Annotated in this window: 52 protein-coding genes and 1 tRNA gene (2 of these 53 running past the window's edge); 29 read left to right on the top strand and 24 right to left on the bottom strand. The window is 64.0% G+C overall.

The features are described 5' to 3' along the window. On the top strand, nt 1-190 hold the 3' portion of the coding sequence (locus ACED67_RS03200) for a hypothetical protein (RefSeq protein WP_395540082.1). The gene continues 65 nt to the left of window position 1, outside the view; only the last 190 of its 255 coding nucleotides appear in the window; its start codon lies beyond the left edge, outside the window; the stop codon is at nt 188-190. 42 nt (nt 191-232) lie between these two features. Here the strand turns inward: ACED67_RS03200 and ACED67_RS03195 are convergent, their stop codons facing one another. The 4 genes from ACED67_RS03195 to ACED67_RS03180 form a co-directional block, all read right to left on the bottom strand. Next, nucleotides 233-1,447, bottom strand: a complete 1,215-nt coding sequence (locus ACED67_RS03195) for an NADP-dependent isocitrate dehydrogenase (RefSeq protein ID WP_395540081.1) — start codon at nt 1,445-1,447, stop codon at nt 233-235. Between the two features lie 100 nt (nt 1,448-1,547). Beyond that, nucleotides 1,548-2,132, bottom strand: coding sequence for an HD domain-containing protein (locus tag ACED67_RS03190; RefSeq protein ID WP_395540080.1), 585 nt, complete (start codon nt 2,130-2,132; stop codon nt 1,548-1,550). A 24-nt stretch (nt 2,133-2,156) separates the two neighbouring features. Next, on the bottom strand, nt 2,157-2,417 hold the full coding sequence (locus ACED67_RS03185) for a hypothetical protein (RefSeq protein ID WP_395540079.1): 261 nt from the start codon (nt 2,415-2,417) through the stop codon (nt 2,157-2,159). Nucleotide 2,418: 1 nt separating this feature from the next. Next, nucleotides 2,419-3,078: an alpha/beta hydrolase gene (locus tag ACED67_RS03180; RefSeq protein ID WP_395540078.1), complete on the bottom strand. Its 660-nt coding sequence runs from the start codon at nt 3,076-3,078 to the stop codon at nt 2,419-2,421. A 159-nt stretch (nt 3,079-3,237) separates the two neighbouring features. Between ACED67_RS03180 and iscR the strand changes: the two genes are divergently transcribed. The 12 genes from iscR to ACED67_RS03120 all read left to right on the top strand — a co-directional run bounded on the left by iscR (nt 3,238) and on the right by ACED67_RS03120 (nt 14,023). Then, complete coding sequence (gene iscR, locus ACED67_RS03175) at nt 3,238-3,711, top strand: Fe-S cluster assembly transcriptional regulator IscR (protein ID WP_395540077.1); 474 nt, start codon at nt 3,238-3,240, stop codon at nt 3,709-3,711. Then, on the top strand, nt 3,708-4,751 hold the full coding sequence (locus tag ACED67_RS03170; RefSeq protein WP_395540076.1) for a cysteine desulfurase family protein: 1,044 nt from the start codon (nt 3,708-3,710) through the stop codon (nt 4,749-4,751). The genes iscR and ACED67_RS03170 overlap by 4 nt, the downstream gene beginning before the upstream one ends. Before the next feature lie 13 nt (nt 4,752-4,764). Further along, nucleotides 4,765-6,276, top strand: a complete 1,512-nt coding sequence (sufB, locus tag ACED67_RS03165; protein WP_395540075.1) for a Fe-S cluster assembly protein SufB — start codon at nt 4,765-4,767, stop codon at nt 6,274-6,276. Nucleotides 6,277-6,386: 110 nt separating this feature from the next. Next, nucleotides 6,387-6,920 (top strand): hypothetical protein, encoded by a 534-nt coding sequence (locus ACED67_RS03160; RefSeq protein ID WP_395540074.1) that lies wholly within the window; start codon nt 6,387-6,389, stop codon nt 6,918-6,920. Between the two features lie 24 nt (nt 6,921-6,944). Beyond that, nucleotides 6,945-7,529, top strand: a complete 585-nt coding sequence (locus tag ACED67_RS03155) for a class I SAM-dependent methyltransferase (protein ID WP_395540073.1) — start codon at nt 6,945-6,947, stop codon at nt 7,527-7,529. A 10-nt stretch (nt 7,530-7,539) separates the two neighbouring features. Further along, nucleotides 7,540-8,307, top strand: a complete 768-nt coding sequence (gene sufC / locus ACED67_RS03150; protein WP_395540072.1) for a Fe-S cluster assembly ATPase SufC — start codon at nt 7,540-7,542, stop codon at nt 8,305-8,307. Beyond that, nucleotides 8,307-9,587: a SufB/SufD family protein gene (locus ACED67_RS03145; protein WP_395540071.1), complete on the top strand. Its 1,281-nt coding sequence runs from the start codon at nt 8,307-8,309 to the stop codon at nt 9,585-9,587. The genes sufC and ACED67_RS03145 overlap by 1 nt, the downstream gene beginning before the upstream one ends. Beyond that, nucleotides 9,587-10,093: a YIP1 family protein gene (locus ACED67_RS03140; protein ID WP_395540070.1), complete on the top strand. Its 507-nt coding sequence runs from the start codon at nt 9,587-9,589 to the stop codon at nt 10,091-10,093. The genes ACED67_RS03145 and ACED67_RS03140 overlap by 1 nt, the downstream gene beginning before the upstream one ends. Beyond that, nucleotides 10,090-10,686 carry a YIP1 family protein gene (locus tag ACED67_RS03135; protein WP_395540069.1) on the top strand — a complete coding sequence of 199 codons (597 nt, stop codon included), beginning with the start codon at nt 10,090-10,092 and terminating at the stop codon, nt 10,684-10,686. Before ACED67_RS03140 ends, ACED67_RS03135 begins: the two co-directional genes overlap by 4 nt. Continuing rightward, on the top strand, nt 10,679-11,899 hold the full coding sequence (locus tag ACED67_RS03130) for a cysteine desulfurase (protein ID WP_395540068.1): 1,221 nt from the start codon (nt 10,679-10,681) through the stop codon (nt 11,897-11,899). The genes ACED67_RS03135 and ACED67_RS03130 overlap by 8 nt, the downstream gene beginning before the upstream one ends. Before the next feature lie 59 nt (nt 11,900-11,958). Beyond that, nucleotides 11,959-12,035: transfer RNA gene (locus ACED67_RS03125), tRNA-Arg, on the top strand. Between the two features lie 590 nt (nt 12,036-12,625). Further along, the gene (locus ACED67_RS03120; RefSeq protein WP_395540067.1) at nt 12,626-14,023 is read left to right on the top strand and encodes an FAD-dependent oxidoreductase; all 1,398 of its coding nucleotides are present in this window, start codon (nt 12,626-12,628) and stop codon (nt 14,021-14,023) included. A gap of 168 nt (nt 14,024-14,191) precedes the next feature. On the opposite strand, the gene ACED67_RS03115 is transcribed toward ACED67_RS03120, so the two are convergent. Continuing rightward, nucleotides 14,192-15,364, bottom strand: a complete 1,173-nt coding sequence (locus ACED67_RS03115; RefSeq protein WP_395540066.1) for an NAD(P)/FAD-dependent oxidoreductase — start codon at nt 15,362-15,364, stop codon at nt 14,192-14,194. A 115-nt stretch (nt 15,365-15,479) separates the two neighbouring features. Here ACED67_RS03115 and ACED67_RS03110 point away from each other — a divergent pair, with 115 nt between their 5' ends. Beyond that, nucleotides 15,480-16,268: a helix-turn-helix transcriptional regulator gene (locus ACED67_RS03110; RefSeq protein ID WP_395540065.1), complete on the top strand. Its 789-nt coding sequence runs from the start codon at nt 15,480-15,482 to the stop codon at nt 16,266-16,268. Between the two features lie 381 nt (nt 16,269-16,649). Here the strand turns inward: ACED67_RS03110 and tsf are convergent, their stop codons facing one another. Together tsf and rpsB are read right to left on the bottom strand one after the other, a co-directional pair. Then, nucleotides 16,650-17,558: a translation elongation factor Ts gene (gene tsf, locus ACED67_RS03105; RefSeq protein ID WP_395540064.1), complete on the bottom strand. Its 909-nt coding sequence runs from the start codon at nt 17,556-17,558 to the stop codon at nt 16,650-16,652. A gap of 104 nt (nt 17,559-17,662) precedes the next feature. After that, nucleotides 17,663-18,430: a 30S ribosomal protein S2 gene (gene rpsB, locus ACED67_RS03100; protein WP_395540063.1), complete on the bottom strand. Its 768-nt coding sequence runs from the start codon at nt 18,428-18,430 to the stop codon at nt 17,663-17,665. 247 nt (nt 18,431-18,677) lie between these two features. On the opposite strand from rpsB, the gene ACED67_RS03095 reads away from it, so the two are divergent. The 4 genes from ACED67_RS03095 (at nt 18,678) to ACED67_RS03080 (ending at nt 21,723) form a co-directional block, all read left to right on the top strand. Next, a complete protein-coding gene (locus tag ACED67_RS03095; protein ID WP_395540062.1) occupies nt 18,678-19,067 on the top strand; it encodes a host attachment family protein in 390 nt (129 codons plus the stop codon). A gap of 64 nt (nt 19,068-19,131) precedes the next feature. After that, nucleotides 19,132-20,040 carry a PfkB family carbohydrate kinase gene (locus ACED67_RS03090; RefSeq protein ID WP_395540061.1) on the top strand — a complete coding sequence of 303 codons (909 nt, stop codon included), beginning with the start codon at nt 19,132-19,134 and terminating at the stop codon, nt 20,038-20,040. After that, nucleotides 20,040-20,942 carry a pseudouridine-5'-phosphate glycosidase gene (locus tag ACED67_RS03085; protein WP_395540464.1) on the top strand — a complete coding sequence of 301 codons (903 nt, stop codon included), beginning with the start codon at nt 20,040-20,042 and terminating at the stop codon, nt 20,940-20,942. Before ACED67_RS03090 ends, ACED67_RS03085 begins: the two co-directional genes overlap by 1 nt. Nucleotides 20,943-21,042: 100 nt before the next feature. After that, nucleotides 21,043-21,723 (top strand): DUF502 domain-containing protein, encoded by a 681-nt coding sequence (locus ACED67_RS03080; RefSeq protein WP_395540060.1) that lies wholly within the window; start codon nt 21,043-21,045, stop codon nt 21,721-21,723. 50 nt (nt 21,724-21,773) lie between these two features. Here the strand turns inward: ACED67_RS03080 and ACED67_RS03075 are convergent, their stop codons facing one another. Then, nucleotides 21,774-22,796, bottom strand: a complete 1,023-nt coding sequence (locus ACED67_RS03075) for a patatin-like phospholipase family protein (protein WP_395540059.1) — start codon at nt 22,794-22,796, stop codon at nt 21,774-21,776. Then, the gene (locus ACED67_RS03070; protein WP_395540058.1) at nt 22,796-23,569 is read right to left on the bottom strand and encodes a 3-hydroxybutyrate dehydrogenase; all 774 of its coding nucleotides are present in this window, start codon (nt 23,567-23,569) and stop codon (nt 22,796-22,798) included. The genes ACED67_RS03075 and ACED67_RS03070 overlap by 1 nt, the downstream gene beginning before the upstream one ends. 277 nt (nt 23,570-23,846) lie before the next feature. On the opposite strand from ACED67_RS03070, the gene ACED67_RS03065 reads away from it, so the two are divergent. Both ACED67_RS03065 and ACED67_RS03060 read left to right on the top strand, forming a co-directional pair. Beyond that, entirely contained in the window at nt 23,847-25,667 is a 1,821-nt protein-coding gene (locus ACED67_RS03065; protein WP_395540057.1) for an extracellular solute-binding protein, read from the top strand. A 34-nt stretch (nt 25,668-25,701) separates the two neighbouring features. Then, nucleotides 25,702-25,821, top strand: a complete 120-nt coding sequence (locus tag ACED67_RS03060; RefSeq protein WP_395540056.1) for an entericidin — start codon at nt 25,702-25,704, stop codon at nt 25,819-25,821. Here ACED67_RS03060 and ACED67_RS03055 read toward each other — a convergent pair. Together ACED67_RS03055 and ACED67_RS03050 are read right to left on the bottom strand one after the other, a co-directional pair. After that, nucleotides 25,814-27,241 carry a protein kinase domain-containing protein gene (locus ACED67_RS03055; protein WP_395540055.1) on the bottom strand — a complete coding sequence of 476 codons (1,428 nt, stop codon included), beginning with the start codon at nt 27,239-27,241 and terminating at the stop codon, nt 25,814-25,816. The genes ACED67_RS03060 and ACED67_RS03055 overlap by 8 nt on opposite strands. Nucleotides 27,242-27,245: 4 nt before the next feature. After that, nucleotides 27,246-27,986, bottom strand: a complete 741-nt coding sequence (locus tag ACED67_RS03050) for a metallophosphoesterase family protein (RefSeq protein WP_395540054.1) — start codon at nt 27,984-27,986, stop codon at nt 27,246-27,248. A 54-nt stretch (nt 27,987-28,040) separates the two neighbouring features. Here ACED67_RS03050 and ACED67_RS03045 point away from each other — a divergent pair, with 54 nt between their 5' ends. From ACED67_RS03045 to ACED67_RS03035, 3 genes are read left to right on the top strand one after another with little or no spacing between them, the layout of a single operon-like run. After that, nucleotides 28,041-29,573: a class I adenylate-forming enzyme family protein gene (locus ACED67_RS03045; RefSeq protein WP_395540053.1), complete on the top strand. Its 1,533-nt coding sequence runs from the start codon at nt 28,041-28,043 to the stop codon at nt 29,571-29,573. Between the two features lie 15 nt (nt 29,574-29,588). After that, entirely contained in the window at nt 29,589-30,218 is a 630-nt protein-coding gene (locus ACED67_RS03040; protein ID WP_395540052.1) for a DsbA family oxidoreductase, read from the top strand. After that, complete coding sequence (locus ACED67_RS03035; RefSeq protein WP_395540051.1) at nt 30,215-31,444, top strand: multidrug effflux MFS transporter; 1,230 nt, start codon at nt 30,215-30,217, stop codon at nt 31,442-31,444. Before ACED67_RS03040 ends, ACED67_RS03035 begins: the two co-directional genes overlap by 4 nt. Here ACED67_RS03035 and mfd read toward each other — a convergent pair. Continuing rightward, nucleotides 31,441-34,878 carry a transcription-repair coupling factor gene (gene mfd, locus ACED67_RS03030; protein ID WP_395540050.1) on the bottom strand — a complete coding sequence of 1,146 codons (3,438 nt, stop codon included), beginning with the start codon at nt 34,876-34,878 and terminating at the stop codon, nt 31,441-31,443. The two genes, ACED67_RS03035 and mfd, sit on opposite strands and share 4 nt — an antisense overlap. A gap of 3 nt (nt 34,879-34,881) precedes the next feature. Next, complete coding sequence (locus tag ACED67_RS03025) at nt 34,882-35,406, bottom strand: component of SufBCD complex (RefSeq protein ID WP_395540049.1); 525 nt, start codon at nt 35,404-35,406, stop codon at nt 34,882-34,884. Between the two features lie 119 nt (nt 35,407-35,525). On the opposite strand from ACED67_RS03025, the gene hemB reads away from it, so the two are divergent. Both hemB and ACED67_RS03015 read left to right on the top strand, forming a co-directional pair. After that, nucleotides 35,526-36,527, top strand: a complete 1,002-nt coding sequence (hemB, locus tag ACED67_RS03020; RefSeq protein ID WP_395540048.1) for a porphobilinogen synthase — start codon at nt 35,526-35,528, stop codon at nt 36,525-36,527. Between the two features lie 163 nt (nt 36,528-36,690). Beyond that, nucleotides 36,691-37,248, top strand: a complete 558-nt coding sequence (locus tag ACED67_RS03015; protein WP_395540047.1) for a lipid-binding SYLF domain-containing protein — start codon at nt 36,691-36,693, stop codon at nt 37,246-37,248. Between the two features lie 62 nt (nt 37,249-37,310). On the opposite strand, the gene ACED67_RS03010 is transcribed toward ACED67_RS03015, so the two are convergent. Then, the gene (locus tag ACED67_RS03010) at nt 37,311-38,174 is read right to left on the bottom strand and encodes an NAD(P)-dependent oxidoreductase (protein WP_395540046.1); all 864 of its coding nucleotides are present in this window, start codon (nt 38,172-38,174) and stop codon (nt 37,311-37,313) included. Between the two features lie 78 nt (nt 38,175-38,252). Between ACED67_RS03010 and ACED67_RS03005 the strand changes: the two genes are divergently transcribed. After that, nucleotides 38,253-40,724, top strand: a complete 2,472-nt coding sequence (locus tag ACED67_RS03005; RefSeq protein WP_395540045.1) for a penicillin acylase family protein — start codon at nt 38,253-38,255, stop codon at nt 40,722-40,724. Nucleotides 40,725-40,842: 118 nt separating this feature from the next. Here ACED67_RS03005 and hflX read toward each other — a convergent pair whose 3' ends face one another. The 9 genes from hflX to dusB form a co-directional block, all read right to left on the bottom strand. Continuing rightward, entirely contained in the window at nt 40,843-42,189 is a 1,347-nt protein-coding gene (gene hflX, locus ACED67_RS03000; RefSeq protein WP_395540463.1) for a GTPase HflX, read from the bottom strand. An 8-nt stretch (nt 42,190-42,197) separates the two neighbouring features. Next, nucleotides 42,198-42,431 (bottom strand): RNA chaperone Hfq, encoded by a 234-nt coding sequence (gene hfq / locus ACED67_RS02995; protein WP_023664101.1) that lies wholly within the window; start codon nt 42,429-42,431, stop codon nt 42,198-42,200. Nucleotides 42,432-42,627: 196 nt separating this feature from the next. Further along, complete coding sequence (locus ACED67_RS02990) at nt 42,628-44,169, bottom strand: potassium transporter TrkG (protein WP_395540044.1); 1,542 nt, start codon at nt 44,167-44,169, stop codon at nt 42,628-42,630. A 14-nt stretch (nt 44,170-44,183) separates the two neighbouring features. Beyond that, nucleotides 44,184-45,560: a Trk system potassium transporter TrkA gene (gene trkA, locus ACED67_RS02985; RefSeq protein ID WP_395540043.1), complete on the bottom strand. Its 1,377-nt coding sequence runs from the start codon at nt 45,558-45,560 to the stop codon at nt 44,184-44,186. Nucleotides 45,561-45,631: 71 nt separating this feature from the next. Beyond that, the gene (gene ntrX, locus ACED67_RS02980) at nt 45,632-47,044 is read right to left on the bottom strand and encodes a nitrogen assimilation response regulator NtrX (RefSeq protein ID WP_395540042.1); all 1,413 of its coding nucleotides are present in this window, start codon (nt 47,042-47,044) and stop codon (nt 45,632-45,634) included. Further along, nucleotides 47,041-49,317 (bottom strand): sensor histidine kinase NtrY-like, encoded by a 2,277-nt coding sequence (locus ACED67_RS02975; RefSeq protein WP_395540041.1) that lies wholly within the window; start codon nt 49,315-49,317, stop codon nt 47,041-47,043. The genes ntrX and ACED67_RS02975 overlap by 4 nt, the downstream gene beginning before the upstream one ends. 64 nt (nt 49,318-49,381) lie before the next feature. Then, on the bottom strand, nt 49,382-50,746 hold the full coding sequence (locus ACED67_RS02970) for a response regulator (protein ID WP_395540040.1): 1,365 nt from the start codon (nt 50,744-50,746) through the stop codon (nt 49,382-49,384). Nucleotide 50,747: 1 nt separating this feature from the next. Continuing rightward, entirely contained in the window at nt 50,748-51,848 is a 1,101-nt protein-coding gene (locus tag ACED67_RS02965; RefSeq protein WP_395540039.1) for a two-component system sensor histidine kinase NtrB, read from the bottom strand. Continuing rightward, nucleotides 51,845-52,822, bottom strand: a complete 978-nt coding sequence (dusB, locus tag ACED67_RS02960) for a tRNA dihydrouridine synthase DusB (protein WP_395540038.1) — start codon at nt 52,820-52,822, stop codon at nt 51,845-51,847. The genes ACED67_RS02965 and dusB overlap by 4 nt, the downstream gene beginning before the upstream one ends. Nucleotides 52,823-53,006: 184 nt before the next feature. Here dusB and ACED67_RS02955 point away from each other — a divergent pair, with 184 nt between their 5' ends. From ACED67_RS02955 to ACED67_RS02945, 3 genes are read left to right on the top strand one after another with little or no spacing between them, the layout of a single operon-like run. Then, complete coding sequence (locus ACED67_RS02955; RefSeq protein ID WP_395540037.1) at nt 53,007-54,131, top strand: bifunctional 2-C-methyl-D-erythritol 4-phosphate cytidylyltransferase/2-C-methyl-D-erythritol 2,4-cyclodiphosphate synthase; 1,125 nt, start codon at nt 53,007-53,009, stop codon at nt 54,129-54,131. Continuing rightward, on the top strand, nt 54,128-54,634 hold the full coding sequence (locus ACED67_RS02950) for a phosphatidylglycerophosphatase A family protein (protein ID WP_395540036.1): 507 nt from the start codon (nt 54,128-54,130) through the stop codon (nt 54,632-54,634). Before ACED67_RS02955 ends, ACED67_RS02950 begins: the two co-directional genes overlap by 4 nt. Beyond that, nucleotides 54,622-55,101 carry a CinA family protein gene (locus ACED67_RS02945; protein WP_395540035.1) on the top strand — a complete coding sequence of 160 codons (480 nt, stop codon included), beginning with the start codon at nt 54,622-54,624 and terminating at the stop codon, nt 55,099-55,101. The genes ACED67_RS02950 and ACED67_RS02945 overlap by 13 nt, the downstream gene beginning before the upstream one ends. A gap of 6 nt (nt 55,102-55,107) precedes the next feature. Here ACED67_RS02945 and ispG read toward each other — a convergent pair whose 3' ends face one another. Then, a protein-coding gene (gene ispG / locus ACED67_RS02940; RefSeq protein WP_395540034.1) for a flavodoxin-dependent (E)-4-hydroxy-3-methylbut-2-enyl-diphosphate synthase crosses the window boundary here: on the bottom strand, nt 55,108-56,226 show its 3' portion. 6 nt of this gene lie beyond the right edge of the window; the window shows 1,119 of its 1,125 coding nt (coding positions 7-1,125); its start codon lies off the right edge, out of view — the gene reads right to left on this strand; the stop codon is at nt 55,108-55,110.

Here is a 56,226-nt window from a genome sequence, read left to right as displayed (position 1 = left end):
CGCCGAACATGGCGCCTGGAACGTGTTGTTCGCCGCGGCGGCCGCATTGCTGCGCGGCCGCATGCGCAAGGCGCGCCCGCCGGACCTCGCGGTGCTGAGTGCCTGGATGCGGGCGGATATCGGCCTGCCGCCGCCTGCGCCGACGCCTGACTGGCGCCTCATGGCACCGCATCCGTCGCATCGGCTGTGAAAGCAAAGGGCCGGGATGTCCCGGCCCTTTGCCCCGCGACGATCAGCCCGCCAGCGCCTTGTTGAGATATTCGTCGACCTTTTCCAGATAGCCTATGGTGGTCAGCCATTTCTGGTCCGGCCCGACCAGCAGCGCGAGATCCTTGGTCATCCAGCCATCCTCGACCGTCTGGACACAGACCTTTTCCAGCGTCTCGGCAAAGCGCTTCAGCTCGGCATTGCCGTCCAGCTTGGCGCGGTGCTTCAAGCCGCCCGTCCAGGCGAAGATCGAGGCGATCGAGTTGGTCGAGGTCTGTTCGCCCTTCTGGTGCTGGCGATAGTGCCGGGTCACGGTGCCATGGGCGGCTTCAGCCTCGACCACCTTGCCATCGGGCGTCAGCAGGATGCTGGTCATCAGGCCAAGCGAGCCGAAGCCCTGCGCCACGGTGTCGGACTGCACGTCGCCGTCATAGTTCTTGCAGGCCCAGATATAGCCGCCCGACCATTTCAGCGCGGAAGCCACCATATCGTCGATCAGGCGATGCTCGTACTGGATGCCCGCCTTCTTGAAGGCCTCGGCGAATTCGGCGTCGTAGACCTCCTGGAACAGGTCCTTGAAGCGGCCGTCATAGGCCTTGAGGATGGTGTTCTTGGTCGACAGATAGACCGGCCAGCCCTTGATCAGCCCGTAATTGAACGAGGAGCGGGCGAAGTCGATGATCGACTGATCCAGGTTGTACATGCCCATGGCGACACCCGAGGCCGGGGCGTCGAAGACGTCTTTCTCGATGACCGTGCCATCCTCCCCCACGAATTTCATCGTGAGCTTGCCCTTGCCGGGAAAGCGGAAATCGGTGGCGCGATACTGGTCGCCAAAGGCGTGGCGGCCGACGACGATGGGCTTGGTCCAGCCCGGCACCAGGCGCGGCACGTTGCGGCAGATGATCGGCTCGCGGAAGATCACGCCACCCAGGATGTTGCGGATCGTGCCGTTGGGCGACTTCCACATCTGCTTAAGGCCGAATTCCTGCACCCGCTGTTCGTCCGGGGTGATCGTGGCGCATTTTACCGCGACGCCGACTTCCTTGGTCTTCAGGGCAGAATCGACGGTGATCTGGTCATTCGTCTCATCGCGGCTTTCGATGCCCAGGTCATAGTAAAGCAGGTCGACGTCGAGATAGGGCAGGATCAGCTTCTTCTTGATGAAGTCCCAGATGATCCGGGTCATCTCGTCGCCATCCATCTCGACGATGGGGTTCGCCACCTTGATCTTGGTCATCGCATGCCCTTTCGGTCCGGGGGATTCGCTGCGCTGCTGCATAGCGGATTTCGGCGACTGCGGCAATTACGGTATGCAAATGTATACCAAAAATCCAATATCAATCGAACCAGGGCCGCGCCTTCTCACGCACCCATTCCCACAGGCGCGGGGCGCCGCGGGCGATCTTGGCACCAACACGGGATTCCAGTTGGTCGAAAGTGACATTGTAGGTCGCCCACGTGCCGCCGCCTGATTGCAGGTTCGCCATGACCGGCTGAACCCGGTCCAGGCTTTTGGCGAAGACGGCGTCGGGGGTCTCGGCGGCCTCGAATTCATCCCAGAGCGCGCGGAAGCTGGCGGCAAGATCGGGGGGCAGCAGGCCAAAGATGCGGTCGGCGGCGCGCTGTTCGGCGGCGACGGTGTCGGCACTGGCATGGGCCGCACCATTGGCGGAATGGATCGGCACATCGCCCACATCGATCTTGACCAGGTCATGCAGGATCAGCATGCGGATCACCCGGTCGATGGCGACATCCGCAGGCGCATGGTCGGCCAGCACCATCGCGTAAAGCGACAGATGCCAGGAATGCTCTCCCGAATTCTCGGGCCGCGAGCCATCGACCAGCGTCGTCGCGCGCAGGACCGATTTCAGACGGTCGGCTTCGTTCAGGAAGGCGAATTGCCGGTCAAGCCGCTCGGACATCGCCGTCCCCTTGCTGGCACGCCATCAATGCGCGCTCAGGTCTTTCGGCGCGTCGGGGGCCTTTTCGCCCGCACGTTTCGCCTTAATCGCGCGATCAAGGAAACTGCGCCCGCGCTTTTCCGCCAGACGGATGCGGATCGAGGTCATGAAGGCCTCGTTCAGCGTGGGCGAGGCCTCCATGAGCACGCGGCCGACCTGTTCGTAGAAGCGGTCGTTCTGCAATTCGTCCTGGCTCTCGATCACGTCCCGGGCCAGCGCGTCGGCGAGATCCTGGATGAAGGACATGTCAGCGCGTCCCTTCGGTCATCCGCCGCTTCACATAATCGGAGACGGTTTGGATCATCGGCTTCATATGCGCCTCTTCATCCTTGAAGAAGTGATCCGCGCCCTCGACCTCGGTATGGGTGATGGTGATGCCTTTCTGCTCATGCAGCTTGTTCACCAGACCCTTCACATCCTTGGGCGGAGCCACCTTGTCGGCGGTGCCGTTGATGATCAGGCCCGAAGAGGGGCAGGGCGCAAGGAAAGAGAAATCGTACAGGTTCGCGGGCGGCGCAACCGAGATAAAGCCGGTGATCTCGGGCCGGCGCATCAGAAGCTGCATGCCGATCCAGGCGCCAAAAGAGAAACCGGCGACCCAGCAATGCTTGGCGTTCTGGTTCATGGATTGCAGGTAATCCAGAGCCGAAGCGGCATCGGACAGCTCACCAATGCCCTGGTCATATTCGCCCTGGCTGCGCCCCACGCCGCGGAAGTTGAACCGCAACACTGTGAAGCCGAGGTTGTGGAAGGCGTAATGCAGGTTGTACACGACCTTGTTGTTCATCGTGCCGCCATAGGCGGGATGCGGATGCAGCACGATGGCAATCGGGGCGTCGCGGTCCTTCTGCGGATGGTAGCGACCTTCGAGACGGCCATCGGGACCGGCAAAAATGACTTCGGGCATGGGCCTCGCCTGGATGCGAGCGATTCTTGACGGATTCGCTCAGGGATATTAGAATGGTTCTAAAGGCCGCTGCGGCGGCCCTTGGGTCGGCTTTCGAGGTAATGGGCGCGGCGCGCGCCGTCAATGGACTTGGGTCCATCGACGTAGGGGAGATCAGAGATGAAGCTGTCGACCAAGGGGCGCTATGCGATGGTGGCGCTGGCCGATCTGGCAATGATGCGCCACAAGGCGGGCGGCGAAGACCGCGTGTCTCTGGCGGAAATCTCCAAGCGGCAGGACATTTCGCTGCCCTATCTTGAGCAGCTTTTCGTGAAACTCCGCCGTGCCGGTCTGGTCGAGGCAGTGCGCGGTCCGGGTGGCGGCTATCGCCTGGCGCGCGATCCGGTCGAGATCCGGGTGTCTGAAGTGCTGCAAGCGGTTGAAGAGACGGTCGACGCCACCCATGCCGGGGCAGGGGCCACGGGCGCTGTTTCGGGCACGCGGGCACAATCGCTGACCAACCGGCTGTGGGAATCGCTTTCGGCCAATGTCTATGTGTTCCTGCATCAGGTGCGGCTGTCGGATGTTGTGCAGAACGATCTGACGCCGTGCCCCGCCGTGCCATCCCTGTTCCGCGTGGTGGATGAGGAATGAGCCGCCTCTACCTCGATTGGAATGCCACGGCGCCCCTGCGCCCCGAGGCCAAGGCCGCTATGGCCGAGGCGATGGAGATCGTTGGCAACCCGTCCTCGGTTCATGCCGAGGGGCGGGCGGCCAAGGCGCTTCTGGAACGGTCGCGGGCGCAGATCGCGGCGGCTTTGGGGGCCGAGGGGGCGGATATCGTCTTCACCAGCGGCGCGACCGAAGCGGCCGCTCTGGCCCTGGCGGGACGCAGTCTTGACTGCGCCGATGTGGAACATGAGGCCGTATCGGCCTGGTGCGCGCCGGGTCTGGAGGTTGACCATACGGGGGCGGTTGTTGCGACCGTACCGGGGTGCATGGCGTTGCAACTGGCCAATTCCGAGACCGGGGTGGTGCAGACCCTGCCCGACGGGCTTGCCGTGTCGGACTTGACCCAAGCTTTCGGCAAGCTGCCTTTCGCCTTCAACTGGCTGGGCTGCGAGATGGGCCTTGTCTCGGCGCATAAGCTGGGGGGACCCAAGGGGGTCGGCGCCCTTGTGCTGCGGCAAGGTATTGACCTGAAAGCGCAATTGCGCGGCGGCGGGCAGGAAATGGGGCGCCGCGCAGGGACCGAGAACTTGATCGGCATCGCCGGTTTCGCCGCGGCGGCGGAGGCTGCGGCCCGCGATCTGTCGCTTGGAATCTGGGACGAACTGTCCCAGATTAGAAATATTCTAGAATCAGCATTGCTGGCGGCGGAGAAGGGGACTATTTCAGTCGGGATAGCCTCGCAGCGCCTGCCCAATACCCTGTGCCTGATCGCCCCCGGCTGGAAGGGCGAGACGCAGGTGATGGCGATGGATCTGGCCGGGTTCGCGGTATCGGCCGGTTCGGCCTGTTCCAGCGGCAAGGTCCGGGCCTCGAAAGTGCTGCGGGCGATGGGATACGGCGAGGCCGAGGCGGGACAAGCGATCCGCATCTCGATCGGGCCGGGTGTGACAGAAACGGATGTGCTGCGGTTCGCCGATGCGTGGACCAAAGCCTATGCCAAGGCCCGGGCGCGGGCCGCATGACGGGAACGATGCGATGAACAAGCCGCTGATCGAAGACATCCGCGAGGGCGTGGACCGCGAGACGATCGAGACCGTCCAGGCCATGTCCGGCAAGTACAAATATGGCTGGGAAACCGATATCGAGACCGAATTCGCCCCCAAGGGCCTGTCGGAAGACATCGTCCGCCTGATCAGCGAGAAGAATGGCGAGCCGGATTGGATGCTTGACTGGCGTCTGGCTGCCTATCGGCGCTGGTTGCAGATGGAAGAGCCCCGCTGGGCGATGCTGCACTATCCTGAAATCGACTATCAGGATCAGTATTATTACGCCAAACCCAAAGGCTTCGACAACAATCCTAAATCTCTGGACGAAGTAGATCCCAAGCTTCTGGCAACCTATGCCAAGCTGGGCATTCCGCTGAAGGAACAGGCGATCCTCGCCGGGGTCGAAGCGCCCGAGGGCGAACGCCGCGTTGCGGTGGATGCGGTCTTTGACAGCGTGAGCGTCGGCACGACCTTCAAGGAAGAGCTGAAGAAAGCGGGCGTGATCTTCTGCCCGATCTCCGAGGCGATCCGCGATTACCCCGAGCTTGTCCAGAAATACCTGGGCTCGGTCGTGCCGCAGTCCGACAACTTCTTCGCCACGCTGAACTCGGCCGTCTTCTCGGACGGCTCCTTCGTCTACATCCCGCCGGGTACCCGCTGCCCGATGGAATTGTCGACCTATTTCCGCATCAATGCCGAAAACACGGGCCAGTTCGAGCGCACGCTGATCATCTGCGACAAGGGGGGCTATGTGAGCTACCTCGAAGGCTGCACCGCGCCCAAGCGCGATACCCATCAGCTTCATGCTGCCGTTGTGGAAATCGTCATCCTCGAGGATGCTGAGGTGAAATATTCCACCGTCCAGAACTGGTACCCGGGCGATGAGAACGGCAAGGGCGGCATCTACAATTTCGTCACCAAACGCGCCGATTGCCGGGGCGACCGCGCCAAGGTGATGTGGACTCAGGTGGAAACCGGCTCGGCGATCACCTGGAAATACCCGTCCTGCATCCTGCGCGGTCATGACAGCCAGGGCGAGTTCTATTCGATCGCCATCGCCAACAATGCCCAGCAGGCCGATACCGGCACTAAGATGATCCATCTGGGCCGCAACACGAAATCGCGCATCGTGTCCAAGGGAATATCTGCGGGCCGGGCGCAGAACACCTACCGCGGCCTTGTCTCGGTGCATCCGAAGGCGGCGGGCAGCCGCAACTATACCCAATGCGACAGTCTACTGATCGGCGACAAATGCGGGGCCCATACGGTGCCTTATATCGAAGTGCGCAACAATTCGTCGCGCTGCGAGCACGAGGCGACCACCTCGAAAGTCGATGAGGACCAGCTTTTCTATTGCCGCTCGCGCGGGATGGACGAGGAAGAGGCCGTCGCCCTGGTGGTGAATGGTTTCTGCAAGGAAGTGCTGCAGGCCCTGCCAATGGAATTCGCCATGGAGGCGCAAAGCCTGGTGGCGATCAGCCTGGAAGGCAGCGTGGGGTAGGGGCGTGACACAGCTTTGCCCCGGTTACCTTGCATTTGATGCAATTGCGTCCCATTGCGGCCAAGTCGATGGGGTCCCCTTGGTGAAAGCCAAGGGACGGGGACTGCACGATGCTTACGGCGCAAAAGCTGGAATTCCAGGACAGGATCGCGCGCATCGCCGCGGGGCAGGGCAGCACGCGCGCAACGGTCTTCGTGGGCCAGGACATGACGTTCAGCTATGTGCCCCGCAACCGGCGCCGCAAGGACGGCCTGGCCGAGATTATCGCCAATGCGCGTCATTCGCTGTCCTTTCCCGTCTGCATGGCGATCGGGGTGGTGAGCTACGGTCTCTATCTCTACGGCCAGTGGATCCTGCGCGGCCTGCCGCAAGCGCCCGAAAGTCTCGACCTGGAAATGGCGGTAACGGCGCTGGCGACGTGCTGCATCACGGTGCTTTTGACCCATTTGCTGGGTCTGCGCGCGCGGGCGCTGTATGTTCCGAAGCTGCTGGGCGTGGCGTTCGGAATGATGTTTTTCCACAACTTCGTGCACGCCTACCCGGCATTCTTCGACCAGGCCTTCTCTCCTCTTTGGGTGGCCAAGATCACGTCGATGACCGAGCCGCATTCGCTTTTGTTCCGGGGGGTAAGTTTCTCCTTCTGACCGCCGCCGCTTCGGGGGGCGTCAATGTCTGAGGCATTGGTACGGTCGCGGCCCGAGGTCACGCTGCCCGATGCCGAGGCGGCGGCGCTGCGCGATGCCTATGCGGCGGCCGCGACGGTGCTGGAATATGGCTCGGGTGGATCTACCCTCATGGCGGCCGAGTTGGGGGCTGAAGTCTGGGCCGTGGAAAGCGACGCGAAATGGGCCGATATGATGCGCCGTGCCTTGACCGGCAAAGCTGCGCATGTGCTGCATGTCGATATTGGCCCGACTGGCGACTGGGGGCATCCGATCGACGAGTCGCGCGCAAGGCATTGGCCGGATTACTCGATTAATATCTGGGATATGCCTGGGTTTCTTCACCCTGATGTCGTGCTGGTGGATGGTCGATTCCGGTTGGGCTGCTTCCTGACCGTGGCCTATTCGATCACCCGGCCTATCACCCTGTTCTTCGATGATTACGTGCCGCGCGCCGCCTATCACAAGGCCGAGACGCTGGTGGCGCCAACCGCCTTGATCGGCCGCATGGCGCGGTTCGATCTGTCGCCCATGACACTGACCCCCGACCGCCTCCGCGCCTATGCCAGCGCGCTGATGCAGCCGGTGTAAGGAGAGAAAGATGCTTGAGATCAAGAACCTGCATGTGAAACTTGAGGAGGAGGACAAGGTGATCCTGCGCGGGGTCGACCTGGTCGTGAATCCGGGCGAAGTCCATGCGATCATGGGCCCGAATGGCTCGGGCAAATCGACGCTGTCCTATGTGCTGGCAGGCCGCGAAGGCTATGAGGTCACCGACGGCGAAGCGAGCCTTGATGGTGAGGCGCTGCTGGAGATGGAGCCCGAGGAGCGCGCCGCTGCCGGCCTTTTCCTGGCTTTCCAGTATCCGGTCGAGATTCCGGGCGTCGGCAACATGACCTTCCTGCGCACGGCCGTGAACGCGCAACGCAAGGCGCGCGGTGAAGAGGAACTGTCGGCGGGAGATTTCCTCAAACTGGTGCGTGAGAAGGCCAAGCAGCTGAAGATCGACGCAGAAATGCTGAAGCGTCCGGTCAATGTGGGCTTCTCGGGCGGCGAGAAGAAGCGCAACGAGATCCTGCAAATGGCGATGCTAGAGCCGAAGATGTGCATTCTCGACGAGACGGATTCGGGCCTTGACGTCGATGCAATGAAATTGGTGGCCGAAGGCGTTAACGCGCTGCGCGATCCGGGGCGGGCCTTCCTGGTTATCACGCATTATCAACGGCTTCTGGACCATATCAAACCTGACGTGGTGCATATCATGGCGGCGGGAAGGATCATCCGCAGCGGCGGCCCCGAGCTGGCGCTTGAGGTTGAGAACAATGGCTATGCCGACATTCTGGCCGCCGAAGGCGCGGGGGCGAAGTGATGGCTCTGCCCAAGGCCAAGGAAGACGCGCTGGCCGCGAGGCTGGCGGCGCTGGATCTGCCGCGCGGCGGCTTCACCAAGGCCGCGCGGGTGGCGGCACTTGCGCGGCTGCAAGCCATGGGCCTGCCGGCGCGGCGCGACGAATACTGGCGCTACACCAACCCGGCGCTGCTGACCGATCCTGCGCCGCAACGGGCCGTGGCCCTGCGCGTCGACCGGCCGATCTTTTCCGGCCTCGACAAGGTGCGGCTGATCTTTGTTGATGGCGTCTTCGATGCGGCAGCTTCGGATGACCCGACGCTGGCCGGGGTGGAAATCCAGCTTCTGTCGCAGGCCGATGCGCAGGATATCCACTGGGCGGGGGCACTGTACGGCACGCTGGAAGAGGCGGGGCAAAACCCGGTTGAACGCCCTCTGGCCGCGATGAACACCGCCGCCGCGCGTGAAGGGCTGATGATCCGGGTTACCGGCAAGGCGCCGAAGCCGCTGCATATTTCTTATCGTGCAAGTTCAGACCATTCGGACGTCATCCTCCACCATTGCGTGAAGGTCGAGCCCGGGGCGGAGCTGACGCTTCTGGAAACCGGAACCGCTGGTGCGCGCGGCAATCTGGTGATGGAGGCCGAGATCGGCCGTGGCGGCAAGCTGCATCACATCCGTCCGCAGGGGCGGGCCGAGGCGCGGCAGGTGGTGACCCATCTGTTCGCGCGCGTCGCCGCCGAGGCGCAGTTCAAGAGCTTTACCCTGGCGCTGAACGGCACCTTGACCCGCAACGAGGCGGTGGTCGAGCTTCTGGGCGATGATGGTGTCGCGCATCTGGCGGGGGCCGCGCTTGGCGACGGCGCCTTCCATCATGACGACACGGTCTTCATCACCCATGCGGGGCTGCGCTGCGAAAGCCGCCAGGTCTACAAGAAGGTGCTGAAGAACGGCGCGGTGGGTGTGTTCCAGGGCAAGATCCTTGTGAAGCAAAGCGCACAGAAGACGGACGGATATCAGATTTCCCAGTCTCTGCTCCTGGACGGCGATAGCCAATTCCTGGCCAAGCCCGAGCTGGAAATCTATGCCGATGACGTGAAATGCTCGCATGGGTCGACCTCGGGCGCGATCGACGACACGGCGCTGTTCTACCTGCAATCGCGCGGGGTGCCGAAGAAGACTGCGCAGTCGCTGTTGGTTCTGGCCTTCCTGGCCGAAGCGATTGACGAGATCGAGGACGAGGCGATTGCCGCCGATATCCGCGACCGGCTGGAGGGCTGGCTGCAAAGCCACCAGAGCTGATGAGCGTCACCACGGATATCCTGCAAAGCTGGGTCCATCCGCGGCGGGTCTTCCGCCGGCGGTTGGGCGATGCCCCGCGCGAGGACCGGGCCCTGGCCGTGCTGATGGCGGCTTGCGGGCTGATGTTCGTGGCGCGCTGGCCGGCCCTGGCGCGCGAGGCGCAGCTCAGCGCCGGCCAGCCGGATGCGCCGGAGTTGCAGGCGCTGCTGGGGATCAACCTTTTCGCCCTGATCTTCATGGCGCCGGTTATCTTTTATGCCCTGGCGGGATTGGGTCATCTTGTGGCGCGGGCGCTTGGTGGGCAAGGCAGCGGATTTGCCAGCCGTATGGCCTTGTTCTGGGCGCTTCTTGCCGTTGCACCGCTGATGCTTTTGCAGGGACTGGTCGCCGGATTTGTCGGCCCGGGACACGCCCTGACGGCGACTGGGGCGCTGGTCGGCTTTGGCTTTCTGGCTCTTTGGCTGATTTTTCTGCATGAGGCGCATCGAAAGGCGCAGGTTACATGACTTTTGGCCAGTATCTGACCGGGCTTTTGACGCTGACCTTGCGCGATCCGCGGGCAGCGATGCGCAGCCTGCACAAGCTTGATCTGCCCGTTGGCCTTTTGCCCCTGGGCCTGGCGCTGGTCGCGATCGGCGCGGCGTTCCTGCTGCATCTTGGCCTCGCGACCGGCCTGCTGCCGGCCCCTGTCGACCCGCTGTCGCAATCGCTTTTCGCAGCGCCCTTGGTCACGGCCGGGATCCAGCTGGTCGCGCTGGTCATCGCGGTGCTGACCATCCGCAGCGTCGGCGCCATGTTCGGCGGGCGCGGCAGTCTGGAAGATTCCGCGCTGGCGGTGATCTGGCTTCAGGTCGTGTTGCTGGTGCTGCAGGCGGCTCAGTTCCTGAGCTACCTTGTCCTGCCGCCGCTGGCCCCTTTGATCGGCCTGGCGGCAATAGCGGTTTTCTTCTGGCTTCTGACGGCCTTCGTGGCCGAAGTTCACGGATTCACCCGGCCCGGTCTGGTCTTTCTGGGCATCATCGGAACCTTCCTGCTGCTCGCATTGCTGCTGTCCATCGTGCTGGCGATGACGATTGATCCGGAGCTTCTCCATGTATGACGTGACCAAGATCCGCGCCGATTTTCCCATCCTGTCGCGGCAGGTGAACGGCAAGCCGCTGGTCTATCTGGACAACGGCGCCTCGGCCCAGAAGCCGCAAGTGGTGATCGACGCGATCACCCAGGCCTATTCTCAGGAATATGCCAATGTTCACCGTGGGTTGCACTTCCTTTCCAATCTTGCGACCGAGAAGTATGAATCCGTCCGTGGCGTGGTGAAACGCTTTCTCAACGCGCCCTCCGAGGATGAGATCGTCTTTTCCACCGGCACGACCGAGGCGATCAACCTGATCTCCTATGCCTGGGCCGCGCCGCGCCTTCAGCCCGGAGACGAGATCGTGCTTTCGGTGCTGGAGCACCATGCCAATATCGTGCCCTGGCATTTTCTGCGCGAGCGGCAGGGTGTCGTGCTGAAATGGGTCGATTGCGATGATGCGGGTGGGCTGGATCCTCAGGCGGTGATCGACGCGATCGGACCAAAGACCCGCCTGGTCGCGCTGACCCAGATGTCGAATGTAACCGGCACCGTGGTCGATGTGGCGGCGATCTGCGCGGCGGCGCGGGCAAAGGGCGTTCCGGTCTTGGTCGACGGGTCGCAGGGCGCGGTCCATATGCCGGTGGACGTGCAGGCCATCGGCTGCGATTTCTACGCCATCACCGGTCACAAACTCTATGGTCCAAGCGGTTCCGGGGCGATCTTCATACAGCATGAGAGAATGAAGGAAATGCGGCCCTTCCTGGGGGGGGGCGACATGATCCGCGAGGTTACCCGCGAGAGCGTGACCTACAACGACCCGCCAATGAAATTCGAGGCCGGGACCCCCGGCATCGTCAACCAGATCGGCATGGGCGTGGCGCTGGACTACATGATGGGCTTGGGTATGGCCGATATCGCCGCCCATGAGCGTTGCCTGCGCGATTATGCGCGCGCCCGGCTGTCGGGGCTGAACTGGCTGAATCTGCAAGGTACGACAAGTGACAAGGGCGCGATCTTCAGCTTTACCCTGCAAGGTGCTGCACATGCCCATGATATCTCGACCGTTCTGGACAAGCGGGGGGTGGCGGTGCGCGCAGGCACGCATTGCGCCATGCCGCTGATGGAGCGCCTGGGCGTGACTGCGACCTGCCGGGCCTCCTTCGCGCTCTACAACACGCCGGAGGAGGTGGACGCGCTGGTCTCGGCGCTGGAGCTTTGCCACGAGCTTTTCGCCTGACGTTTGCCAGTTGCAGCGGGGCAGGGCAGCCGCTATAGACGCCGCCAGAGACATATCGCGCACCCGTAGCTCAGCTGGATAGAGTGCTGCCCTCCGAAGGCAGAGGTCACAGGTTCGAATCCTGTCGGGTGCGCCAAATCTTCGACCTGTTCCAGAAGTTGTGGTGGCAGGCGCGGTCTGAGGGCTTTTGTTATAATTGCCTCAGCCGACAGGCTGGCCCGCCGCAACCCCGCGCAGCATGGCGGCGCAACCGACTCGTGATGCGGGTGCGATATGATCGTCGGCAGCGACGGGATCAGTGTTTCTGCATTCCTCTTCGTCGAAGGAAGCGCTGCTGCCAGAAGGTAGCGTCTGTTCGGGGCCAATAGGGCGCTGCGTTTCCTAATGGAAGGGCGAGGTCGCGCCGCCCAGCTGCATGTATTGCTTGAGGTGGCTCTTGTGCGAAAACCGCTGGGACGCGGCACCTGGATCGCTGCGCAACAAGACTGGCGTGATCCTTCGCAATCACCGTCATTCCTGCCCGACCCTTGCGTCCAATTTCGAACGCGTCAATCGACGCAATCCAGGATCGAGGAGCGCGTCGCGAGATCTGCTCCACTTTAGCCGCTTCTTTCGTGGCATTCCGCATGGGGTAGGGCCGATGCTTACCAATCGTTCATCGGTTCGTGTGCTTTCTGTGGGGATGGGAAGCCCCGAATCCCTGCCAGGACTGCGCATGAGGTCGGAATGCCGTTCAACCCGAAGCTCGAGGATACAGTTCTGTATTCGGTGCTTGGCGGATCGCGTCGTGACCCTGTCCTTGTTCTGGGCGGCGGCATTGCCGGGTTGGGGGTGGCGCGGGGTCTCTCGGCGCGGGGCCACAGCGTCATCGTGATCGATGCCGAACGCGAGATCGGCGGAACCCATCGCTCCCGCGTTTTCGGACCATACACGTTTGATCTTGGCAGCATCTTCTATGAGGAGGAGGCCTTGATCTTTCAGGTCTTTCCGGGGCTGCGCGACCTTTGTCCCAGGGTGATGCGGCTGGAACGGCGGCTTTCGCCGCAGGGCGAGGTGCTCAATCATCCCATCGATCCGCGCGACGTGCAGGCCTGGAGCTTGCCGCGCCGCGCTGCAGCCTTGGCCGATCTTGCCTGGAGCCGAATGATCCGGCGCAGCGACGGCTCGCTTGAGGGCATATGCTTGCACAAGCTGGGCCGCAGGGTTTTTGAAGGCACGGGACTGCGCAACTATCTTTTGCGATTCAATCACACCGAACCGGCCTTGATCGACGAAGAGTTTTTCTATCGCCGCATGGTCTTTCTCGACCGATTGGCCCAGCCTGGCCGCATGCTGCCGATCCTCTGGCGCGGCCTGATCTCGCAAGGCGCTACCATGGCGGAAGGGCAGGCGCTGCGCGTGCGCCCTTCGGAGGGGTTTGAGGCGCTCTTCGACCCGGTTCGCCGGATGCTAGTGGCATCGGGCGTGCGTTTCGAACTTGGCGCCCCGATCCGGCGCATTCGGCGCGAAGGGGGCAGCTATCTGGTCACAACCGATCGGGACGAGTTCCGAGGCTGCTGTGTCGTCAGCGCGATGCCGCTGGACACCTGCCACCGCGCCGTTTTTGGAAAGGAAAGTGGGTTAAAAAGCCTTGATATACTTACGCTTTTTGTTTCAGCACAGTCTATTGCCGCCAGTTTTGGCACCGTTATCTACAATTTTCATGCGCAGGGTCGGTGGAAACGGGCGACGGTCTATTCGCGGCTATATCCCGGACTGGGCGCCGGGCGCGAATTCATGTCGGTTGAACTGACGCTGCCTCACGGCGGTGCGGCTGACCCGGAAGAAGCCTTCGCCGATCTGTCCAACCATCTTGGAGGGTTGAATCTCGGCGTCGGAGATTTGCGGCTTGAGGGCTATGAGGTGATCAAATCCGCATATCCTTACAATCTGACCGGGCAGGCCGACGCTGCGACGCCGGTGCTGAAATCGCTTGAGGATTTCGGCATCGTCGCTGTCGGTCGTCAGGGGCGCTTCGAATATCTGCCAACCGCGAGCGGCGTGCTGAAGCGCGTGAACCATGAGTTGGCACTGGCCGCGGCACGAATGCAGCTGGGAAATCAGCAGCCGGCGGATGCCGCCTGACGATGCGCGCGCAGGCCAGGTTGAATACGCCGGTCGGGCAGTGGGTTCTCGGCTTACGCGCCAAGGAAGTCGCAGGGGGCAGAGCTACACTCAACCAAGGTGAAAGACCGCTGCGAGCCGTATAGTTTTTCGCATAATCAGTATTATGTAAAATACTGATGCGCTTAACTAGACAATGGCGCGCTCGACCATCGGCTTACCTTGTGCCACCCGGTCAAAAGACAATTCCGAAAGATCAATGCTTTGCCAGCCGCCGCTGAGAATATGCTCGGCAATCCCGCGACCGACGGCCGGCGATTGCTGTAGGCCGTGCCCTGAGAAGCCGTTCATCAGGAAAAGATTGGGCAGCGCCGGATGCGGCCCCAGGATCGCGTTCTGATCCAGCGTGTTATAATCGTAGTGGCCAACCCAGTGCCGAACCACCTTTACAGCGTCAAAGCCCGGACAACGCGCGTAAAGCTGTTCCCAGATCACATCCTCAAACAGATGAAGATCGGGTTCGAAGTCACTGGCATCGCAAGCATGATCCTCATGCGGGACCGTAGCGGTGATCCATTGGCCGCGCTCTGGCCGCAGATAGAACCCACGATCGATCAGCAAGGGCGCATCAGGATGGCGGGCGTTCGGCGCGTTGATGACAAAGACTGTGCGCTTGCGCGGTTCCACGGGCAGATCCAGCCCGACCCAGCGCAGCACTGCCGCGCCGCGCGTGCCCGCCGCATTCACCACGGAACCGCAGGGCACAAGGCCCCTGCCCTCGATTTCGACGCCCGTGATCCGGTCGCCATTCACCGCAAGGCCTATGGCGCGACCTGTTTCGAACCGCGCACCCTGCGCCCGCGCTGCGTTACGGAAACCGGCGAGCAAGCCCATATTGTCGAACCAGCCTTCATCGCGCGGTCCAAAGCTGCCGGCCGCCAGGTCCGAAGTTTCGATCCAGGGGAAGCGTGCCTTCACCTGATCGGCGGACCAAACTTCGGTCGCCGCCCCGCAGGCGCGCTGCATCGCCGCCAGTTCCTCCATGACCTGCCGCTGCGCGGGATCGGTGGTCAGAAACAGGTAGCCATTCTCTTGCAAACCCAGCGAGGGCACATCGCCTGACGGGCCGATGTTCTCGGAGAAATTCCTTATGAAATCAATTCCGAAACGGGAAATCTTGACATTGGTCGGATCAGAGAATTGCTGGCGTACCGAAGCGACGGACAGCGCCGTCGCGGCCTGTGCATAGCTTGGGTCCTGCTCGACCACCAGCACCCTCAATCCCGGGGCCATCCGGGTCAGCCAATAGGCCGCCGATGCGCCCATAACGGCACCGCCGATGATGATGACATCTTCCGTCATGAATTTTTCCAAGTCTCGACAGGGTTGCCGCGTCTGAATATGACAGGTTCGGTAATAGAACAACCAGCCGCCATGCCCGGTGCTGGATCGTAACGGTTATTTGGAGGGCTCATTCATGGCCAAGGACGCCATACTGGGACTGTTGCGCAAGATTGCCGAGGCGCAAAGCATCGACAACGCTTGGGGCCTGGCCAGCGGCTATTTTGCCAGCATCGGCTTCCGGCGGATGATGTATGGCTTCACGCGCTTTCGACATCAGCGGACGATCGGCGATCCCGACGATGCGCTGTTCCTGACCACATTCGAGGGAGAGTATGCGCAACGCTATTTCCAGGGTGGTTTCTACGCTCGTGCGCCGGCCTTTCGCTGGGCCGAACGCAATTCCGGCGCCTGCACCTGGACCTGGGTTAAGGAAGCCTATGAAGCGGGCCGATTGCCGCCCGAAGAGATGGAGGCCGTGCGCTTCAATGCCTCGATGGGGGTTCTGGCTGGCATTACCATCAGCTTCCCCGAGGTTTCGGCTCGGGCCAAGGGGGCCATGGGGTTGACGGCCGATCCGGGCCTTGACCACCTTGCGGTGGAACAGATCTGGTCCAGCCGTGAAGACGAGATTCTCGCCGTCGCGCATATGATGCACCTTCGCATCACTCAGCTGCCGCAGTTGACGCGCCAGCGTGCTTTGTCGCCGCGCCAGCGCGAGGCGCTGGAATGGGTCGCCGATGGCAAGACCACGCAGGATGTGGCGCTGCTGATGGGTGTGAGTCCCGCCATGGTCGAAAAGCACCTGCGCCTCGCGCGCGAGGCGCTTGCTGTCGAGACGACGGCCCAGGCGGTCGCCAAGGGGGCGTTGTTGAATATGATCTTCCAGCGCCCGGCAGAACCCGTGGCGCAGGCGGCACGGTGAAAGCCCGACGCCACAGTCGGGGTGGACGGTAGGGTTTTCCCTACTCGTTTGGCGCAGAGCTATGAGCGAGTTTGCACCTGTTCAGCAGGCGCGGTGTTTTGGGCTGCGACAGTCTGGGCGTCACGGTAGGGGCGTGTTTCCATTTGCCCTCACCGAATTGGCATCCGATCCCCTCGGCTCTGCCGGACCGGCCCGGAAAGTCCTCATCCCCAGTGTTGGATGGGTCGGTCGGAACGGGTGCGGCATCGCTAGGCGGGCCGCGCCTTTTTCGTTTCAGTCGCCACGCATGTTAGCAGCCGTTTGCCACGGCCCCAAAAGGCAAGGGCCGACACGTTTCCGCGCCGGCCCTGTATGACATCGCGAACCTTGCGGCCCGGACAATCAGCCTTGAACCATCTTCGCCACTTCGGCGGCGAAGTCTTCTTCCTTCTTCTCGACACCTTCGCCCACCATCACGCGGGCGTAGCCGGTGATCTCGACGCCAGCATCCTTGGCGGCCTGTTCGACCGTCACATCGGGATTTATGACGAAAGCCTGGCCCAGAAGCGTGTTCTCGGCGAGGAACTTCTTCATCCGGCCCGGGATGATGTTGTTGTGGATGACCTGCTCGGGCTTCGGCTTGGCCGAGGTCGCGTTCTCTTCCAGCGCCTTGGCGGTCTGGACGGCCAGCTCGCGCTCGACCACCGACTTGTCCATCGTGGCTTCCGACAGCGACAGCGGCGAGGTCGCGGCGATGTGCATCGCGAATTGCTTGCCGATTTCCTGCGCCTTGGCGGCCGGGCCGTTCAGCGCGACCAGCACGCCGATCTTGCCCATGCCTTCGGAGGCGGCATTGTGCACATAGGAGACGACGGTGTCGCCTTCCAGGATGTGCATGCGGCGAAAGGTCATGTTCTCGCCGATGCGGGCGATCGATTCGCTGATCACCTCGTCGACGGTCTTGCCGTTCAGATCGGCGGCCTTGACCACCTCGACCGACTCGCCCGTGGTCAGCGCCACGCGGGCGACTTCCCGCACCAGCGCCTGGAAGTCGGCGTTCTTGGCGACGAAGTCGGTTTCCGAGTTGATCTCGACCGCGACACCGCGGCCGTTCGACACGGCCACGCCCACCAGGCCTTCTGCGGCAACGCGGTCGGCCTTCTTGGCGGCCTTGGCCAGGCCCTTGGTGCGCAGCCAGTCGACCGCGGCTTCCATGTCGCCATCGGTCTCGGTCAGCGCCTTCTTGGCGTCCATCATCCCCGCGCCGGTCGAATCGCGCAGTTCCTTCACCATCGCTGCGGTGATCGTCATCTTTGTCTCGCTCCTCGGAATAGGGGCCTCGGCGGGGCCTAACCCCGCCGGGCAACAGGCTTGTGACAGGTAGGCCGCGCGCCCCGGGGGGCTGCGGCCCGGCCTCAGGCCTCTTCCGAGGCCGCCACGGCGTCTTCTTCGGGCTGGGCTTCCAGCGCGCCCAGATCGACGCCGGCGGCGCCCATCTGCGCGGTCATCCCGTCCAGCGCGGCGCGCGCGACCAGATCGCAGTAGAGCGCGATGGCGCGGGCGGCGTCGTCATTGCCCGGGATGATGTGGTTGATGCCCTTGGGCGAGCAGTTGGTGTCAACCACGGCCACGACCGGGATGCCCAGCTTACCGGCTTCCTGGATCGCCAGGTCTTCCTTGCCCACGTCGATGATGAACAGCAGGTCCGGCACGCCGCCCATTTCACGGATCCCGCCCAGCGAAGCCTGCAGCTTGGCCTGGTCGCGTTCCATGTTCAGCCGTTCCTTCTTGGTCAGGCCTTCGCCGCCCGCCGCCAGGACCTCGTCGATCTGCTTCAGGCGCTGGATCGACTGGGACACGGTCTTCCAGTTGGTCAGCGTGCCACCGAGCCAGCGGTGATTCATGTAGTATTGCGCGCATTTCTCGGCGGCTTCGGCGATCGGCTTCTGGGCCTGACGCTTGGTGCCGACGAACAGGATGCGGCCGCCCTTGGCGACGGTGTCGCGCACGACCTTCAGCGCCTGGTCCAGCAGCGGGACGGTCTGCGTCAGGTCGATGATGTGGATGCCGTTGCGGTCACCATAGATGTACTCGCCCATGCGGGGGTTCCAGCGGGCAGTCTGGTGGCCGTAGTGAACGCCAGCTTCAAGCAGCTGACGCATGGAAAACTCGGGGAGCGCCATGTCCAAATCCTTTCCGGTTTGCGCCTCGGCAGGGTGTCTCAGGGTTGCCCCCAACCGGTGGACCCTTCGGGATGTCTCCCCGAAAAAGCCCTCACCCAGCCTGTGAAGTGGCGCGCATATAGCGGGACGGTCCGGGAATGGCAAGAGCCTGCCGAACAGGTTCCGAACGCCACAATCGTGACCGCAGCAACAGGAACCCCCGCTGCCGCGTTGCGTTTTCCCTGACAAGACCATGATGGAGATTGAGATGCTTGACAAGAATGCGCTGGTGGTTGTGGCCGATGGCGAAGGCGCGATCCTGTTCCGCAACACCGAACGCCATGGACTTAAGCTTGAAACGGCTGAAAAGCTGGTGCCGGGTGACCTTGCTGATCAGGGACCTTCCGGTTCGATCCCGCCCGATATGGATTGGCAGGAGCAACTTGAGGCAACCTTTGCGAAAATCCTGACCCGCCGCCTGAACGAAATGGCGCTGAAGCAGGAATTCGAGCAGATCCTGATCGTGGCCGATCCCTCCACCCTGGGCCAGATGCGCCCGCTCTATCACAAGGAACTGGAAAAGCGCCTCGTGCGCGATGTTCCGAAAACGATGACGAACTCGACCACGGCAGAAATCGAACGCGCCTTGGCCGCATGATGACATGAGGAAAGGCCGGCGCGCCCGCTTGAAGGCGCGCTGGCGATTTGCGACAAGCGGGGCCATGCAAGACAGCCCTGCGCTCCTTCCCGACATTCTCTGCATCGGCTCCGTTCTATGGGACATCATCGGGCGCAGCCCGGCCGCGATGCGGCTGGGATCGGATGTACCGGGCCGGATCACCAGGCTGCCCGGCGGTGTGGCGATGAATATCGCGATGACGCTGGCGCGGTTCGGACTGCGTCCTGCGGTCCTGACCGCCATCGGTCGCGATGCCGAGGGGGACGAGCTGGTCAATGCCTGCACCCATCTTGGCCTTGAGACGCGATTTGCCTATCGATCCGAGGATCTGCCGACCGATCGCTATATGGCGGTCGAAGGCGCGAATGGCCTTATCGCCGCCATCGCCGACGCTCATTCGCTTGAAGCGGCAGGCGACAAGATCCTCCGTCCGCTTGAGGATGGCCGTCTGGGCAGCGCCACCACCCCCTGGTCCGGCCCGATCGCGCTGGATGGCAACCTGACCGAGAAGCTGCTGGCCGAGATCGCGGTCTCACCGCTTTTCTCCGCCGCCGACCTGCGCGTGGCGCCCGCCAGCCCCGGCAAGGCCGACCGGCTGCGCCCCATCCTGTCCCATCCCGGCGCCACGCTTTATGTGAATCTCGAAGAGGCGAACATCCTGACCAAGGCGGCGGCTGACACCGCCGCCCGCGCCGCCGAGGCGCTTTTGGCGCGCGGCGCGGCGCGGGTGCTGGTCACCGATGGCGGCAGGCCCGCCGCCGAGGGCACGCAGGGCGCGGGCGTGATCGAAGGCTGCCCGCCCCCCGTTTTGGTGACCCGCGTGACCGGCGCGGGCGATACGTTCATGGCGGCGCATCTTGTAGCGCAGCGCGCCGGGCGCGACCGCTCCGAGGCGCTGTCCGCGGCCCTTGCCGCCGCCGCCGCCTATGTCTCAGGAGATCCAGGATCGTGATGCTTCCCCTTGAATTCTCGCCCGAAGTCGCAAAAGCCCGTGCCGAGGACCGCCCGCTGGTGGCGCTGGAATCCACCATCATCACCCATGGAATGCCCTATCCGCAAAATGTCGACACCGCGCGCCGGGTCGAGGCCGAAATCCGCACCGCCGGAGCGGTGCCCGCCACCATGGCGGTCATGGGCGGCAAGATCCATGTCGGCCTGACCGACAGCGCGCTTGAGGCGCTAGGTCAGGCGCAGGGCGTGGCCAAGCTGTCGCGCGCCGATCTGGCGGCCTGCGTCGCCACCGGCGGCACCGGGGCCACGACCGTTGCAGCCACGATGATCTGTGCCCGGCTGGCCGGAATCGGCGTCTTTGCGACCGGCGGCATCGGCGGGGTCCATCGCGGGGCCGAGACCAGTTTCGACATTTCCGCCGACCTGTTGGAATTGGCCCAAACCCCCGTTACCGTGGTCGCCGCCGGGGCAAAAGCGATCCTGGATCTGCCGAAAACACTGGAAGTTCTGGAAACTCAGGGGGTTCCGGTGATTTCCTACGGGCAGGACGCCTTCCCCGCCTTCTGGTCGCGCGACTCGGGCCTCAAGGCCCCGCTGCGCATGGACCACCCCGCCCAGATCGCTGCCGCCCACAGGATGCGTGGCCTCTTGGGTCTGCCGGGCGGCCAGCTTGTCGCAAATCCGATCCCGCAGGATGCCGAAATCCCCTCGGCCGAGATCACACCCCATATCGAGGCTGCGCTGGCCGAGGCAGAAGCGCAGGGGATCGCCGCCAAGGCTGTGACACCTTTCCTCCTTGCCCGCATCTTCGAGTTGACCGAGGGACGGTCGCTGGTCGCCAATATCGAACTTGTCCTTAACAATGCCCGTCTTGCCGCCGCAATTGCGCGCGAACTGGGCTGAAGGGCCGGAAAAATTGCCCCGTAACCCGCCGCGCCATTGCGCCGGGCCCGTGCACATTCCTAGATAGGCGACGACGACAAGTGGCGATATGGGAGAAGACATGACCGAACACGGCCCCCACCGCCGCGGCTTTCTGGCCGGCCTCCGCGCCAGTTTCCTTACCGGCCTCGTGGTCGTGCTTCCTGTCGGGCTGACGATATACTTCGTCTGGGCGGTGATCGGCTGGATCGATGGCTGGGTGCTGCCGCTGATCCCCTCGCAATATCAGCCCGACGCATTGATGCGCGATTGGTTCGGGCCGGATTACGAATTTCCGGTGCGCGGCGTTGGGGTTCTGGTCTTCCTGGTCGCCACGATCGTCGTCGGCTGGCTGGCCAAGGGGCTGATCGGCCGCTCGGTCATCCGCCAGGCCGAGCATGTGGTCGACCGGATGCCCATCGTCCGCTCGATCTATGGCGCGATCAAGCAGGTGGCCGAAACCTTCTTCAACAAGAAAGAGCAAAGCTTCGATCAGGCCTGCCTCGTGCCCTTTCCCAAGGACGGAACCTGGGCGCTTGGCTTCATCTCGACCCGGCCCAAGGGCGAACTGGCCGAAAGGCTGGCTGAAAAGGGCCGCGACTATTCGGCCGTTTTCGTTGGCCTGACGCCCTTCACCTCGGGGATCCTGCTTTTCGTTCCGACATCGGATCTGGTGATCCTGCAGGATGTCGGCATCGACGATGCCGCAAAGCTGATCGTCTCGGGCGGTCTGGTCTATCCGATTCCGAAAGAACCGCGCTGACGGGCCGGATCCCCTGATTTTCGTCGAAAATCAGCGGGGGGAGTCATCCCTCAACCATGGCCATCAAAGATCCGCGCAAGATCAATTGAATGGCTGACGCCGATCTTCTCTTTGTCGTGCGCCAGAAACCCCTCGGCCGCCTTCCGGCCCGCGTCGTGCAGACGCCGCACCAGATTGCCAGAGGGTTGCAGTTTCGACGAGGCGGTCAGATCGTTCATCAGCCCGTCATCGGCGATCATGTGGACGCGCACATCCTTCATCTGTCCCGGTTGCAACCGCCCCTCGGCGATCAGCCGCTTGACGAAGGCGATCGCACGCAATTCACCCATGAGCGAGGCATTGAAGCTGATCTCGTTGACCCGGTTCTGGATTTCCAGCGGCGTGTCGGGCACATCCTCGCGATAGAGCGGGTTCACCTGCACGATCACGATGTCATCGGGCAGATCAGGACGATAAAGCGGCCAAAGCGAGGGGTTGCCGGTGAAGCCCCCGTCCCAATAAGCCTCTCCGTCGATCTCGACCGCCTGGAAGACGGTCGGAATGCAGGCCGAGGCCAGAATGGCCTGCGGTGTGATCTTCTGGCCCGAGAAGACATGGACCTTGCCGGTCCGTACATTGGTCGCGCCCAGGAACAGCGCCGGAGAGGCTTCGGAACAGATTTGGCTGAAATTCAGCTCTGCCACCATCGGAGCCAGCGGGTTTTCCCAGGCCGATCCCAGCGCATAGGGCGAATAAAGCTGGGCCATCATTCCCTGCGGGCTGATCGCCCAGAAGCGATCCGTCGCCTCCTGCCAGAAGCGCAGCATGGGCAGCCAGGGCTGCATCCAGGCGAATTGCCGGAAATCGCCGATATCCCCGATCTTTTCCCAAAGCGCGCGCAACTTCTCCCGCGCGCCTTCGCGCCCCCCGGCGCCGAAGCCGGCCTTCAGCGCCGCCGCGTTCAGCGCGCCCGCCGATGTGCCGCTGATAGCGGCGATCTCAAGATCCTCTTCCTCGAGCAGCCGGTCCAGCACCCCCCAGGTGAAGGCGCCATGCGCGCCACCACCTTGGAGGGCCAGCGAGATGCGCCGCATCACATTGCCGTCCAGCCGCCATCGACCGAGATCGTGGTGCCGGTCACCTGATCGGCATATTTCGAGCAGAGCCAGACCACCGTGCCGCCCAATTGCTCGGTCGTCGCGAATTGGCGCGAGGGCTGGCGGTCCAGCATGACCTCGCGGATCACCGTCTCGCGGTCCATGTTGTGCACTTTCATCTGGTCGGGGATCTGCGCCTCGACCAATGGGGTAAGCACATAGCCCGGGCAGACCGCGTTGCAGGTGATGCCCTGCCCCGCCACTTCCAGCGCCACGGTCTTGGACAGGCCGACCACGCCATGCTTGGCTGCGACATAGGCCGATTTGTACGGGCTGGCGGTCAGGCCATGCGCAGAGGCGATGTTGACGATGCGGCCCCAGCCCTTGGCCTTCATGCCCGGCAGGGCGGCGGCGGTGGTGTGAAAGGCGGAGGACAGGTTTATGGCCAGGATGGCATCCCATTTCTCGACCGGGAATTCATCGACCGGCTTCACGAACTGGATGCCCGCATTGTTCACCAGGATGTCGCAGCCCCCGGCCTGTTCCACTAACGCACGGCATTCCTCGCCCTTGGACATGTCGGCCTTGATGTAGCTGGCCGTCACGCCATGCTCCTTGGCGATCTTCGCAGCCAGCGCATGATCTTCTTCGCGGTCGGTGAAGGAGTTCAATACGATCTCGGCGCCGGCCCGGGCCAGCTCTTCCGCCACTCCCAGCCCGATTCCCGAATTCGACCCGGTGATGATCGCCCGCTTGCCCTTCAGATCCATGACTGCCTCCTGATGCTGCAATGGCGGCAGGCTATACGCCGCAACTGCAAAAGGCACGTCACTTCCGCGGCAGCGTTCGAGCGGCGCCAAAAAAAACGCCGGCACGAAGCCGGCGTTAAGTCGTTGAGGCAGGTTTCATACAGGCAAGAAACCTATCGAGCAGTAAGTTCTATATAATCCGCTCTCCGCCGATGGCCAAGCTAAAAGTTTGAAATGGCTGGATGCCGCGCATAGGCTGGCCCCTGCAAGGACAGGCCGACAGGAGATCGTTTCCAAAATGTTGCGCAACTTTTTCGCGGGGCTGAACGCCATATTGGCCGCCATGGCCCTGACCGTCGCCGGTCAGCCTGCCGCCAGCGAACCCTCCTACGGCATAGCTATGTATGGCGACCCGATCCTCCCCCCGGATTTTGTGTCCCTGCCCCAGGCCAATCCTGATGCGCCCAAAGGCGGCGGCGTCATCTTCTCGATGTCGGGCTCGTTTGACTCGCTCAATCCCTTCATCACAAACGGCACGCCCGCCGAAGGCGTCTCGGCCCTGACCTTCGAAACGCTAATGGCCCGCAGCTATGACGAGCCCTTCTCGCTCTACGGTCTGCTGGCCGAATCGGTCGAGACCGACGATGCCCGAACCTACGTGGAGTTTACCCTCCGTGAAGGCGCGCGATTCTCGGATGGTTCCCCGGTCACGGTCGAGGATGTACTCTGGTCCTTCGAGACGCTGGGCACGATCGGCAACCCGCGCTACCTCTCGGCCTGGAAGAAGGTTGCAAAGGCCGAAGCCACCGGACCGCGCTCTGTCCGTTTCACCTTCAACACCGAAGACCGCGAACTGCCGCTCATTCTCGGGCTTCGCCCGGTGCTGAAAAAGGCCGATTTCGACGGTCGCGATTTTGAGGCCTCGTCGCTTGACGTGCTGACCGGCTCGGGACCCTATGTTGTCGACAAGGTCGATCCCGGCGCCTCGATCACCTTCCGCCGCAATGCCGACTGGTGGGGCAAGGATCTGCCGGTGAATATCGGCCAGTGGAACTTCGACACGATCCGCTACGATTATTTTGCCAATACTGTCGCAATCTTCGAGGCGGTCCGCGCGGGCGAGATCACCGCCTATCGCGAGGATAACCTGGCCAGATGGGCCAGCCGCTACGACTTTCCGGCCGTCCAGAAGGGCGACATGATCAAGCTCGAGGTGCCGCATAAGCGCCCCTCGGGCATCATTGGTCTGGTGATGAACACGCGCAAACCGATCTTCGCTGATTGGCGCGTGCGTGAGGCGATGATCCAGGCCTTCAATTTTCCCTATATCAACCAGACGATCACCGGAGGCGCCGCCCCGCGCATCACGTCCTATTTCGCCAACAGCCCCTTTGCCATGATCCCCGGCCAGCCGGCGGAGGGCAAAGCGGCCGCGCTGCTTGCACCCTTCGCCGACAAGCTGATCCCCGGCACGCTGGAAGGATATAGCCTTCCCGAAGGCGACAAGGGCACCGCGAACCGCAAGGGGTTGCGAGCGGCGCTGAAGCTTCTGGAAGAGGCGGGCTGGGTGGTCGGCGCTGACGGCGTGTTGCGCAATGGCGCGGGCGAGCCGTTCAAATTCACCATCCTTCTGACCGTCGGCCAGGACGAGGTCGCCGCCATATCGGCGATCTATGTCGAGGCGCTGAAGTCGCTGGGCATCGACGCCAAGGTCGAGATGCTTGATTCCGCGCAGATGAAGGCCCGGACCGATGCTTTCGACTTCGAGATGACCTATATGCTGCGCACCCTGTCGCTGTCGCCCGGCAACGAGCAATCCCTCTACTGGGGTGCCGCGGCTGCTGACACCGAAGGGTCGCGCAACTGGATGGGCGTCAAGGATCCGGCGGTGGATGCGATGATCGCCGCCATGCTGGCTGCCCGCGATCCGGCGGATGTGACGGCGGCGGTGCAGGCGCTGGACCGGGTGCTGACGGCGGGGCGCTATGTCGTGCCTTTCTGGTATGCCGACCGCAATCTCATCCTGCATCGGCGGGAATTGAAACACCCCGATTACGTGCCGCTTTACGGCGACTGGGCCGTGTCCTATCTTCCTGCCCTGTGGTGGTACGAAGAATGACCCCCAGATCGACGCAGAAACGACAGGCAAGACCATGAAGAAACTGGCAGTTCTCCTTGCGGTGTTTGCCGCGCTTTCGGCTTGCAACACGGTTGCCGGTGTCGGCGACGACGTTGCAGGTGGCGCGCGCACGGTTCAGGGCTGGCTCAACTAACCCGGGCCCCCGCCTCCTCCTCGCCGCGGCTTTCGGGGCGGCGGATCACCGTGACCGAGCAATGCGCTTCGGCAACCACCTGGGCCGAGACCGAGCCCAGATAGCGCCGCGTCGTCGAATGACCGCGCGCGCCCATTACGATATGGTCGACATGGTTCGCTGCGGCGTGGTCGATGATCACCTGTCCCGGATCCGACCCTTCGAGGACGGTGAAGGTCAACCGCTCTTCGGGCAGGTCTATGCCCTCGCCCCAATGGCGCAACGCCACAAGCCGCGCCACATGCAGATGGGTCCCGGAAGCATCGGTCATCTGGTCAATGCCGATCCGCGCGGTCTTGATCACGTTCACGCAGGCGATGCGGGCATCCGGCTCGGTCACCAGCATGCGCCGCACCTGCGCGCGGAGCTGATCGGCAAGCTTTTCGCCCTCGGGGGAAAGGTCGACCGCGACGACGATGATCGGAACGCTGGGGCGCGGTTCGCGCAAGGTCTCGGGCAGGGTGAATTTCTTCAGCCGCCGCACCACGCGCCAGCGATCAAACACCGTCAGAAGACTGTCGCGTTTCAGCTTGCGGGCGCGATCGGTCAGCTTCACCTGCCCCGGATTTGCCAGGTCGAAGGCCATTTGCGCCGCAGTCTGGGTGCGCCGCAGGGGATCGACTTCCAGCGCCTTCAGGATGATCTCCTGCAGCCATTCCGGCAGCTCCGGCCGCAGCGCGCGCGGCGGCACCGGATCGCGCCACAACCGACGCCGGACCCCGCTCAGCTTTTCCGGCTTTCCAAAGGGATAGGCGCCAGTGGCCAGCACATAGGTCATGGCGCCAAGCGCGAAGATATCGCTGCGCGGATCGTCGCGGCAGCGCAGATACTGCTCGGGTGCGATGAAGGGATAGGACCCCATCGGAATCTGGAATTCCTCGGCCAGAAGGTCCGGCAACAGCTCATGCCGCGACAGGCCGTAATCGACCAGCACCATCTCGCCGCTGGGCCTTTGCAGGAAATTCTCGGGCTTCAGGTCTAGATGGATCACCTGCTGGCGGTGCAGATCCGCCACTGCCTGCACCATGCGGGCCATGATCTCGATCAGGTCCGAAAGGGGCAGCGGCGCCCGGGCAAAGGTCTTGAGGAAGGAGTCGCCATCGATCCGCTCGGCCACAATATATGGCATCGCATCGAAATCGCCGATCCCCATGACGCGCGGCACATGCGGCCCGGACAGGCGCGGCATGATCATCTGTTCGACCTCGAACCCGACGATGGTCGGTCCATCATCGCCATCCAGGATCGTCGGCACTTTCATCACCATGGGTATCGCGATCTCGGGATGGGTCACGTCCCAGATTGTCGCGAAACCGCCCTTGTGAAGCTGTGCGCCCAGGGTGAAGCCGTCGATCACCAATCCCTCATGCGGTCGCAGCATCGGCCTATTCTCCTGCCATCAGGCGTTGCGCCAAATCCGGTGGCAGACCCGCCGCCCGGATCTTCTCAGCCGTGCGCATGACATCATAGGCAACGCGGCGGAAGGTCAGCTCGTCCGTGTCGAGATCAAGGATCGCATAACCCGCCTGCGCGTGACCGTCGCGCGGCTGGCCGACCGCGCCGATCACCGCCAACCATCGGCGCGAGCGGATCAGCGGCACAGGCAGGCCGCTGCGGAAGCTCTGCGCCCGCACCTGTCCGCTGCGATCGCAGGACACCAGGAGCGGCACATGGACGTGGCCGCACAGCAGGATTCGTGCCGTGCTGGCCCGGAACGACGGCACCGCCCTGATATCGTTCCGGATGTAGTTCCAATCTCCGGGCGCATCCGCGCTGGCATGGACATACTGAACCTCGCCCTCTGCCACCGTCAGTGGCAGGCGGCCGAGAAAGGCCTTCGCGCCCGCATCCAGTTGCCCGAGCGTCCAGTCCATTGCTTTGCGGGCGTTCTGCGACATGCTTTCTTCGGCGCCCGCGGCGGCATTGTCATGATTGCCGCGCAGGCAGACTGCGCCCGTCTTCATCAGGCTTTGCACCCGCTGCACACACCAGACCGGGTCTGGGCCATAGCCGACCACATCGCCCAGGATCGCGATCCGCCCGATGTCGCGGTCTTCCAGATCGGCGAGCACCGCTTCGAAGGCCTCGCGATTGGCATGTATGTCGGTCAGAACGGCAATCCGCATCCGGCCCCTCCCCAAGCGTCGCGCCCATGTTAGGCAATGGTGCACGGCTGCACCATGCGGCAGATCAAGTCGTGCCGCGCGCTTGTGCGATGGGCGGGCCGCGCCTATTCCGGCTGCATGGCTCTGGATCTTACGCGCTTCAACCTTGCTGCCCATGTCCTGGCCGCCGGTCAGGCCACACCTGACAAAGTGGCCCTGGCCGTTCTGACCCTGACGGGCGCCGAACGCTGGAGCTATGCCCGCCTGACCCGCGCCGTTCTGGGCGCCGGGGGCTGGCTTCTGGCGCAGGGCGCGCGCCCCGGGGATCGCGTGCTGCTGCGCCTTGGCAACACGCCAGCCTATCCCATCGCCTATCTTGGCGCGATGGCGGCGGGGCTGGTTCCGGTCGCGACCTCGCCGTTGTTGACCGTGCCCGAGATCACCCGAATGGCGGGCGCCATACGGCCCCGTGTTGTCCTCTCGGGGCCCGGTATCGCCCTGCCGCCCGGCCCGGACCTTGCCGCGGATCTGGTTGCCTGGGAAGCGCATGCGCCCTGTGACTGGCATCTGGGCGATGCGCATCGCGAAGGCTATGTCGTCTTCACTTCGGGCACCTCTGGCACGCCCCTTGCGGTGCGCCATGCCCACCGCGCCATTCTGGCGCGCGCTATGATGCATCGGGGCTGGGAAGGTCTGACCGTGCAGGACCGGCTCCTGCATTCGGGCGCGTTCAACTGGACCTATACGATGGGGACCGGTCTGCTGGATCCCTGGACTCTCGGCGCGACCGCTCTGATCCCGTCGCCCTCGGTGCAGACCGACCACCTTCCGCTGGTCCTGCGCCGCCATGACGCGACGATATTCGCCACGGTTCCCACGCTTCTGCGCCGCCTGCTGCGCGGCGAGCTGCCGGCCTTGCCCCGCCTGCGCCATGTGCTATCGGCCGGAGAGGCCCTGCCCGCCAGTCTGCGCGCCGAATGGCGGGCCCGGACCGGGACCGAGGTGCATGAGGCGCTGGGGATGAGCGAGATTTCCACCTTCATCTCGTCTTGCCCCGACCATACCGCCCCCGATGGAGCGACCGGGTATCCGCAGCCGGGCCGTCGCATCGCCGTGCTTGGCCCGGATCTGAAGCCCCTGCCCCCGGGCGAGCCGGGCCAGCTTGCCGTTGCCACCTCCGATCCCGGCCTGATGCTGTCCTATGAGGGCCAGCCCGCGCCGCAAGGCGCCTGGTTCCCCACCGGGGACCTGGTTCATCAGGATCATGCCGGCGCGATCCATTATCATGGCCGCGTCGACGAAATGATGAATCCGGGTGGCGTCCGCGTCTCGCCGCGCGAGGTGGAGCAGGCCTTGCAGGACCTGCCCGGCGTTATCGATCTGGCGGTGGCCGAGGTCGAGCCCGCGCCCGGAACCCGCATCATCGCGTGTTTCTATGCAGGCGGGACTCTGCCGGAAAGCACAGCCCAGGCCTTTGCGGCCGAACGGCTGGCGCGCTACAAATGCCCGCGCGCCTTCCTGCATGTGCCCGAGATTCCCCGTGGCCCGACCGGCAAGGTGAACCGCCGCGCGCTCGCGGCCCTCTACCAGACCCGAACCGATCCATAGAAAGCGACAAGGCCGATGATCCGGCTTGATATCTTTTCCGACCCTGTCTGCCCCTGGTGTTTCGTGGGCAAGGCGAACCTTGACCGCGCCCTGGCGGACCACCCCGACCATCCTTTCGCGATCCAGTGGCATCCGTTCCAGTTGAACCCGGATATGCCGGCTGAAGGTGTCGACAAGCGCGCCTATCTGGAAAGCAAGTTCGGTGGCAAGGCGCAGGTCGATGCGGTGCATGAACGGCTGCGCGAGGTCGCGCGCAAGGCAGGCGCCGCGCTGGACCCCGACAAGCCGCGCCGGATACCGAACACGCTCAATGCGCATCGCCTCATCCATTGGGCGGGAGTCGAGGGCCGTCAGAACGAGGTCGTAGCCGCCCTTTTCAGCGCTTACTGGACCGAGGGCCGCGATATCGGTGACCGCGCTGTCCTGTCGGCCATCGCCGCCGAATGCGGCATGGACAGCGAGACCACCGCCCGCCTTCTGGCCAGCGACGCCGATGCCAGTGACATCCAGGCTCGCGATGCGGATGCCCGCCACAAGGGCGTCAGCGCTGTGCCGACCTTTCTCATCGCCCAAAAGTACGTTGTCTCCGGGGCGCAGCCGCCCGAGCTGTGGGGCGATGTGATCAAGGACCTTTCTGCAAGATGACCGCCCCTGCCGACATGCTTTATCCTGCGGCCAAGCCGCCTTTGTCGCGTGGCGAATTCATCGCGCTGGTCGCGATGCTCTTTGCCACCATCGCGATCTCGCTCGACGCGATGCTGCCCGCCCTGCCCCAGATTGAGGCGACGCTGACCCCTGACGCGCCGAACCGGGCGCAGTTGATCATCGCGACGTTCATCCTTGGCATGGGGCTCGGTACGCTGGTGACCGGGCCGCTGTCGGATGCCTTCGGCCGCAAGCCGGTGATCATGGTCGGCGCCGCAATCTACTGCGCCTCGGCTGTCGCCTGCTATTTTGCGGGAACGCTGGACATGCTGCTTCTGGCGCGCTTCTTTCAGGGCATCGGCGCCGCCGCGCCCCGCACCGTTTCACTGGCGATGGTCCGCGATCTTTACAGTGGAAGGCAGATGGCGAGCATCATGTCCTATGCGATGATGGTGTTCATGCTGGTGCCGGCACTGGCGCCGATGCTGGGCCAAGCGGTGATCTATGTCGCCTCCTGGCATGACATCTTCCTGATGTATGTGGTCTTCTCGCTGGTCACCATGGTCTGGCTTGGCTTGCGCCAGCCCGAGACCATCCATCCCGAGGATCGCAAGCCCCTGTCCTTCGCGGGCCTCGTCGTCGCTGGCAAGGTCATGCTGAACACGCCGATCGCGCTTTACTCTATCCTCGTCCAGGCGCTGCTGACTGCAGTGATCTTCTCGACCATTTCGTCGATCCAGGGGATTTTCGACAAATTCTTCGACCAGGGCAGCTATTTTCCCTACTGGTTTGGCGGCATCGCGCTTCTGTCCGGCTTCGCCTCGTTCTTGAATGCCAAGCTTGTGGTCAAGGTTGGCATGTTGCGGATGATCCAGACCGCTTTGGCGGTCGAGCTGCTCTTGACCCTTGTCTTTCTGGTGGTTCTTGTCATGAACCCGGCAGGTTGGACCTTCCTCTTCGTCTCCTACCTGATCTGGCAGGTTTCGGTCTTCTCGACCATGAGCCTGACCATGGGCAACCTGAACGCCATCGCGATGGAACCTCTGGGCCATATCGCGGGCTTTGCCTCGTCGATCATCGCCTCGGTGGCGACGGTGCTGTCGATCGTGATCACCGTGCCGGTGGGACAGGCCTTCGATGGCACGCCATTGCCGCTGGTCATCGGCGTGACAGTGTTTTTCGCTTTGGCGCTGATCTTGACGCCAAAGTTGAAGAAACGCGCCTAAAGCTTTGCTGCGCGGGCCTGTTCGGCCAGATCGCGCGCGATGGCGAAGGCCCCCTTGATGCGGTCGGACTCTGACCGCATCTCTCCCTGCAGCACGATTTTTGTACCCTGCACCTTGGCTGCGCCGCCCTGATCCTTAAGGAAGGCGACAAGCCCGGCCGGATTGGCAAACTTGTCATTGTGGAACTGGATCGTCGCGCCTTTCGGCCCGGCGTCCAGCCGCGAGATTCCCGCGCGCTTGCACATCGCCTTGATCCGCACGATCAGGAGAAGCGTGTTCACCTCTTTCGGAAGCTGACCGAACCGGTCGATCAACTCGGCGGCAAAGCCTTCCAGTTCGACCTTGGTGGTCAGGCCCGACAGGCGACGATAGAGACCCAGGCGTATGTCAAGATCGGTGACATAATCCTCGGGGATCATCACCGGCACGCCAAGGTTAAGCTGCGGGCTCCAATCGTCGGAAATCGTTGAAAGACCCTGCAACTCGCCCGACCGGATCTTCTGGATCGTCTCTTCCAGCATGTGCTGGTACAGCTCATAGCCGACTTCGCGGATATGGCCGGACTGTTCTTCGCCCAGAAGATTACCTGCACCGCGCAAGTCAAGGTCGTGGCTCGCCAAATTGAAACCCGCGCCCAGGCTGTCCAGACTGCCCAGAAGTTTCAGCCGTTTCGAAGCCTGCGGTGTCAGCGGCATCCGCGGCTTGGTGGTCAGGTAACAATACGCCCGAGTCTTGGACCGGCCCACACGCCCCCGTATCTGGTAAAGCTGCGACAGGCCGAACATGTCGGCGCGATGGATGACCATGGTATTGGCGGTCGGGATGTCCAGACCGGATTCCACGATGGTCGTGGCCAGCAGCACGTCATATTGCCCGTCATAGAAGGCGTTCATCCGGTCGTCGAGATCGCCCGCCGCCAATTGGCCATGCGCAATCAGATAGCGTACTTCCGGGACATGGGTCTTGAGGAATTCCTCGACCTGGGGCAGGTCCGAGATCCTTGGCACGACATAGAAGCTCTGCCCGCCGCGATAATGCTCGCGCAGCAGGGCCTCGCGGATTGTGACCGTATCGAATTCAGACACATAGGTGCGGATCGCCAGCCGGTCGACCGGTGGCGTCGCGATGATCGACAGGTCGCGCACGCCGGTCAGCGACAGTTGCAAAGTGCGCGGAATCGGCGTCGCGGTTAGGGTCAGAACATGGACTTCGGACCGCATCTCCTTGAGGCGTTCCTTATGCGCCACGCCGAAATGCTGCTCTTCGTCGATGACCAGCAGGCCCAGCCGCTTGAAGCTGATCCCCTTGGCCAGAAGCGCATGTGTGCCAACGACGATATCCACCTCGCCATCGGCCAGGCCCTTGCGGGTCTCGGCCGCCTCTTTCGCACCGACAAAGCGCGAAAGCGTGCGCACCCGTATGGGAAAGCCGCGGAAGCGATCGGCAAAGCTACGGAAATGCTGGCGGGCGAGCAGCGTGGTCGGGCAGACCACCGCGACCTGCATCCCGGCCATAGCCGCGACAAAGGCCGCGCGCATCGCAACTTCGGTCTTGCCGAAGCCGACATCGCCGACGACCAGCCGGTCCATCGGCGAGCCCTTTTCCAGATCGGCCACCACATCGGCGATTGCGGCCAGCTGGTCATCGGTCTCAGCATAGGGGAAGCGCGCCGCGAAGGCCTCCCAGGCCGAATGCGGCGCGTCCAGCACTGGGGCCGCGCGCAGGGACCGTTCGGCGGCAACCCGCATCAGCCGCTCGGCAATCTCGCGGATGCGCTCCTTGAGCTTGGCCTTCTTGGCCTGCCACGCCCCGCCGCCCAGCCGGTCCAGCAGACCGTCTTCATGACCGTACCGGCTGAGCAGCTCGATATTCTCGACCGGAAGATATAGTTTTGCGCCTTCGGCATATTCCAGCATGACGCAGGCATGGGGTGCACCGAGCGCGGTGATTGTCTCGATCCCGAGGTAGCGCCCGACGCCATGTTCGACATGCACGACCAGATCGCCCGGAGACAGCGTGTCAACTTCTCGCAGGAAGTTATCGGCTTTCCTGCGTTTTCTGGGTTTCGCCACCAGGCGGTCACCCAGAACGTCCTGTTCTGAAACCACCGCCAGCCCGGGCGCGGTGAATCCCGCCTCCAAGGCCCAGACCAGCAGATACAGCCCGCCTTTGCCCGGCGGCACGCCGCGCAAATCGGCGATGTCTTCCGAGGCCATGCCTTGATCGGTCAACAGCCCCTTCAGCCGCTCGCGTGCGCCATCGGACCAAGAGGCAATGACCACCTGCGCGTCCTTGCGCAGAACACGAACATGCTCTGCCAAAGATGCAAATAGGCTGATCTTTTCCTGCTGGCGCTCGGGCGAGAAATTGCGTCCGACGCGCCCGCCCGCATCCAGAACGCCCGGCCCGGGCGGTTGCGGCAAAGGCGAAAGCTGCACTTGCCGATGCGGCGCTACCGCCGCTTCCCAGCCGCTTTCGTCCAGATACAGCAGCCCGACCGGCACCGGCTTGTAGACCGTGTCCAGCCGGGCCCGATCATTCATCGCCTCGAAGCGCGCGGCATAGGCATCTTCGACGACGTCCCAACGCGCGCCGCGCATGGCGGGAACCTGATCGTCCAGCATCACCGCCGCTTCGGGCAGATAGTCGAAAAGGGTTTCAAGCCGCTCGTGGAAGAAGGGCAGCCAATGTTCCATACCCTGATGCTTGCGCCCGGCGCTGACTGCTTCGTACAGAGGATCACCCGAACCGCCCGCACCGAACTCCACCCGATAATTCTGCCGGAAGCGGGCAATCGCGGCGTCGTCCAGCACCACTTCGGACACTGGGGCAAACTCGACATGGCTCAGCTTCTCGATGGTGCGCTGCGTCTCGGCATCGAAGCGCCGCGCGCCATCCAGCTGGTCGCCGAAGAAATCCAGCCGCACCGGGCCGCCCGGCCCCGGCGGGTATATGTCAACGATACCGCCCCGTATGGCAAAATCGCCGGGCTCGGCCACCGTCGATGCGGGGGTGAAGCCCATCCGTCCCAGAAAGGCACGCAGGCGCGCCTCATCCACCCGCGCGCCCACTTTCGCGCGGAACGAGGCTTCGCGCACCACCGACCGCGCCGGGATGCGCTGTGTCACCGCATTCAGCGTCGTCAGGACGACAAAGGCGCCGGGCAATCCTTCGGCCAAAGCGGCCAGCGTCGCCATACGGCGCGCGGCGATTTCAGGATTGGGCGAGATGCGGTCGTAGGGCAGGCAATCCCAGGCCGGAAATTCCAGCACCGCGACATTGGGCGCCACCACGGCCAGCGCCGCCCGCATGGCCTCGGCCCGCTTGTCGTCGCGTGCGACATGCAGGACCGGATGGCCACGCCCAAGTTCCTTCACAAGAAGGAAGGCGTCATGGCCCTCGGGGGCGCCACCGAGAAGAATACGCTCCGCCATGGGCTAGTTCAGGATCGACATGTTGAGGTTCTGGTACATGCCCCACAGCGAGGTGACAAAAATCGACACCATGCCCACGGCCTGCACCAGACGGCGATGGATCATCAGCCGCCGGTAAAGTGCGGGGTTGCGATCCTCGCCGCTTTCGATCTTTGCCGCCGTAAAGACCGACAGCCAGCCGACAATGATCATCGGCGCGACCAGAAAGAACACGGCCTGCGCGAATTCAATACCATACCAGAAGCCCATCAGGACCAGCATGGTCAGCAGAAAGCCGGCAAAGGCGAAGAGCGGCACGGCGGCGGTGCGGGCAATGCCCAGAATCCGGCGCATATTCACCTGAACGAGCGTTTCGACATCGCTTTCCGCTTGGCCGCCTTGGCGCCGCGCCCGATGGATCAGGTCATTCGGGACACCCAGGACCCAATGGCTGGCCGAAGACCACAGCACCGCCAGCGCGATCCAGTACCACAGGTTCGAGAACGACCGCAGGTCGATCACATCCAGAACGAGATCGTAGATGTCCACGCTTGCCTGCTCTCCTGCCGCTGCGCTGTCTTGCCGCTTGAGCCGCGCGTCTTTCCATGGCAGGCAAGCGCGCGACCCGCAAGCCCCCGCTTGGGCAAGGCGCGAAGATGGAGTGCGACATGATCCCCACACAGGCCCCCTTTCCCGCCCTTCGCTTTCGCAGGTTGCGCGCCACTGCGGCCCTGCGTGCCCTCGCCCAGGAGAATGTGCTCGGCTGCGGCGACCTGATCTGGCCGCTCTTCGTTCGCGACGGTCGGAGCATCCGCGAGCCTGTCGCCTCGATGCCCGGGGTCGAGCGTCTTTCCATTGACAATATTGTGAAGGTCGCCGAAGAGGCCGCCAGCCTGGGCATCCCGGCGATCTGCCTCTTTCCCTATACCGACCCCGCGCTGAAGACCGAGGCCTGCGAAGAGGCCTGGAACCCGGAAAACCTGGCCAACCGCGCCATTCGGGCAATCAAGGCGGCGGTGCCCGAGCTTGCGGTCATGACTGATATCGCGCTCGACCCGTACAATGCCAACGGCCATGACGGGCTGGTCCGCGATGGCGTGATCCTGAATGACGAAACCATCGAAGCCTTGGTTCGCATGGCGCTGGCCCAGGCCGAGGCCGGGGCCGATATCCTGGGGCCATCGGATATGATGGATGGCCGGATCGGCGCGCTGCGCGGGGCGCTGGAGGCCGCCGGTCACAAGAATGTGGCGATCCTGTCCTATGCGGCCAAATATGCCAGCGCCTTCTATGGTCCGTTCCGCGACGCGGTGGGCGCCTCGGGCGCGCTCAAGGGTGACAAGAAGACCTATCAGATGAATCCGGGCAATTCGGACGAAGCGCTGCGTCTGGTGGCGCGCGACCTGTCGGAGGGGGCGGACATGGTCATGGTCAAGCCGGGGATGCCCTATTTGGACATCTGTCGAAGGGTCAAGGATGCCTTCGGCGCGCCGACCTATGCCTATCAGGTCTCGGGCGAATACGCGATGATCCGCGGCGCCGCGGATCGCGGCTGGGTCGATGGCGACAAGGTCATGATGGAAAGCCTTCTCGCGTTCAAGCGCGCCGGCTGCGACGGGATCCTGACCTATTTCGCACCCCAGGCCGCGCGAATTCTGCGCGCGCAATAGGGACGATACGCCCGCGAATGGTTCTGTCCCTTCGCAGGCGTATAGGGTGCGGAATCCTGCCAAGTTGCGCCAAGAGGCATGACAAGCTGGCGGAAACCCGCTAGATTTGGGGCCAATGGGTGAAAGACCCCCTAGAGGGGCGGTTGGGCAGAGGAGCGGGCAGATGGACAGGATCACGCGCAGGGGCCTTTTGGCCGGGGCGGGCGCCACGGTTTTGGTGACGGCGGGCTGCGGCAATGGCATCGGTTCGAACGGGGCGGCGCAGATCGACGCCCGGGTCGATGCGACGCAGAACTACCTGTTCAGCCGCTATCCGGGCACGCAGGAGCTGGCCTCGCGCGCTTCCGGCATCCTGTACATGCCGCTGATCACCGAAGCCGGGTTCTTCTATGGCGGCGCCTATGGGCGCGGCGCGCTGCGCATCCAGGGCGCGACGGTGGATTACTACTCGTCGACCAAGGCTTCGTTCGGGCTGCAGATCGGCGCGCAGCAATATGCCCATGCGCTGTTCTTCATGACCCCGGAGGCCTTGGCCGAGTTTCGCCGGTCGCAGGGCTGGGCCGCGGCGGCCGATCTGCGCTATGCGACGCCCGAGGAAGGCGCCACCATCGGCAAGGCCACGACCGAGATCGACCCGGTCATCGCCTTTGTCTTTGGCCAGCAGGGCCTGATCGCCGGGGCGACGCTGGCCGGGGTGAAATACACCCGCATCATCCCGTGAAATGCTTCGCGCGGAACCTTGGGTTCCGCGCGTAATCACTTGAAATTTCGGGAAATACCGGCTTACTTCAGGCGGCGGATCAGGCTCGAGGTGTCATTGCGCCCGCCGCCCATCAACTGCACATCCTTGTAGAACTGGTCCACCAGCGCCGTCACCGGCAGCCGCGCGCCGATCTCTTCCGCCGTGTCAAGGCAGATGCCCAGATCCTTGCGCATCCAGTCCACGGCAAAACCGAAATCGAACTCATCCTTCAGCATGGTCTTGTGCCGGTTGACCATCTGCCAGCTTCCCGCCGCGCCCTGGCTGATCACCTCGACCAGGGCCTCGCCGTCGAGCCCCGCCTTCTGGGCGAAGGCCAGCGCCTCGCTCAGACCCTGCAGCAGCCCGGCAATGCATATCTGGTTGCACATCTTGGCCATTTGCCCTGCGCCCACATCGCCCAGGCGGCGGCATATCCGGGCATAGGCGGCCAGCACCGGTTCGGCAGCGGCATAATCCGCCTCGGCACCGCCGCACATGATCGACAAGACACCATTCTCGGCCCCGGCCTGCCCACCAGAGACCGGCGCATCCACATATCCTATGCCGGATTTCGCCGCAATTTCTGCCAGTTCCCGCGTAACCTTCGCAGAAACCGTCGTGTGGTCGACAAAGATCGCGCCCTTGGCCATGCCGGCAAAGGCGCCGTCCGGCCCAAGGCAAACCTGACGGAGATCGTCGTCATTGCCGACGCAAGCCATGACGAAATCCGCGCCCGTCGCAGCTTGCCGGGCCGTCGCCGCCTCGGTCCCCGCATGCCTGGCGACCCAGTCCGCACGCTTCTGCGCCGAGCGGTTCCATACCGTCACATCCTGGCCCTTGGCCGCCAGATGCCCCGCCATCGGAAATCCCATGACGCCCAGACCCAGAAATGCCACCTTGACCATGTGCCGCTCCGTTGAATTGCCCTTTGTGCCGGGATCGCATAGGAACCACCTCGACTGCAAGCTCAGGCCGGACCCGTCATGTTCACCGTCTTCCGTTGGCTCATCCGCATCATTACCGGGGTTTTCGTCCTGGCTGTTGCGGGGCTTCTGATCGGCTATTGGTTCGTCTCGCGCTCGCTGGTCGATTATAACGAGAACTTCACGCTCTCGGGCATCTCGGCTCCGGTCGAGATCGTACGGAACAACGATGCCGTGCCGCATATCTTCGGCAAGACCGATGCCGATGTCTATTTCGCGCTGGGTTTCGTCCATGCCCAGGACCGGCTTTGGCAGATGACCATGCTGCGCCGCACGGCGCAGGGGCGGTTGTCAGAGCTGTTCGGCCCTGCCACGCTGCAAGTGGACGAGCTGATCCGTCGGCTTGACCTTTACGGGCTCGCGCTTGACTCGGTGAAGGCGCAGGATGCCGAGACCATGGCGGCACTGAACGCCTATTCCGCCGGGGTGAATGCCTGGATCGAGCAGGTCAATGCCGGGGCGCGGGGCCGGGGCGCGCCCGAGTTCTTCCTGTTCGAACCCGAGATCGCCGCCTGGGCGCCCGCGGATTCCATCGCCATCATCAAATTGATGTCGCTGCAACTGTCCTCGCATGTGCAGGACGAGGTGCTGCGCGCGCGCCTGTCGCTGCTCTTGTCGCCGGAACGTCTTGCCGATGTCCTGCCCGACGATCCCGGTCAGGCCATCGCCGCCCTGCCCGATTACGCCGCCCTGGTGCCCGGCGTCGCGCCGGACGCGCGGCCGGTCGATTTCGCGCTTGGGCCGTTTTCGCCCGTCGCGCCGCCCGGCATGGCCGGGGCCTCGAATGCCTGGGCGGCCGCGCCCACCCGGTCGGCTGCGGGCGGCGCGCTTCTGGCAGGCGACCCGCACCTCGGCTTTACCGCGCCGTCGATCTGGTATCTCGCGCGGCTGGAGCTGACCACGGGCGGGGTCATCGGCGGCACGATCCCGGGCATTCCTGCCGTCATGGTCGGACGCAGCGAGAAGATGGGCTGGGCACTGACCACCGCCTATCTCGACGACCAGGATCTGGTGATCGAGAAGCTCAACCCCGACAATCCGTCGCAATATGCCCTGCCCGATGGCACATGGGCGAATTTCGAAAGCCGCCAGACTATTGTCACCGTCAAGGACGAGGCGCCGGTCACGCTGACCCTGCGCTGGTCGAAGAACGGACCCATCCTCTCGCCGAAGCTGTACGATGTCGGGACGATCACGCCCCCGGGCCATGTCGCGGCCCTGTCCTGGACAGCGTTGTCCGACCGCGACACCACGATGACCGCCGCCATCCATCTGATGAAATCGCAGAGCGTGGCCCAGGCGATCGAGGCCGGCCGCCTGCATGTGGCGCCCGCGCAGAACCTGATGTTGGCCGGGCCAGACGGCATCGCCATGCAGGTCATCGGCCAGATGCCGATCCGGGACGAAGCGCATCCGTCGCAGGGCCGCCTGCCCTCGCCCGGCTGGAATCCGGCGGTGGGATTCAAGGGCATGTATGACTATTCCGAGAATCCCAGCTTCGTGAATCCTCCCACCGGCCTTCTGGGCAATACCAACAACAAGACGGTCGATCGGCCCTTCCCGCACCATGTCTCGTTCACCTGGGGTGACACGATGCGGATCCAACGCTGGCTGACGCTGATGAAATCGCGCGAGGTCCATACCCGCGAGAGTTTTATCGAGGCACAGACCGACACGGTAAACCCGACGGCGCGGCTTTTGCTGCCGCTGATTGGCTCGGATCTGTGGTTCACCGGCGAGGCAGCCCCCGAGGGTACGCCCGACGCCTTTCGTCAGCGCGCGCTGAAACTGCTCGCCGAATGGAACGGCGAGATGAACGAGCATATGCCCGAGCCTCTGATCGCCGAGGCCTGGCTGCGCAGCTTGCAGGACCGGCTGATCCGCGACGAGTTGGGGCCGATGGCCGATACCTTCACCCATCCCGACCCGGTCTTCCTGGAGCGCGTCTTCCGCAACACCGGAGGCGCGGGCGTCTGGTGCGATGTGATCCAGTCGGCCACGGTCGAGACCTGCACCGACATCGCCCGCATCGCGCTGGACGAGGCGCTTCTGCGCTTGTCGGAAACCTATGGGCCGAACATCGAAAGCTGGCGCTGGGGCGATGCGCATCAGGCCGCACAGGACCACCCGGTTCTGGGCAAGATCCCCTTCCTGCGCTACTTCGTGAACATCCGCCAATCGACCAGCGGCGGCGATGACACGCTATTGCGCGGCCGCACGGCGGGCGAGGGCGACAACCCCTATCTCAACGTGCATGGCGCGGGCTATCGCGGCGTCTATGATTTTGCCGATCCCGATTCCTCGGTCTTCATCATCTCGACCGGCGAATCCGGCCATCCGCTGTCGCGCCATTACGACGATCTGGGAGAGCTGTGGCGCCGTTCGGAATATATCCCGATGTCGCTCGATCCCGCCCTTGCCCGCGGTGCTGCGGTCGGGATCATGCGGCTCACTCCGTCGACGTCGAACTAGGCGGGCATCGTCCGCACGATCCAAAGCGCGGAGCAGACTAAAAGACGAAGTGCTGCATGTGTCCCAAGGCTGCGCGCGACTTGGCCTGGCAGGCGAGACTTGCGATCCGGTTAAGCGCTCAAAACCGCTGGAACCGCTCGGCCTGCCGCGCCGTCCAGCGCAGTTGCAGCCGCCAGCCCGCCTCTCCGGTCTCTTCGGCCACCACTACGCCCTGCTCGTGCAACCAGGCGCGCTTGCGGCCATCCTGAAAGCCCAATTCGATCACCTCGTCGCGGCGTTCCTCGTCCAGAAGATCCGCGATCCGCGCGAGCAGCGCAGGCAGGCCTTCGCCGGTCAGGGCGGAAACCGGCATCACTTCGGGCCGCTGCGCGGCCTGAACCAGCAGCGCCTCGCGCCCCACCGCATCCATCAGATCCAGCTTGTTCCAGACCTCGATCTGCGGCGTCGCGGCAGAAACCCCCAGGCTTGTCAGGATTTCGGCCACATCGGCCGCCTGTTCGGCGGTTTCGGGATGGCTGATGTCGCGGACATGGCAGATCAGATCGGCGGACAGAACCTCTTCCAGCGTGGCGCGGAAGGCGGCGACTAGCTGGGTCGGCAGGCCCGAGATGAAGCCCACCGTGTCCGAGAGGATCACCTTTCGCCCGGTTCCGCCATGTTCCGAAGGCAGCTCGACCCCGCGCATGGTCGGATCGAGCGTGGCGAAGAGCATGTCCTTGGCCAGAACCTCGGCCCCAGTGATACGGTTGAAAAGCGTCGATTTGCCCGCATTGGTATAGCCGACCAGGGCCACGATCGGAAACGGCACCTTCGCCCGCGCCGCCCGCTGCAATTCGCGTGACCTGACTACACGTTCCAGCCGTCTCTTAAGGCGGATGACCTGATCGTCGATGGCGCGGCGGTCGGCCTCGATCTGGGTCTCGCCCGGGCCGCCGACAAAGCCGAAGCCGCCGCGCTGGCGTTCCAGGTGGGTCCAGGCGCGCACGAGGCGCGAGCGCTGATAGCTCAGCGCTGCCAACTCCACCTGCAAGACACCTTCCTTGGTACGGGCGCGGTCTGCGAAGATCTCAAGGATCAGGCTGGTGCGGTCCAGAAGCTTGACGCCCCATTCCTTTTCCAGATTGCGCTGCTGCACCGGGCTGACCTGCCCGTCCACCAGCACCAGTTCGACCTCGTCAGCCTTGATGCGTGCCGCCAGCTCCTCGACCTTGCCCGAGCCGAACAGCATCCCCGGATGCACCCGCGGCAGTCGGACAACCTCGGCCCACAGAACCTCAAGCCCCGGCAAGGCATCGGCCAGCGATACGGCTTCGGCCAGCCCGTGTTCGGGCAGGCGGCGGGTCTGCCGGGCGCGGGTATCGGGATGCAGGACGATGGCACGCGTCGGCTTTGGCGCCGTGACCTGCCAGCGACCGTCCTCGTGCGGGAACGGCAGGTCCTCGTCGCCTTCCGCGTCGTCAGGCAGATCGGAAATCAGTCTTCGCCTTCATAGAGGTTGATCGGGGCGCCGGGCATGATGGTCGAGATGGCATGCTTGTAGACCAGCTGCGACTGGCCATCGCGGCGCAGTAGCACGCAAAAATTGTCGAACCAGGTGATAACACCCTGAAGCTTGACACCGTTGATCAGGAAGATGGTCACCGGAACCTTGGCTTTGCGGACGTGGTTCAGAAACGCGTCCTGGAGGTTTTGCTTGTCGCCAGCCATTGTTGTTTTGCCTTGCGCTTAGCCGCGTTGACCGCGGCCTGTCATTGATCGGATCGTGGTCGTCTTCGGATGGTGAACGGTCGTACTGTCCCTGCGCTGCTTTTCGCCGCGACAGCGCAATATTATTCGGGATTCGCGCAGTTACCAGACCAAAAGAGCAACAGAGGTGCAGAGCGTCTTGCCTGCTGTGTCGCTTCTATCTCCGCCAGCCCCCCGGTGCGAGAAGCGCGATCAGTGCCAGCGTCTCCAGCCGCCCCAGGATCATCGCCGCGCCAAGGATGAACTTCACCGGATCGGTCAGCCCGGCATACAGGATCGGGTCCAGAGAGGCCACGCCGGCCAGGGGCCCCGTCGTGGTCAGCGCGGCGATTCCCAGGACCAGAGCGGTTTCGAAAGCCAGCCCGGCCACCGTCAGTGCCGCCATCACCAGGGCGATGGAAATCGCGAAAAGCATGAAGAAGACCCAGGCTTGATAGGCGCCCTCATGGCGCAGGCGCCGCTCTTCGGCGCCGCGGCCGCCGACCGAGCTGGGGTGGATGATCCGTTCCAGCTCGCGCTGGCCATGGCGGAACAGGGCATAGACCCGCAACAGCTTGACGCCGCCCGCCGTTGTCGCCACGCCGCCGCCCACGATGGCCAGCGCTAGCAGAACCAGCCCGGGCGCACCCAGGCCCGACCAGTCGCGCGCCGAAGACCAATAGGCGCTTTCATATCCCGTCGTGGTCAGGAAGGACAAAGAGGTGAACATCGCGCCCCAGAAGGCCCTGAAGAAGCCGCGGAGGCTGGCAAGCTCGGTTCCGTCGGCGTCCGACAGGGCATGGCGCAGCAAGAGGACCACCACGACCAGCGTCACCAGCACCAGCGCCAGGCGCAATTCCGGGTCTTGCCAGATCTTTTGCCGGCTTTCATGCGGCCCGCGCACGGGCATGGTCCGGCGTGTGACGCCAAAGATCAGGAAGACGAAAAGAAGCAGCTCGCCCGTCCAACCCGAACCGGTCACGGACAGACCGACGCCGGCGGTGATCCCGCTGGTCGAGATCGTGCCCATGGCATGGGTCAGGGCCAGAAGCCCGTCTTCGCCGGCAATCAGCAGACCGAGCCACAGCAGCAGTGTCAGCCCCGCATAGACCGGCAGGATCGTTCCGGTATGCCGCGCCAGCCGCTGCGCCGGATCTGCCAGACGCGTGATCTGCACAGCGCCCTCGCCCCGGCCTGGCACGCGGCCCGAAATCACCTCGGCCCCGCCCAGATTCAACGGCCCCAGAACTGCATAGGCGCAAAGCAGGATGAAGAAGCCGCCGAACCAGCCGCACAGCGCCCGCCAGAGATGGATCGAGGGCGACAGCCGCCCCGGCTCATAGAGGCTGGCGCCGGTGGTGGTGAAGCAGGACAGCATCTCGAACCAGGCATTCGATAGGCTGGTGTCGCGGATCGCGAGCACCATGGGCAGCGCCATGGCCAGGGGCAGGACAAGATAGGCCCCGACGAGCGCCGCAAGCTGGCCCTGCGCGCCATAGCGGGGCCGGGTGTGGCGCGTGGCTATGGCCAGCATGATCGCAAGGGTCGTGAGGACAAGGCCGGAATAGAAGAAACTCTGTGCGACCCGATGATGGCCCAGGATCACGGCATGACCGGCGGGCAGCCAGCAGGCCAGACCGACAGTGCCCAGCAGCACAACCAGCAGCGGAAACTCTGCCAGCCGTCCGAATCCCGCAGATGCCACGCCCGGCTGCGCCATTCGCCGCCCGCCCCCTAGAAGAAGTCGATCGAGACTTGAAGCAGGCGCTCGACCTCGGGCACATCCTTGGTCATCGCGAACATCGCGACCACATCGCCCGCCTCGATGCGCAGATCGCCCATGGGTTTCATTACCCGCTCGCCCTTCATCACCGCGCCGACCAGCACGCCTTCGGGAAATTCGATGTCACGGATCAGCCGCCCGGCGATGGGCGAGGTCGACATGACCTGCGCCTCGATCATCTCGGCCTCGGCATCGCCGATCGAATAGACGCCGCGCACCCGGCCATGGCGGATATGGCGCAGGATCGACGAGACGGTGGTGGCGCGCGGATTGATATAGGCGTCGATATCCAGGGGCGCCATCAGTGGCGCCAGCGTCGGATCGTTGACCAGAGTGATCGCCATCTGGCAGCCCGCCTGTTTGGCGCGGACCGAGACGAGAAGGTTGGTCTTGTCGTCATCGGTCACGGCCAGGATGGCGTCGGCCCGGTCGACGGCGGCTTCCAGCAGAAGTTCCATATCCATGCCATCGCCGTTCAGCACGATGGTCCGCTCCAGCCCATCCGCCGCGCGTTCGGCGGTTTCGCGGTCCTTCTCGATCACCTTGGCGCGGATGCGGTCAGTGCGCGCCTCAAGCGCGCGGGCAACGCCCAGTCCGACATTGCCGCCACCGACAATCACGACGCGTTCCTGCTTTTTGTTCTTCTTGCCAAAGATTTCCAGGCAACGGTTCACGTCTTCCGAATGGGTGAAGACGTAGATATCATCCTCTTCGAGCAACTGGTCATTCGCTTCCGGCGCGATCAGCCGCCCGCCGCGCCGCATGCCCACGACGATGGCCCGCAACGTCGGAAACAGGTCGTTCAGCTGGCGCAGCGGCGTGTTCAGGACCGGGCAATCCGCCTCGAGATGCAGGCCCAGAAGCTGCGCCCGCCCGCCCATGAAGACCTCGGTGTCGAAGGTCGAGGGTGCGGCAAGCCGCTGCAGCGCCGCCTCGGCCACTTCGCGTTCGGGGCTGATCACCACATCGATGGCCAGCCGGTCGAGATTGTAGAGGTCGGAATAGGCGGTCTCGAGATAGCTTTGGTTGCGGATGCGCGCGATCTTGCGGGTGACGTTGAAGGCGGCCTGGGCTATCTGGCAGCAGACCATGTTCACTTCGTCGGAATGGGTGGCGGCGATGATCATGTCGGCATCGCGCGCACCTGCGCGCTCCAGCACGTCGGGATGGCTGGCGAAGCCCACAACCCCCTGCACATCCAGCGTTTCCGTGGCCCGGCGAACAAGGTCGCTGTTCACATCGACCACGGTCACGTCATTGCGTTCGCCCGAAAGGTGGCGGGCGATCTGCCAGCCCACCTGCCCCGCGCCGCAGATGATGACTTTCATGGCTGACCTTCCCTCGCGGCGTTACCGTTGCGCCTGTTTCGCAGATCGCCCGCCCGGGGTCAAACCGCGGGTCAGGCGTCGGTCTCTTCGTCCTCGTCCTCGAAATGGGCGCTGCGTCCGCCGGCCTTGCTGGTCGTCACCACCCCCAGCGACTTGAGCTTGCGATGCAGAGCACTGCGTTCCATGCCGACGAAATTCGCCGTGCGGCTGATATTGCCACCGAAGCGGTTGATCTGGGTCAGCAGATATTCGCGTTCGAACAATTCCCGCGCTTCGCGCAGCGGCAGGGTCGCGACCATGCCGCCCAGCACCATGCCATCGCCCGCAATGGGCTGGGCCTCGCTGCTGGGCAATTCGCGCGCATCGATGACGCCACCGGATTCTCCAAGAATCAGAACGCGTTCGATCACGTTTCGCAACTGGCGCACATTGCCGGGCCAGGGCATTGTCTGCAACATTGCCTCGGCCTCGGACGAAAAATCGCGCGCCGGAAGGCCCTGACTGCGATGGAACCAGTCGACGAAATGCCGCGCCAGTTCTGGAATGTCGTCACGCCGGTCCGACAGGGCCGGGACGGCGATCGGCACCACGTTCAGCCGGTCGAACAATTCCTGCCGGAACCGCCCGGCGCGAATCTCGGCCGCAAGGTCGCGTGTCGTCGAGGAAATCACCCGCAGATCGACCCGCACCTTGTCGGTGCCACCGGCGCGGGTGAATTGCTGTTCGGTCAGGACGCGAAGAATTTTCGATTGCGTTCCCAACGGCATATCGGCCACTTCGTCGAAATAAACCACACCGCCATGCGCCTGTTCCAGCAGCCCGGGCTCGACCCCGCGCTCGCTTGTCTCGCGGCCGAACAGCACCTCTTCCATCCGCTCCGGCTCGATCGAGGCCGAAGAAACGGTGACGAAAGCCGCGCCCGACCGGTTGGAATTGGCATGGATGAAGCGCGCGGCCATTTCTTTGCCCGATCCGGGCTGCCCGGTCAGCATCACGCGCCCATTCGACTTGGTCACCTTGTCGAGTTGCGATTTCAGGGCCTTGAAGGCCGGACTTGAACCGATCATCTCGGTCTGGGTCACATCGCGGCGGCGCAGCTCGTGGTTCTCGCGGCGCAGGCGGCTGGTCTCCATCGCCCGGCTGACCACGACCGTAAGCTGGTCGATGTTGAAGGGTTTTTCGATGAAGTCATAGGCGCCTTGTTTGATCGCCGCGACGGCGATCTCGATATTGCCATGGCCCGAGATGATGATGATCGGAATGTCCGGGTTGTCGCGCTTGGTGGCCTTGAGGATGTCGATCCCGTCCATCCGGCTGTCCTTGAGCCAGATATCAAGGATCATCAGCGCCGGAGGATCGGCATTGACCTCGGCCATGCAATCGTCGGAATTTCCCGCCAGGCGAACGACATAGCCTTCGTCCTTCAGAATATCCCCGATCAGTTCGCGAATGTCTTTCTCGTCATCTACGATCAGGATGCTCATGACTCACTCCCCTGGGGCTGTGCCCCCATATTGCGGCCCATCCGGCGCTTGGCCAACCGCGGCAGGCGGATTTCAGCCATCGCGCCCGTATGGGCGTTCCCGGCGAAGACCGGCGCATCCATGAGCGCCAGCGTTCCGCCATGTTCCTCGATGATCTTCTTGACGATGGGCAGGCCCAGTCCGGTGCCCTTGGCCCGCGTCGTCACATAGGGTTCGAACAGCCGTGCGCGGTCGGGCGGCAGGCCGATGCCATTGTCGGCGATGGTGATCAGGCTTTCGCCATCCTGCACGACCAGAGCGATGCGGATTTCCGGTACCAGACCGTCCGGCGCGCCTTTTTCCTGAAGCGATTCAATCGCCTCCCCGGCATTCTTGATCAGGTTGGTCAGGGCCTGGCCGATCATCGACGCATCCAGATCCATCATCACCGGCGTGTCGGGGATGTCGGTCGCAAAGGTCACGCCGGGTTGACCGGCCTTTTGCAAGGTCACCGCATCGCGCAGGATCGTCACCAGATCGGCCTCGCGGCGGTCGGGTTCGGGCATCCGGGCGAATTTCGAGAACTCATCGACGATGCGACGCAAATCGTTGGTTTGCCGCACGATCACATCGGTCAGAGCTTCCAGCTCGGCCGGTTCCCGCACTTCGCCACGGAACTTGCGCTTCACCCGTTCCGCCGAAAGCGCGATGGGCGTGAGCGGGTTCTTGATCTCATGCGCGATGCGCCGGGCCACATCGCCCCAGGCCGCCATGCGCTGCGCGGTAACCAGATCGGTCACGTCATCAAAGGCGACCACATACCCTTCCAGACGGCCATCCTCGCTGCGCCGCACGCTCATCCGCACCAGCAGGCTTTCCAGCCGCCCGCGCCGTGTCAGCCGCACCTCGTCTTGCGCCGCCATGTCGCCATCGGTTCGCAGGTTCTGGAAAAGTCCGGCGAATTCCGGAACGACGGCGTCCAGTCCCTGGCCATGCGGATCGCCTTGCACATCCAGCAGGCGCATCGCCGCCCGGTTGACGAAATCGACCTGCCCCGTCGCATCCAGGCCGATCACCCCTGCCGTGACGTTCGACAGCACGGAATCAAACAGCCGCCGCCGCCGCTCGGTCTGGCGGTGGCTGTCCATCAACGCCTCGCGCTGGCCCTTGAGCTGGCGGGTCATCTGGTTGAACAGGCGGCCCATCATGGCGATCTCGTCGTCGCCCTCTTCCTCGGGCACCTGCACATCCAGATCACCGCCGCCCACAAGCTGCGCCGCGCCCGCCAACCGCCCGACAGGCCGCGACAGGCGCTCGGCGAACCACAGGCCCAGCCAGATCGCCGCAAGGATAAGAATGATCGCGAAGCCCAGGTAAATCAGGCCGAAATTCAGCAAAAGCCGCCCGCGCTCGGATTCGAGCTGATTGTAAAGCTGGACGGTCTGCTGCGTCTCGTCGAGCAGCGACAGGATCGAGCCATCCACCGTGCGGCTGACATAGAGATAGCGGTCGGCGAAGGCCTCAAGATAGACCAAGGCGCGGAACTCGTTATTGTCCCAATCCTCGATCAGCACCACCCCGCCGTCCCGGGCCTTTTCCAGTTCGGCGGGCGGTACGGCTTCGAAACCGAACAGATAGGATCGGTCGCCCCGGGTTTTCAGCGTTCCGGTGCCATCGACCAGATAGGCCTCTTTCAAGCCGCGCTGAATGACCTCCTGGCCCTGGCTCAACAGGGGACGCAACTGATCATCGCGCAGGAAGAAGGTCTTCTGCTTAGCAAGGTTCAGATAGGCGGCAAGCGCCTGCGCATCTTCGGTCAGATCATGGCGCTGCTCATCCTCATAGGCCTGTGCCGCCGCCAGCGACGATCCAACGACCGAGCGTACCCGGTCCGAGAACCAGCCCTCAAGCCCGAGATTGACCGACAGGACCGCGAAGACCGCGACCAGCACGGTCGGCACGAGCGCAACGCCGGCAAAAACCCCCGACAGGCGCAGGTGCAGGCGCGATCCGGCCGACTGGCTGCGCCGGTCCGCCACCATCCGCGCCACGCGTGCCAGCACCAGCGCCGCGATCAAAAGCACATAGACCAGGTCGGCCAGCAGGATCAGCCGCAACAGCGGCGAGGTCGCGCCTTGCGCAAGGGGACCAAGCGCAAGGAAGGTTGCCACAACCAGAACCGGACCCAGGAAAACAAGGCCCAGCGTCGTCGCGGTCTGCACCCGCCGCTGGCGGCGCAGGCGCGAGAACCTGACCCAGACATCCCGTCTAAGTGTGCGATCCAGTGCTGTCATCAACCTGCAACATCTTGTGGTCTTTGGGGGTTGTCCCCCGTTCGCCACGCTTGATGTTGCGGTTTTACATCAGCTTGCGGCGCCGTGTCACGCGGATATCGAGATCGGTGATCTTCTTGCGCAATGTATTGCGATTGATCCCCAGAAGATCGGCGCATTTCGCCTGATTTCCGCCGGTCGCATCCAGCGCGATCTCGATCAGCGGCATCTCGACCTCTCTCAGGATGCGCTGATAGACGCCGGGCGGCGGCAATTGGCCGCCATGAAGGTCAAAATAGCGTTTCAGGTGGCGTGCGACGGAAGCCGACAGCTTCTCGCTTTCATGGCCACCTTTCAGCGGCTCGGCCGCGGGCTGGTTGCCAAGGACCTGCTCGATCTCGGATTTGGTGATCTCGGCCTCGGGCGAGGTGACCAGAAGCCGCCGGATCGTGTTCTCAAGCTGGCGCACATTGCCGGGCCAGGAATAGCTGCGCACCACCTCCTGCGAGTCGGCGGAAAGCCGTCTCACGGTCCCGAAATCGCGCTCGCCCTTTTTCAGGAAATGTTCCGCCAGCAGCGGGATATCCTCGACCCGTTCGCGCAAGCTGGGCACATGCAGCGTGACCCCGCCCAGACGGTAATACAGATCCTGCCTGAACACCCCCGATTCCATACGGTTGTCCAGATCGACCTGGCTGGTCGCCATGACGCGCGGCGCCTTGTCGCCCAACATGTCGAGCAGCCGCACCACGCGGGCCTGCGTGTCCTCGTCGTAATCCGCCACTTCATCAAAGACGACCGAGCCGCCGCGCGCCCGCGCAATCAGGCTGGCGGGTCCGTCGACACCTTGCAGATCCGCAGCCTGGGCCACGATGAAGGGCAGGCTCCGGCGGTCGGAAAAGTCATGGATCGCCCGTGCGATCAGGCTTTTGCCCGTGCCCGACTCGCCGGTGATCAGCACCGGGATATCCGTGTTCATCACCCGCGCCACAAGCCGGTACAGCGCCTGCATCGCGGGGGTCCGGCCCACCAGCGGCAGGTCATCCCCCGCCTCGCGCGGCGGCGTTGCGGGTTTCGGCGCGCGCCGCTTCTGCTCCAGCGCGCGGGCCGAACGCTTCATCAGATCGGGCAGGTCGAACGGCTTTGGCAGGTAGTCGAAAGCCTCGGCCTCGGCCGCCTGGATCGCCGTCATGATCGTGTTTTGCGCCGAAATCACGATGACCGGCAGACCGGGCCGCATCTTGGTGATGCGCGGCAAGCTGTCGAGCCCGTTGCCATCGGGCATGATGACATCCGAGATCACCAGATCGCCCTTGCCCTCTTCGACCCAGCGCATCAGCGTCATCAGGCTTGAGGTCGCATGGACCTTGCAGCCCGCGCGGGTCAGAGCCTGGGTCAGCACGGTGCGGATCGTGCGGTCGTCGTCGGCGACAAGAACGGTTCCATCCATCCTAGCACTCCTTCCGTTTGTCCTTGGGCGCCATGGGCAGCGAGATACGGAACGCGGTGCGACCCGGCACCGACTCCACCGAAATCCAGCCCTCATGGTCGGTTATGATCTTCGAGACCAAGGCAAGGCCCAGTCCCGTCCCGTTCTCGCGGCCCGAGACGAAGGGCTCGAACACTTCGGCCGCGATATCGGGCGGCAGGCCGGGGCCATCGTCGATGACCTCGACATTCAAAGGCAGCGCCGCCGACGGGCCATCCTTGCGCCGCACCCGCAGCGAAAGGTCATAAAAAGTGCGCAGACGGATCGTGCCGCCTTGCGGCCCCGCGGCCTCGGACGCGTTCTTGATCAGATTCAGGAAGACCTGCATGAGCTGGTCGGGATCGGCCCAGGTCGGCGGCAGGGAGGGGTCGAAATCCTCGACGATCGCCATATGGGCGGCAAAGCCGACCATGGCCGATTTGCGCGCCCGGTCCAGCGCGTCATGCAGGTTCACCGCGCGCCGGTCGGGCGGGCGGACATTGCCGAATTGCTCGACCTGTTCCAGCAGCTTCACGATCCGCCTTGTCTCTTCGACGATCAGATTCGTCAGCTCGCGGTCTTCTGGGCTCAGGCTCATCGAAAGAAGCTGCGCCGCACCGGAAATTCCGGCCAAAGGGTTCTTGATTTCATGCGCCAGCATCTCGGCCATGCCGATGGCCGAGCGCGCCGCCGATTTGGCGCCCAGGCTGCGGCCCAGCCGATCGGCGATCTCGCGCGGCGAGAGGATCAGCAGGATCACGCCCGGATTGTCATGCATGGGGGCGACATGGATCGTGCATTGCACCGGGGCGCGTTCGCCCGTGGTCACATCGACATCATTGATGTTCAGCGCCGACTGGTTGGCACGGGCGCGGGACAGCGCCTCTTCCATGGGCGCATCGATAGACAGGCGGTCAAAGACCGGCTGGCCCAGCAGCGCCTTGGCCGACGTGTTCAGAAAGGCCTCCGCCGCCGGATTGGCCTCGAGGATCAGCCCGGTCTCATCAACCAACAGCGACGGCAGGGGCAGCGAGGCCCAGATCACCCCGGGCACCGGATAGGGCATGCGATAGCCGGGGTTCATGCCGCAGCCTCCGCCTCGGCAAAAGTGTCGCGGATGAGGCGGATCACCTCGGCCGGATCGGTCGAGGTCAGGATCGCGTCACGCGCCTGCTCCAGCCCGGCCTCTTCGAGATACCAGCCCAGATGCTTTCGGGCGCAGCGCAACCCCAGCTCGCGCCCGTAGAAGCCCAGGATTTCCTCGTAATGCTGGATGATCATCTCGGCCAAGGCCAGACCCTGCGGAATCTCCGGCTCGGGGCGGCCATGCAGCCGCGCCGCGATCTGCGCCAGGCGCCAGGGCGCGCCCTGGGCCCCGCGCCCGACCATGACCCCGTCGGCACCACTGGCCGCCAGCGCGGTCTGCGCGGTTTCCGCATCGATGATGTCGCCATTGGCCACCACTGGAATCGACACCGCCTCTTTCACCGCCCGGATCGCGGCCCAATCGGCATGGCCCTTGTAGAACTGGCAGCGCGTGCGGCCATGGATCACCACCATACGCACCCCCGCACCTTCGGCCCGCCGTGCCAGTTCGGGCGCATTGTGCAGCGTGTCGTCCCAGCCCAGCCGCGTCTTGAGCGTGACCGGCACCTTCACCGCGCCCACCACCGCCTCGACCAATTCCAGCGCCAGATCCAGATCGCGCAGCAGGGCCGAGCCGCAAAGGCCCGTGGTTACCCGCTTGGACGGGCAGCCCATGTTGATGTCGATCAGCGCGGCGCCCTGCCCTTCGCACCAGCGCGCGGCTTCGGCCATCAGCGCGGGCTCGCGCCCGGCAAGCTGCACCGAGGTTTCATTCTCGTCAAAGCCCAATTCGGCCCGCGCCCGCGCTTCGGGTCGCGCCCGCAGCACCTCATCGCTGGCGACCATTTCGCTCACCACCAGGCCCGCGCCAAAGCGCGAGACCAGCCTACGGAACGGCAGGTCGGTGATTCCGGCCAGCGGGGCCAGCAGGACGGGGGGATCTACGGTGACGGGGCCAAGGCGGAAAGCCACGCGAATCTTGCCTCAAATGCCGTTTCGTTGAGCACAGGCTTCACAGCTAGCCGCTGCCTTGCCATCCTGCCATCTGCCGCTGTCGGAATTCTGACTGATTTGCGGGCAATGCACAAATATTATGCAACAGCGAGCAATTTCTGGACAGATTGTCAGCCGCGCGGGGCTGGCCTAGGAAGGGCATATGAGCACGCATGTCGTCATCGTAGCCGCTGGACGCGGCAGCCGCGCCGGTGGCGATCTGCCCAAGCAATGGCAGATCCTCGCGGGAAAGCCCGTTCTGGCCCATACGCTTGCGGCTTTCGCGGGATTGCCCGTCACTCTGGTCGTCCACCCCGACGAGATGGACCGCGCCCGCGCATTGGCGCCAAAGGCGCGGCTGGTCGCGGGCGGCGCGCAACGGGCGGACTCGGTTCGTGCCGCGCTCGAGGCGCTGGAGGGCAGCGATGCGACCCGCGTGCTGATCCATGACGGCGCCCGTCCCCTGGTGTCCCGCGCGCTGATCGACCGCCTGATCGCCGCCCTGGAGCACGCCTCCGCCGCCGCCCCAGCCCTGCCCGTCACCGACGCGCTCTGGCGCGGCGAAGACGGCCAGGTCACCGGCACCCAGTCGCGCGAAGGCCTCTACCGCGCCCAGACCCCGCAGGCCTTCCGCCTTGCCGAAATCCTCGCCGCACATCGCGCCCATCCCGATGACGCGGCGGATGATGTTCAGGTCGCCCGAGCCGCAGGGCTTGACGTCCAGATCGTCGAGGGCGAGGAAGACAATCTGAAACTGACCTTCCCCGGTGATTTCTTGCGCGCCGAGGCAATCCTGAAAGGCCGCGACTTGGATATCCGCCTGGGCAATGGCTACGACGTGCACGCTTTTACCGAAGGCGATCATGTCTGGCTCTGCGGCGTGAAACTGCCGCATAGTCGCGCGCTTCTGGGCCATTCGGATGCGGATGTCGGCATGCACGCCCTGACCGATGCGATCTATGGCGCGCTGGCCGAGGGCGATATTGGCCGCCATTTCCCGCCTTCGGACCCGCAATGGAAAGGCGCCGCCTCGCATATCTTTCTGCGCCATGCGGTCGATCTTGCCACTGACAAGGGCTTCCGCCTGTCGAATTGCGACGTGACGCTGGTCTGCGAACGCCCCAAGATCGGCCCCCATGCCGCGGCCATGCAGGCGGCGTTGGCCGAGATCATGGGGCTCGCCGTCGACAGGATCAGCGTCAAGGCCACCACCTCGGAACGCCTGGGTTTCACCGGCCGCGAGGAAGGCATCGCCGCCCTTGCCACTGCAACGCTGGTGAAGGGATGAGCGCGGCGCTCGCCACCTTCTTCGGCGCGGGACATCTGCGCCCCGCTTCGGGCACCTGGGCCTCGCTGATTGCAGTGGCTCTGGCTGTTGCCGCCCATCAGGCCGGCCTGGCGCTCTTGGTCCCGCTGGCTTTCGTCCTGGCGACCCTCGCCGGATTCTGGGCCGTGCCACGTTACCTGTCGACCCGCGCCGACAGCGACCCCTCCGAGGTGGTCATCGACGAGGTTGCCGGGCAGCTTCTGGCGATGTGCTTCACCGTGATCCCGCTCTGGCGCCATGGCGTCGCCGACCTGGCGCTGGCCGCCTGGCCGGGCTGGGTCGTGCCCTTCCTCTTGTTCCGGCTGTTCGATATCTGGAAACCCTGGCTGGTCGGCCGCGCCGACCGCCGCCACGATGCGGCGGGTGTCATGCTGGACGATCTCTGGGCCGGGTTGTTCGCGGGCCTCTGCTCCACCGCCCTTGCGGGCCTGTATCATGGCCTGATCCAGCCATGGCTGAGCTGACCCTGCCCGAACAGATCCTGCACCGCGCCCGGTTCTGGGGGCTGCGCCTTGCCACGGCGGAAAGCTGCACCGCCGGGATGATCGCCGCCGCCCTGACCGATCCGCCCGGCTCATCGGACATTTTCGACAGCGGCTTCGTCACCTATTCCAATGCCGCCAAGACCCGGATGTTGGGCGTCCGCCCGGCAACCCTTGCCGCCCATGGCGCGGTCTCGGAACAGGTCGCCCGCGAAATGGCCGAAGGTGCCCGCCTTGCGGCAGGGGTCGGCCTTGCGATTTCCGTCACCGGCATCGCGGGGCCGGGCGGCAGCGAACACAAGCCCGAAGGCAGGGTTTGCTTCGGGCTCGCCCGTGACGGAAGGAAGACCCTTACGGAAACCGTGGATTTCGGCGCTCTGGGCCGCGATGCCGTGCGCCGCGCCACGCGCGACCATGCGCTGCGGCTGATCCTCACCGCGCTGGACTGAGCCCCCCTACTCGGCGGCCTGCGCCTCGGCCTCTGCCAGCTCGGCGGCACGCTTCTCGACCAGTTCGACGATATGGTCGATCATCCTGTCATTGCCCAGCGTATGTGCCTGCTTGCCAGCCAGATAGACCATGCCCTTACCCGCGCCGCCGCCGGTAAAGCCGATATCGGTCATCAAGGCCTCGCCCGGCCCATTCACAACGCAGCCGATGATCGACAGGCTCATCGGCGTCTTGATATGTTCCAGCCGCTTCTCCAGCGCCTCGACCGTCTTGATCACGTCAAAGCCCTGCCGCGCGCAGGAGGGACAAGAGATGATCTGCACCCCCCGCGTCCGCAGCCCGAGCGATTTCAGGATCTCGTAGCCAACCTTGACCTCTTCCTCGGGCGCGGCCGACAGCGAGACACGGATCGTGTCGCCGATGCCGAACCAAAGAAGGGAACCCAGCCCCACCGCCGATTTCACCGTGCCTGCCATCAGCCCGCCGGCCTCGGTGATGCCCAGATGGATCGGCGCATCGGTCGCCGCCGCCAATTGCTGATAGGCCGCCGCCGCAAGGAAGACATCGCTCGCCTTACAGCTGATCTTAAACGCGTGAAAGTCGTTGTCCTGCAACAGCTTGATATGATCCAGGCCCGATTCCACCATCGCATCCGGGCAGGGCTCGCCGTATTTTTCCAACAGGTGCTTTTCCAGCGATCCGGCATTCACCCCTATGCGGATCGAGCAGCCATGATCCTTGGCCGCCTTCACCACCTCGCGCACGCGGGCCGCATCGCCGATATTGCCCGGGTTGATCCGCAGGCAGGCCGCGCCCGCCTCGGCGGCCTCGATGGCACGTTTGTAATGGAAATGGATATCCGCCACGATCGGGACCGGGCTTTCGCGCACGATCTCGCGCAGGGCGCGGGTGGAAGCCTCATCGGGCGTCGAGACCCGCACGATATCCGCCCCCACCTCGGCACAGCGCAGCACCTGCGCCACCGTCGCCTCGACGTCCGACGTGTCGGTATTGGTCATGGTCTGCACCGAGATCGGCGCGTCGCCGCCCACAGGCACGCGCCCGACCATGACCTGACGGCTCTTGCGCCGCTCAATGTTGCGCCAGGGGCGGATCGGGTTGTG

Source organism: Neotabrizicola paludis, from assembly GCF_044142105.1.
In the GTDB taxonomy this organism is placed as follows: domain Bacteria; phylum Pseudomonadota; class Alphaproteobacteria; order Rhodobacterales; family Rhodobacteraceae; genus Pseudogemmobacter.
Note: the sequence above shows the minus strand (reverse complement) of the source record. Positions and strands in the feature narration are given on the sequence as shown.

Bases quoted from the DNA above. Each gene is read 5' to 3' on its own strand.
- ACED67_RS03195 (WP_395540081.1), bottom strand. From the start codon at position 1,447: ATGACCAAGATCAAGGTGGCGAACCCCATCGTCGAGATGGATGGCGAC.
- ACED67_RS03190 (WP_395540080.1), bottom strand. From the start codon at position 2,132: ATGTCCGAGCGGCTTGACCGGCAATTCGCCTTCCTGAACGAAGCCGAC.
- ACED67_RS03185 (WP_395540079.1), bottom strand. From the start codon at position 2,417: ATGTCCTTCATCCAGGATCTCGCCGACGCGCTGGCCCGGGACGTGATC.
- ACED67_RS03180 (WP_395540078.1), bottom strand. From the start codon at position 3,078: ATGCCCGAAGTCATTTTTGCCGGTCCCGATGGCCGTCTCGAAGGTCGC.
- iscR (WP_395540077.1), top strand. From the start codon at position 3,238: ATGAAGCTGTCGACCAAGGGGCGCTATGCGATGGTGGCGCTGGCCGAT.
- ACED67_RS03170 (WP_395540076.1), top strand. From the start codon at position 3,708: ATGAGCCGCCTCTACCTCGATTGGAATGCCACGGCGCCCCTGCGCCCC.
- sufB (WP_395540075.1), top strand. From the start codon at position 4,765: ATGAACAAGCCGCTGATCGAAGACATCCGCGAGGGCGTGGACCGCGAG.
- ACED67_RS03160 (WP_395540074.1), top strand. From the start codon at position 6,387: ATGCTTACGGCGCAAAAGCTGGAATTCCAGGACAGGATCGCGCGCATC.
- ACED67_RS03155 (WP_395540073.1), top strand. From the start codon at position 6,945: ATGTCTGAGGCATTGGTACGGTCGCGGCCCGAGGTCACGCTGCCCGAT.
- sufC (WP_395540072.1), top strand. From the start codon at position 7,540: ATGCTTGAGATCAAGAACCTGCATGTGAAACTTGAGGAGGAGGACAAG.
- ACED67_RS03145 (WP_395540071.1), top strand. From the start codon at position 8,307: ATGGCTCTGCCCAAGGCCAAGGAAGACGCGCTGGCCGCGAGGCTGGCG.
- ACED67_RS03140 (WP_395540070.1), top strand. From the start codon at position 9,587: ATGAGCGTCACCACGGATATCCTGCAAAGCTGGGTCCATCCGCGGCGG.
- ACED67_RS03135 (WP_395540069.1), top strand. From the start codon at position 10,090: ATGACTTTTGGCCAGTATCTGACCGGGCTTTTGACGCTGACCTTGCGC.
- ACED67_RS03130 (WP_395540068.1), top strand. From the start codon at position 10,679: ATGTATGACGTGACCAAGATCCGCGCCGATTTTCCCATCCTGTCGCGG.
- ACED67_RS03120 (WP_395540067.1), top strand. From the start codon at position 12,626: ATGCCGTTCAACCCGAAGCTCGAGGATACAGTTCTGTATTCGGTGCTT.
- ACED67_RS03115 (WP_395540066.1), bottom strand. From the start codon at position 15,364: ATGACGGAAGATGTCATCATCATCGGCGGTGCCGTTATGGGCGCATCG.
- ACED67_RS03110 (WP_395540065.1), top strand. From the start codon at position 15,480: ATGGCCAAGGACGCCATACTGGGACTGTTGCGCAAGATTGCCGAGGCG.
- tsf (WP_395540064.1), bottom strand. From the start codon at position 17,558: ATGACGATCACCGCAGCGATGGTGAAGGAACTGCGCGATTCGACCGGC.
- rpsB (WP_395540063.1), bottom strand. From the start codon at position 18,430: ATGGCGCTCCCCGAGTTTTCCATGCGTCAGCTGCTTGAAGCTGGCGTT.
- ACED67_RS03095 (WP_395540062.1), top strand. From the start codon at position 18,678: ATGCTTGACAAGAATGCGCTGGTGGTTGTGGCCGATGGCGAAGGCGCG.
- ACED67_RS03090 (WP_395540061.1), top strand. From the start codon at position 19,132: ATGCAAGACAGCCCTGCGCTCCTTCCCGACATTCTCTGCATCGGCTCC.
- ACED67_RS03085 (WP_395540464.1), top strand. From the start codon at position 20,040: ATGCTTCCCCTTGAATTCTCGCCCGAAGTCGCAAAAGCCCGTGCCGAG.
- ACED67_RS03080 (WP_395540060.1), top strand. From the start codon at position 21,043: ATGACCGAACACGGCCCCCACCGCCGCGGCTTTCTGGCCGGCCTCCGC.
- ACED67_RS03075 (WP_395540059.1), bottom strand. From the start codon at position 22,796: ATGCGGCGCATCTCGCTGGCCCTCCAAGGTGGTGGCGCGCATGGCGCC.
- ACED67_RS03070 (WP_395540058.1), bottom strand. From the start codon at position 23,569: ATGGATCTGAAGGGCAAGCGGGCGATCATCACCGGGTCGAATTCGGGA.
- ACED67_RS03065 (WP_395540057.1), top strand. From the start codon at position 23,847: ATGTTGCGCAACTTTTTCGCGGGGCTGAACGCCATATTGGCCGCCATG.
- ACED67_RS03060 (WP_395540056.1), top strand. From the start codon at position 25,702: ATGAAGAAACTGGCAGTTCTCCTTGCGGTGTTTGCCGCGCTTTCGGCT.
- ACED67_RS03055 (WP_395540055.1), bottom strand. From the start codon at position 27,241: ATGCTGCGACCGCATGAGGGATTGGTGATCGACGGCTTCACCCTGGGC.
- ACED67_RS03050 (WP_395540054.1), bottom strand. From the start codon at position 27,986: ATGCGGATTGCCGTTCTGACCGACATACATGCCAATCGCGAGGCCTTC.
- ACED67_RS03045 (WP_395540053.1), top strand. From the start codon at position 28,041: ATGCGGCAGATCAAGTCGTGCCGCGCGCTTGTGCGATGGGCGGGCCGC.
- ACED67_RS03040 (WP_395540052.1), top strand. From the start codon at position 29,589: ATGATCCGGCTTGATATCTTTTCCGACCCTGTCTGCCCCTGGTGTTTC.
- ACED67_RS03035 (WP_395540051.1), top strand. From the start codon at position 30,215: ATGACCGCCCCTGCCGACATGCTTTATCCTGCGGCCAAGCCGCCTTTG.
- mfd (WP_395540050.1), bottom strand. From the start codon at position 34,878: ATGGCGGAGCGTATTCTTCTCGGTGGCGCCCCCGAGGGCCATGACGCC.
- hemB (WP_395540048.1), top strand. From the start codon at position 35,526: ATGATCCCCACACAGGCCCCCTTTCCCGCCCTTCGCTTTCGCAGGTTG.
- ACED67_RS03015 (WP_395540047.1), top strand. From the start codon at position 36,691: ATGGACAGGATCACGCGCAGGGGCCTTTTGGCCGGGGCGGGCGCCACG.
- ACED67_RS03010 (WP_395540046.1), bottom strand. From the start codon at position 38,174: ATGGTCAAGGTGGCATTTCTGGGTCTGGGCGTCATGGGATTTCCGATG.
- ACED67_RS03005 (WP_395540045.1), top strand. From the start codon at position 38,253: ATGTTCACCGTCTTCCGTTGGCTCATCCGCATCATTACCGGGGTTTTC.
- hfq (WP_023664101.1), bottom strand. From the start codon at position 42,431: ATGGCTGGCGACAAGCAAAACCTCCAGGACGCGTTTCTGAACCACGTC.
- ACED67_RS02990 (WP_395540044.1), bottom strand. From the start codon at position 44,169: ATGGCGCAGCCGGGCGTGGCATCTGCGGGATTCGGACGGCTGGCAGAG.
- trkA (WP_395540043.1), bottom strand. From the start codon at position 45,560: ATGAAAGTCATCATCTGCGGCGCGGGGCAGGTGGGCTGGCAGATCGCC.
- ntrX (WP_395540042.1), bottom strand. From the start codon at position 47,044: ATGAGCATCCTGATCGTAGATGACGAGAAAGACATTCGCGAACTGATC.
- ACED67_RS02975 (WP_395540041.1), bottom strand. From the start codon at position 49,317: ATGACAGCACTGGATCGCACACTTAGACGGGATGTCTGGGTCAGGTTC.
- ACED67_RS02970 (WP_395540040.1), bottom strand. From the start codon at position 50,746: ATGGATGGAACCGTTCTTGTCGCCGACGACGACCGCACGATCCGCACC.
- ACED67_RS02965 (WP_395540039.1), bottom strand. From the start codon at position 51,848: ATGAACCCCGGCTATCGCATGCCCTATCCGGTGCCCGGGGTGATCTGG.
- ACED67_RS02955 (WP_395540037.1), top strand. From the start codon at position 53,007: ATGAGCACGCATGTCGTCATCGTAGCCGCTGGACGCGGCAGCCGCGCC.
- ACED67_RS02950 (WP_395540036.1), top strand. From the start codon at position 54,128: ATGAGCGCGGCGCTCGCCACCTTCTTCGGCGCGGGACATCTGCGCCCC.
- ACED67_RS02945 (WP_395540035.1), top strand. From the start codon at position 54,622: ATGGCTGAGCTGACCCTGCCCGAACAGATCCTGCACCGCGCCCGGTTC.